This window comes from Halobellus sp. GM3, from assembly GCF_052545375.1.
Genome location: NZ_JBQWLT010000001.1, coordinates 336,984 through 393,826 on the forward strand (window position 1 = coordinate 336,984; position 56,843 = coordinate 393,826).

Sequence of the window (56,843 nt, forward strand, 5' to 3'; positions counted from 1 at the left end):
GCGCGGCGCTCGACAGTGGGAGGCCGCAGAACGCGACACCCCCGACAACGACTCCGGCGGCGCGGACCGTCACGGGTAAGTCGCGCCCGGCCGCCTCTCCGGTATGACCGCCGACGACGGACACGCGGGAACCGACGGGGGAGGAACGATGGACGGGCTGGCGGTGCGCGCCTGCGAGCGCTGTTCCGACCTCGTCGAGTCGCGCTCGCGGATCGTCAACGGCGTCGGCCCCGCGGACGCCGAACTGGTCTTTCTCGGCGAAGCGCCGGGCGCGAACGAGGACGAGCGGGGCGAACCGTTCGTCGGTCGCTCCGGGAGCATCCTCGACGATGCCCTCCGCGATGCGGGGCTCGCCCGCACCGACGTCAGGATCACGAACTGCGTCCGCTGTCGGCCGCCGGAGAACCGCGACCCGACGCGCGAGGAACTCGGGAACTGCCGCGGCTACCTCGGACGCGAACTCGAATCCGTCGACCCCGAACTCGTCGTCACGCTCGGCAAGGTGCCCTCCGAACACCTGCTCGATCGATCGGTCGCGGTGACGACGGAGGCCGGAAACGTCGTCGACGTCCGCCTCGGCGAACGCACCCACCGCGCGCTCGTGTCCGTCCACCCGGCGGCGACGCTGTACGACGGGAGCCAGCGGGAGACGTTCTTCGAGACGATCGCCCGCGCGGCGGACCTCGCCGGCGTCGGGAGCGGAAGCGACGGGGGACAGGCGAGCCTCGGTGACTACTGAGGCGCATCCCGCAACATCCCGTGGTGTCGGAAACGACTTGACCCGCCGCCGCGAAGCGTTCGTATGAGCGTTCAGACGGTAGCTGACGTCGTCCTCGTCGACTACGGGCTCGGAAACCTCCGGAGCGCCCGGCGCGGGCTCGAACGCGCGGGGGCCGCGGTTTCGATCACCGACGACCCCGCCGACTTCGAGGCCGCAGACGGGATCGTCCTCCCCGGCGTCGGCGCGTTCAGCGAGGGGATGGAGAACGCCGGGCCGTTCCGCGAACCGCTCGCGGCGGCGGCCGACCGCGGACAGCCGGTCTTCGGGATCTGCCTCGGGATGCAGATGCTTCTCACGACGAGCGAGGAGGCCGACTTCGCCGGTCAAGGCCACGTCGAGGGGCTCGATTTCGTTCCGGGGACGAACCTCCGGTTCGACACCGACCTGAAGGTCCCGCACATGGGCTGGAACGAACTGCGCGTCGAGCGCGAGCACCCGCTCGTCGACGGCGTCGACGGCGTGGGGTCAGAGACCCCACGGGCAGACGGAACCGCCGGTGGCGGTTCCGTCGACGGCGAGTACGCGTACTTCGTTCACTCCTATTACGCCGAGCCCGACGACCCCGACGCGGTCGTCGCGACCACGGACTACGGCGTGCGCTTCCCCGCGGTGATCGCGAACGAGGCCGGGAACGTCTTCGGCACGCAGTTCCACCCCGAGAAGTCCGGCGAGACCGGCCTTCGGATCCTGCGGAACTTCGTCGACTACTGCGCCGAGCGCTGACCGCCGCTCGCCTGTCGCGCCCTCGGCAACACGTGGGCTGTGACGCCTCAGTACTCGCGAACGTCCTCGAATCTGCCGCCGTAAGCGACGTGTCCGGGATGCGTCGGCTCGGTGCCAGACAGGAAGAGGCGGTCGATCTTCCCCCACGTGTTCTCGTAGCCGAGGTGTGCGAACTCGGCGATCCCGCGGGCCGCGTGGCGCGCGCCTCGTCGCCGGAACACGCGGCGCGGTGCGCCGCCGCGGAGCGCGTCGACGAGGTCGCCCTCGGTCTCGATCCGCCTCTCGAACGCCGTCCACGCCTCGCCGACGCTCGCGCGGAGGTGCGCGTACGAGGACCCGAACCCGGGGAGACCGAGCGCTCGGGCGAGTTCGCGCCCCCGGCGGTTCTGCCGCGAGAACGCCTTGAAGTTGTGCGTCTCCACGGCGTGGATCCGGTCTCGGAACGTCCGGACGTCGTCGCGGTCGAGGCTCACGTTGAGAAACCCCGGATGCGGGACGAGCACGGCGGCCCCCTGTTTCTCGAACTCGGCGAGCGCGCCGTCTAGCGTAATGAAGTCCGGTACGGGGTCCGAGAGCCCCACTGCGAGGAGGTGCCGGCGGTTCCGCCAGGTGCCAGTGAACACCTCGCGTGCGGGCACGACGAGCAGGTCGCCGTCGGAGAAGCGCTCCGCTCGGGCGCGGATCTCGGGGAGGCGGGTGAAGTGCGGGGCGTACACGACCGCGTCGAGCCCGCGGGCTTTCGCGCGGGAGACGACGCGCTCGTTCAGGATCTTCACGTGCGGGTCGACGTTCGTGGCGTCCGCGTCGATTGCGGCGTCGGCGTTCGCGGACGCTGTCACGTCTTTGGGCTCCGCCGTACCGGAATCCGACACGGACGTCTCGGCGTCTCGACCCGAGCCCCCACTGGACGCGGCCGTATCGGTCACAGCCGTCGCTCGGATGGGCTTCCGGTTAGTGGTTTCTATTTTCCCCGCCCTGCGGAACGGTTTTGTCGCCCCTCGCCGTGGCAAAGGGTATGTCCCTGTGGAAGTGCGGCATCGGCGGCTGCGAGGAGCGGTTCGAGGACGTCGAATCCGCGATCATCCACCAGACGATCGATCACGACCGTCACGAGTGCACGGTCTGCGGAAGCGTCGTCCCCGACGGCTACTTCGCGATCCGTCACGCCTTCGAGGAGCACTCCCGCGCGGAGTACGTCCGCGCCTACGACGCCGACTCGACCGCCGTCCGCGTCCGCGAGGACATCAAGGCGGCCATCGAGGACGAGGCCGACCTCCGGGCCGTCGTCGAAGAGCTCAAGCGCCGCGACGCGCTGTGAGTGTCGACGGCGACCATCGGTGTGTCGGTGCCGCCGTCTCGGCCCTCCACTGACCGGCGTCTTCCCTCCTGTCGCTGGTCGCTGTCGCTATCGGCTCGACGCATCCGCTTTTCACCGCCGTCACGTCAAAATCACCACCGAAGCCGCGGGTCCGTAGACTCTCGTTACCGCGCGTCCGTAGAACGCCGTTACCGCTCGTCGCTGTCGAGGACGCGGATCTGATCGCCCCGGACGGTGACCGGGATCGGGACCGTCGCCTCGTAGAGTTCGACCGTGACCTGATCTTTCGTCTCGTCGATCCGCTGCACGCGGGCCTTCTCACCCTTGAACGGGCCGGCGATCAGCTCGACGATGTCGCCCTCGGCGATGCCCTCGACGTCGGGTGTCGGCGAGAGGAAGTGCTCGACCTCCGCTATCGAGGAGCGACCCGCCTCGCCGCCGGTCTTGACGAGGCCGCGGGCGTGTGGGATCTCTTCGAGCGCGCGCGTGATCGCGGCGTCGTTGTCCGACTCCACCATCACGTAGCTCGTGAGCGAGTCCGGCGCGAGCACCGCGTGGATCTCCGGCTCCTCGCGGTTGGCGATCATGTCCGCGACGGTGCGCTCTTGGCTGGCTGTGGTCTTGACCGAGAAGATCGGCATCTCAGACACCTCCCGGCAGGAAACTCATCACCGCGTAGATGAGAAAGCCCAGGAAGCCGACGAGAACAATGCCGGCGCCGGCGATGAGACCGATCTGTGAGAACTCCTCCCACGAGGGGGTGCTCGCCAGCTTCAGCACCCGCACGTAGCTGGTCAGGTCGTACTTGACGTCCATCGTTGTGTGGTGGTAGTGCGCCGGGCTTTTTCTATCTATTGATAGCTGTCCCGACGTCCGCGGGAGCGGGGGGCTACTCGACGTAGTCGATCTCGGTGCCCTGTTCGGGCGCCTGCGGCGTGGGCTTCGGCTGGGGTCGCGCGGCCTCCTCGTCGCTGCGGCCGTAGATCTGCGGCGATTCGACGCCCGTGACGACGATCATCGTCCGCATCGTGCCGTCGATCTCCTCGTCGACGGAGGTGCCCCAGATGATGCGGGCGTCGGGGTCGATCCGGTCGTAGATCTCCTCGACGACGCCCTCGGCCTCCTCGATGCTCATATCCGAGCCGCCGGTGACGTTCACGAGCGCCGAGTTCGCCCCGGAGATGTCGACGTCGAGGAGCGGCGACCGGAGCGCGCTCTTGACGGAGTCCTGCGCCTTCGATTCGGAGTCGGACTCGCCGAGGCCGATCATCGCGACGCCGCCGCGCTCCATCACGGTCTTCACGTCGGCGAAGTCGAGGTTGACCAGCCCGGGCTTGGTGATGAGTTCGGTGATCCCCTTCACAGAGCGCATCAGCACCTCGTCGCTCACCTTGAACGCCTGCCGAACCGGGAGCTTCCCGACCGCGTCGAGCAGGCGGTCGTTCGGCACGACGATCACGGTATCGGCGACGTCGCGGAGGCGCTCTAACCCGGCCTCGGCGTTCGTCCGGCGGACCTCGCCCTCCGCGGTGAACGGCGTCGTCACGATGGCGATGGTGAGCGCGCCGCACTCGCGGGCGGCCTTCGCGACCACCGGCGCGGAGCCGGTGCCGGTGCCGCCGCCGAGGCCGGCCGTGACGAAGACCATGTCCGAGCCGTCGATCGCGTCGTAGATCTCCTCTTGGGACTCCAGCGCCGCCTCCTCGCCGACCTGCGGGAGCGACCCCGCACCGCGGCCCTGCGTCTTCTCCTCGCCCATCAGGATCTTCGTGTCCGCCTCGATCTCGACGAGGTGCTGGACGTCGGTGTTGGCGGCGACGAGCGTCGCGCCCTCGATGCCCTCCTCGTGCATTCGGTTCACGGTGTTGCCCCCGGCACCGCCGCAGCCGACGACCGTGATGTCGGTCTGGAGATCGACGAGGACCTCCTGCAGTTCCTCGTCGGTCATCGTTCCGGTGCGCGGCATCTCCGCGTCCGCGGCTGCGTCGACGGCGTTCCCATCCCCCGTCTCCTCGGCCTCGTCTATCGCATCGTCGACGATGGAGTCCATAGTATGGCCGTCCGTACCGAATACAGCCTCATTATCTTTCCCCCTTTCGTCGGACGGACGTCTGACGCTCAGGGGGCGACAGCCGGCGTTCGCGGTCGATTCGGTTCTGACGACGCGTCACAGCCGAAACGACACGGTCTCCTCGGCGCGAACCTCCTCGGGCGCGACCGTCTCGTCGCCGACCTCGACGGCCTCCCCGTCGGCGAGGCGGCCGAAGGCCGGCCCCTCGGGAACGCCGGCCGCGACCGCCGCGGCCGGGTCGAACGTCTCGCGGGTGGCGACGACGCGGTCGTCCTCGCGGACGACGTCGTCGTACTTCGATCCGAGGACCGCGATGAGGTCGCCGACGACGCCCTCGGGGACGCCCGCGACGTCGTCGGATGCTGAATCGCCGCCGTCGACGGCGCCGTTACTGTCGCCGTCGCCATCGCCCACTCGGACGGCGGCGCGCCCGCGCGGCTTCGTCCCGCCCTCGACCGTCTCGAAGGCGAGCACGCGTGAAGCGACGGCCTCGAACGTCGCTTCACGGTCGATCCCGGACGCCTCCGCGAGGAGGTCGTCGGGGAGCGAGACGATCTCGAACGCGTCGCCTGCGGGCCGCTCTCGGACCGTCTCCGCGTCCGCGCCGAAGCGGAGCCCCCCGTCGACCGGCGAGAGCGCGCCTTCGAGCGCGGCGACGAGGTCGACGCCGACACCGGTCGTGACGCGGAGCCACGTCTCATCGACGACGCGGTGGCCGAGATCGTCGAGGACGGCTTCGAGTTCGGGACGGTCGCCGACGACGAGCGCGCGCGTCGCCGCCGACTGCTCGAACGCGCGCTCGAGGACGTCCGCGTTCGCGTCGGGCGAGCCCATCGACTGCAGCACCCAGTCGGCGGCGACGTGGCCGACGCCCCAGTCGGTCTCGCGGACGATCCGCTCGAACTGCGGCGCGTAGTGGCCGCCGCCGAAGCCGACGACGTGCCTACTCGCGTCCGAATCGGCAGTCGACTCCGCATCCGGACCACCGGCCGACCCCGCGCCCGAATCGGCCGTCCCGTCCGCGTCCGGCTCGGTACCCGACAGCTCCAGCACGGCGCGGGCGACCGCTCGGGCGCCCTCGGGGTCTTTCCACGCCGACTCGTCGCTCCCGAGTTCGACGAACAGCGAGGGCGCGCCCACGTCGCTCGGGCCGTGGTGCGTGCATTCGATGCCGACCTCGTAGCCCTCGGGCGCGTACCGGTCGAACGCCTCGACGACCGCGCGCTGGACGTTCGGGCAGGCGCGCGAGAGTTCGCCCGGCGTCCCGCCGTACTCCGCGGGACCGAAGTTTCCGGTGAAGTGCGCCGTCAGCAGCGGTCCGGTCTCGCCGGCGTGCCGGGAGAGGAAGGCGACGAAGTCGGGTTCGGCAGTGAACGCCTCGGCGACCCCGTCGAGTTCGAGGTGCCACTCCTCGAACTCCCGGAGCTCGAAGTCGCCGTGGCGGTAGTACGTCCCGCCGCCGTCGGCGTCGCTCGCGGACGGGTCGTCGTGGCGCTCCCACTCCACGAGCGACCGCAGCGCCTCGCCGACGTTGATCGATGCCGAGTCCGCTCGACTGACGACAAGGCCGATCACGCACGGGAGTGGGCCCTTCTCGGTATAAAAGGTCTCGGAGCGGATCGGGAGAGCGAGTGGCGGCCCGGGCCTCCGCGGACGCCGTCAGTCCACTCTGTCGGGTTCTGGGACCGGGGTTCCGCGGATGTTGGCGACAGTGAGTCGCGCGAGACGTCGGAGGTCGCGCCGCCGCGTCGCGAGGAGCCCCGCACCGAGTACGAGGTAGACCGCGGTGTAGGTGAGCAGCAGGTAGATCGAGTACTGCTCTGCGAGCGCCTCCGGATACAGGCGGATGAGCGCGAACTCGATGACGACCTGCGAGAGGAAGAGCACGAGAAGCGTCACCGCCTCGCGCACGCTGATCCGGAAGTTGACGAGGATAGCGATCGCGAAGAAGCTCTGTGCGGCGGTGAGCCAGATCTCGGCGGCCTGCTTGAAGTCGAACGGGAGCACGCCGTACGCGCCGAGGGAGATGCTGTAGACCACGGAGAGCGTCCCGATGAGCAGCGTCCACTGATTCAGCTTCGAGGAGATGAGCGCGTTGAACGCGGCCGTCGATCGCGCCTTGTTCACGAGGTAGGCGGTGACGATGAGTTCGGGGCTCTCGGAGGCCAGCGGCGCGATCCACTGGATCATGAAGAACTCCGGAATGCCGAAGCGCAGCCCCAGATTCTCCAGCCCGTGGGCGAACGGCTCGACCGCGGTGAAGATCAGAAACCCGGAGTACGCAAAGAGCGTGAGGACGATCGGCACCCGGACTCGCTGCGGCCGCGCTTGGAAGTACGCCGGAACGCCGATCTGGTGGTCGCCCTCCTCGACGTCGCCGCGGATGATGATCGCGATGTAGGTGACGTAGAGGCCAACGAGGACGATCGTGTCGATCGCGTCGATGCCGCCGTTGAGCGGGACGAAGAAGGCGAAGACGGTGGCGAGAAACAGAAAGAGGATCTCCGTGGAGATGCTCGGATCGAGCTTCACCGCGTCGCGGAGCGTCCCCTCCCGGTTCACGACGGCCCTGTCGCGGCGCGATCCCGTGGTCGCCTTGTAGATCGAAAACAGCGCGATCCCCGACCAGCCGAGGCCGATGAGAATGCGGTTCGCGCCGGTCATATTGGCGACCGCGAGGTTCGCCTTCGAGGGATCGGTCGCCGCCTGCCACGCGTAGAGCGCGTCGACGGCGTACTCCGGCGCGACCGCGAGGACGGCGAGGACGGCGATCGCGAACGCCCGCGGGACGTCCTTTTCGGCCGTCTCGGCCCCCCACGCGAGGAGGAACGAGGCCCCGAGGACGGCGAGTCCGCTGACCCCGACGACGGTGAGCGGAGCGAACCCCCGCGAGATTCCCGTGGCCCACGAGGCGACCCAAGGAAGCGTCAGCGCGACGGCCCCGACCGCGGCTGCGAGCGGGTGACGCAAGCGCGAAGTCATCACCGAATGTGCTCTCTTCCTCGGGGTATCTCTTGCGGTTCCGTAGCTCGGTGGGGCGCTGTCTCCGCTGCCGTGCGAAACTGACCGCCGAGCCATCACTTAACTCGGTCGCGCGGCGAGGCGTGGGTATGCAGGTATTCGGACTGCTGGGCAACCCCGTCGGACACTCGCTGTCGCCGCCGATGCACGAGGCCGCCTACGAGGCGCTCGACATCGACGCGCGCTACGTCACCTTCGAGCCCGACCGCGACGCCGCGGCCGCGGCCGTCGAGGCCGCGGCGACGCTCGGAATCGCGGGTCTGAACGTCACGATCCCGTTCAAGCGGGACGTCCTCGACGCGGTCGAGCCGGACGGCGTCGCCCGCCGCGTCGGCGCCGTGAACACGATTGATCTCTCGGAGGGGACCCCGCGGGGCTACAACACCGACGTCGCGGGCGTCGAGCGGTCGCTCGCGTATCACGACGTCTCGATCGACGGCCGCGACGCCGTCGTCGTCGGGGCGGGCGGCGCGGGGCGCGCGGCGGCGTTCGCCCTCGCTGACGCCGGCGCGTCGGTGCATATCGCGAACCGGACGGTCGAGCGCGCAGCGTCGCTCGCGGCCGACGTCCCCGGCGCGACCGCGGGCGGTCTCGAGACGCTCTCCCGCGTCGAGGACGCGCAGATACTCGTCAACGCGACCAGCGTGGGGATGGACCCCGACGACGGAGAGACGCCCGTTCCCGAGGGGAATCTGCACGCGGGGCTGGCCGTTCTCGACGCCGTGTACGCGCCGATCGAGACGCGGCTCCTGCGGGAGGCCGCGGCGGTCGGCGCCACGACGATCGACGGCGCGTGGATGCTTCTCTTCCAAGGCGTCGAAGCGTTCGAGCGCTGGACGGGCCGGGCCGCGCCGGTCGACGCGATGAACGAGGCGCTGCGGGCGGAACTGGCGTAGTGGTCGGCCCACTCCCGCGTCGAGTCAGCGGTCTGCGATTTCCGAGAGGATCCCCGCCAACGCGCTCGGTTTCGAGAAGAACGGCGAGTGGCTGGTGTCGAGCGAGTAGACGCGCTCGCAGGCGACCGCCTCGTGCATCGAACGCTGGAACTCGATCGGCAGCGCCCTGTCCGCCGTGGACTCGACGTACACGCGCGGCACGCGGCCGTAGTTCTCCGCCGTGAGGTCGACGGGGACGGTCCGCGGGTCGGCGGGTTCGGGACGGAGCAGCGAGCGACCGAGCGTCACCACCTCCGCCGAGCAGTCGTGGTAGAACGCCTCGGCGGCCCCGCGCTCGTCGAACTCGACGACGCCCCGGTCGGCGTCGACGGTGATGTAGTCGGGCACGACCGAGCCGTACGGCGCGATGTCGAGGTCGGTGAGCGCCTGTCCGTCCGCCGGGAGGAACGCGGACAGATACACCACCGACTCCAGCGCGTCCGCACAGTGTTCGGCCGCCTGCGTGATCACGTGTCCACCCATACTGTGCCCGACGAGCACGACGTCGCCCGGCGCGGATTCGACGGCACCCCGAACGCAGTCGACGTAGTCTTCGAACGTCACCGCCGCGCTGTCGGCGGTACTGATCCCGTGGCCCGGCAGCTCCGGGGTCACGACCTCGTGTCCGTCGCCCCGCAGCACGGGGGTCAGCCTGTACCAGCACCACGCACCGTGCCACGACCCGTGGACCAAAACGAACGTCGTCATCGACCGGGTGAACGCGGATGGTCCTATTAAGCGCACCGTCGGACTCCGTCGTCGGCGTCGGACTCAGTCGTCGGCGTCGGACTCGACTTCCGTCCGCGAGGCCCGCCGGCTCGCGCGCTCGACGAACTCGTCGGGGAGTTCGTCGATCTCGCCGGCTTGGACGCCCCAGAGGTGGGCGTAGAGGTCGTCGTTTTCGAGGAGAGTGTCGTGGCTGCCGCGCTCTTTGATCCGGCCGCCCTCGAGGACGACGATCTGATCGGCGTCCTTGATCGTCGAGAGGCGGTGGGCGATGCTGAACGTCGTCCGATTCTCGGTCAGGCGATCGAGCGACCGCTGGATGAGCATCTCCGTCTCGGTGTCGACGTCGGAGGTCGCCTCGTCGAGGACGAGGATCTCCGGGTCCCTGAGGACGGCGCGAGCGATCGAGAGCCGCTGGCGCTGCCCGCCCGAGAGCTTCACGCCGCGCTCGCCGATCTCCGTGTCGTAGCCGTCCGGGAGGGCTTCGATGAACTCGTGGGCCTCGGCCGCCTTGGCGGCCTCGACGACCTCCTCGTGGGTCGCGCCGAACGTCCCGTAACGGATGTTCTCCTCGACGGTGCCGTAGAACATGAACGTCTCCTGACTCACGTAGCCGATCGAGCGCCGGAGGCTCGGCACCGTCACGTCGCGGAGGTCCGTCCCGTCGATCGAGATCGATCCCCCGTCGACGTCGTACATCCGGAGCAGAAGCTTCAGCACCGTCGACTTCCCGGCCCCCGTGGGACCCACGAGCGCCAGCGTCTCCCCGCCGTCGACCGCGAAGGAGACGTCTTCCAGAATCGTCTCGCCGTCGTCGTAGGCGAACGTCACGTCGTCGTAGACGACGCGTCCCTCCTCGACGACGAGCTCCTCGGCGTCGGGCTTCTCGGCGATCTGTGCGGGCTCGTCCATCAGGCCGAAGATCCGCGCCGCGGAGGCGTACGCGCGCTGGTACATATTGATGATCTGCCCGAACTGCGCCATCGGCCAGATGAACCGCTGGGTGAAGAGGATGAAGCCGACGAACTCGCCGGGGGTGAGCCCCCCCGAGAAGAACAGCGGCGCACTGCCGGTCTCCCGGTAGGTGAGCACCCAGATCCCGCCGATGAAGAACGTGATCACGAAGCCGACGCCCGAGAGGAGTCTGAGCCCGGGGAAAAACTTGATCCGGGTGCCGATCGCGTCCCAGTTGGCGTCGAAGTACTCCCGAGAGACGTCGTCGACGCGGTCGGACTCGAAGTCCTCCGTGTTCGAGGATTTGATCACTTGGATGCCGCCGAGGTTGTTTTCGAGCCGGGAGTTCAACTGCCCGACAGACGAGCGGACGTCGGCGTACTTCGGCTGGATCGTGTTGACGAAGCGGTAGGTGAAATAGCCGATCAGCGGGACGACGGTGAGCGTGACGGTCGCGAGTTGCCAGTTCCAGTACAGCAGGATGCCGGCGATGCCCAGCACCATCACGCCGAGGCGGAACGCCGAGTTCATCCCGTCGTTGAGGAATCGCTCGAGGCGGTTCACGTCGTTCGAGAGGATCGACATCATCTCGCCGGTCTGCTTGTCGGCGAAGAAGTCCATATTCAGCCGCTGCATCTTGTCGTAGGTGTCCGTCCGGATCGCGTGCTGGATGTGCTGGGCAAATGAGTTCCACCCCCAGTTTCGCGTCCAGTGGAACGCCGCGCCGCCGAAGAAGGAGACGGCGATCAGCCCCGCGGCGAGATACAGCTGTTCGGCCTGCGTCGTCGGCAGCCACGCGTCGGGCACGAGCCACAGCGAGAAGGGGCGCTCGTCGAAGAAGATCGAGTCGATCGCGACCGTCAACAGGACCGGCGGGAGCAGGTCAAGCACGCGAGCGACGACGCTCGACGTCAGTCCGACGACGAAGGCGAACGCGTTGTCACGGCCGTACTCGGCGAAGAGCCGGCGCATCGGGTTGTCCGCGCGCTCGCGCTGTTGCTCGAACGGATCGTCGTCCGCGGCGGCGCTTCCCATCACCGACGTTCAGGTCCCGTCGGTACTAAAGGGTTCCATCCGTCCCCGACGTCCGGCGCAGCCGCGGCTCACAGCGACCGACGCTCGATATCGGGGTCGATACCAGCGGCATCGAGATCCGCTCTGATCCGCGCTCGGAGCGGGTCGGGGACCGTCCCCCGACCGACGGGCACGGCGGTCCCGCCGTCGCCTTTCACCTTCCAGTAGAGGACGCACCCGGAGGGGCCGTAGTACTCGACGCTGTAGCGGTCGCCCTCGCCGCGGTAGTGAACGCGCGCGGCGTACCCCTCGGCGTGCCAGCCGTCGAGCGCGCCGAGGTCGTCGATCGAGCCGTCCACACTCACCGTTGTCCCCCGAGTATCGAGTCTTCGCTCTCGTTACCGTACTCGCGTTCGGTCGTAGCCGGCGTCGGCTCGGGCGTCGCCTCGGCCGGTCGATCCGCGTCGGTCGGCGGTCCCCAGGGCCCCTCGATCAGCAGGCGATCGCCGACGTCGATGCCGCGTTCCTCGGTGTACTCGTACGGGACTTCGAGGACGTACTGTCCGCGACCGCGGTACCGCGTCAGCTCCGAGTTCGACGTCCCCTCCGGCGGGAGTTCCGCGTGATGAACCGCGGTGATCCGCCCGTCGGCGTCGGCGAAGACGATGTCGATCGGGAAGGCCATGTCGCGCATCACGTAGGCGTACTCGCCCGCCGCGTCGTGGACGAAGAGCATCCCCTCGTCCTCGCCGAGCGCGTCGGTGTCGCTGAGTCCGGTGTAGCGCTTCCGGGACGTGTCGGCGACGCGGGCGGTCACCGCGGCGAGTCGCTCGCCCGTCTCGCCGTCGGCCACCTCGACGCTCGTCCGCTCGTACTCGCCGGTCGGGAGGATCCCGGGGTTGCTCGCGACGGCGACGACGCCGAGTGCGAGGAGGGCGGCGACCGCGAGCGCGACGGCGGCGAGTCGCGTCCGGTTGACCATACGGACTCATCCGGGCGCGTCGGCGTAAGGATTCCGCCGCTCGGGATTGGAAACCGTTATACCCGCGTGTGGACTGCTTCGACGTGCGGGCTCGTGGTCTAGTGGTTATGACGCTTCCCTTACAAGGAAGAGATCGGTGGTTCGACTCCGCCCGAGCCCATACGAGTGCCCGAGCGACAGCGAGGGCCGAGTGTTTTCCGAGCGGCGGATCGAACTCAGAGAGTCGCAGCGCCGAGCGGAGCGAGGCGACCGTCTCTCGATTAGTTCGACTCCGCCCGAGCCCATACGAGTTCCCGGGCCCGCTCTCGTAGCGGTTGCACGTCTCCTCCCATTCGACCGCGCGCGGTCGAATGCGCAATCAGTTGCAAACGCTTACGAGCCGTTTGAGGACCGCCACGGGATGGGCTCGCTCCAACGGCGTGACGTTTTTAGTAGATGGCACGACTCATTGCTCGAATAGTGGGCATTACGCCACCAAATTCGATCACGAACCGTGTCTGCCAGATTCTTGGATCCGATGCTGCTACGGTAGCGCTGACCGCGTGGCGGATCGGCTTCGCCCCCGGCGCTTCCACGGGTGTCGTTCGCGAGCGGTGCGCTCGGCTGGCTAACGCCGACTTCTTGGTTCGTCGCGAGCGCGAGTTTCTGGACGCTCAGTACGAGATCACGACGTGGGGAGAACAGTATTTGAGCGGGGACGTTGACGCGGATTTACGGCGGCCGGTTCCGGGTGTTCGGCCTTCGTATGCGGTTAGGCCGGGATGGTACGGGGGGTTTGGGTGAATCGTGGCTTCGGCATCTACCAATGCAGCGTTTAGACTGGTGGAGCTTGTCTCGCTCCTGTTGCCGATTATCCTCGTTGTCCTCCAGTTCACGGTTCGATACTACCGTAATGAGGAGACGGGATCTCCAGCGGTTCGACAGGCGACTGTGCTTATTTCTCTCGCCTTCGTCGCGGGGTGTACCATCTTAGCAGGTATTCTATCGATGGATTTCCTCATTCGAGAGGGATACGAACAAATGATTCAAGTTAGTCTCCAATTACTGCAGTTTGCGTTAGGATTTTTTGTTATCCCAGTGGTCGTAATCCTCTTGATGGCCCTTTCTGAAATTGGAGGTGACCTTCGGGAGAATTGGGTTTTTAGAAGGATACAGGCGCGGATTCCAGCCCTCCCTCCGGATCGAGGGGAAGAATCATACTCGGCGAATGGAAAGGTTTCAATGGAAGACGAAAACACGGAGTTAGAGAATGAGTGATACGTTCGAGGGGATTGTCGATCTAATTGCCGTCTTTCTATTGATCTATGTCCTCATCGTGATGTTTCAGAACCTCTGGCCGATGCTTTCCGGGACCCCATTCGCTCAGGAATTGATTGACGGAGCTATTCGTGGGGTGTTAATCGTTGGTCTGGCTGTCGTGGTCTATTTCGCCATCGAAGCTGTCAGCAACTAAGCTATGACCAAGGAAATCCCGTTTTGAGACTCGAAGAATGTGATTCCAGAATAGTGCTCATACTGATCTATTTTCTCACTTAGGGTTTTGAACTGAACTACCGTTAGTTCTCGGAACGATATATTCATAGCCGTAGGATCTAACCGATATTTTGCTATTTACCTTCCCCTCAGTTCAACTTGATAATCGCCATACTCCGACTTGGTAGACGTAGAAAGTCTTCACATCCGCTACGGCCTGCGAATTTTGATATTTCAACACGCGATAGAATGAACCGCTGTGCTTGGCGGTCGTGGGACCAAATTTAGGTTCCATATATGGTAGGAACCGAGACAGTGCCGGATACCGAAGCCTTAACTGGCCTGCCACGCGCACAAACTACCGTCCTACCCGGGACGACGCCAGCCTGGGCGTCTAAGCAAGTTCTGGGAGGTGAGTTATCATCACCGAAGTAAGATTGATCGCAGTCGCGATCTGCGGGACGGTCCTCGCTATCTCTGGAAGGGACGCGGGATTGGTCCTCGTCACGATCGCGGCCACGACCACAGTGTAGTAGTCTCGTCGGATCGACTACCCAGTGTGGACACGGCCTAACGTGTCCTACTGGATTCTACTCTGGGAGAATGAAATAATTTGCCCTTGGTACACCGGCAACGTCCACCTCAGTAGAAGAAACGAAATTTGTCTGCTCGGGTACCCACTAAAACCACGTTCTGAACCCTTTTTAGTACATATTTCAAACGGATTCGTGCCGGTAGCCCCGGCAGCCGAACCACCCGTGAGGGTGGAGCTGAGTTGATCTTCGGCTACTCGTCTGGTGTGATCGCCGCGAGCCCGACCGTGAAGGCGGCTATCGCCGCCGCTTCCGGGAATCGTCCGATCCACACCAGCGCTGTCACTCCGGAAGCTACTCAGCGACCGCCGACTCCACGATCTTGATTTCCGCGGTCACATAAAGTCGCTCAACTCTGCCTCTGTCTCGCTGGATCCAACAGTAAAGGTACTCGTCCCAAGTTCTTCGAGTGTGTCTACCTTCTCCACCATCACTTCTGAAGTTGTACCTCGGTTGTTTCGACGCTCGGTCACGGCTTCCCTCAACTTTTGTAACTTTTTGACGCTGATGTCCACACCCGAGGCCTTGATGACCGCTTCGTCAAGCCGATCCTGCGCATCGGTCTCGTCCGCCTCCAGAGCTTGGTACGCATCCTTGATTGTCTCTAACTCTTCCGTTTCCAATTTTCGGATGTCTAATACTGGGACACTGATCAGCTCGTACTTGGCCAATTCCAACATCCCGCGGCCTTCGCTTCGGCCCCACGCCTCTACGAGACCCTGATACACGTTTGAGTTCAGAACACCGAGAAGAGCCATTGTATCCACGCCAGCGTCAGGGTATAGGCAGTGAAGTCGGTTGTTCGGCACGATTCCTTCGTTGCGACTTGCGAAGATCCGGTACTTGAACCCCTTCGGATGTAGAATCGCCGCATTTCGCTTCCGTTCGATGTTGTAGCTTTGCCCTACATCGAACCAGACATCCCGACTGGCAGTCGTCTTCCTCTCGTTAAATCCTCGTGCTTCCCCCTCACGGATGTAGTCCACCAACTCGGTGTGGCCGTCTTCACGCAGCGACTGTTTAACCCGTTCCTCCAAGTCGGACTGCTCAAATCCTCCCTGTGACTTCACGTCCTCAACGTACTCGTGCACGTCAAGTAACCGCAGATTCGTCATCTTCTCGTTCAATACTTGTCCCTGTTCAATGTCCTTGATCCACCTGACCGCCGGCGATAGGAACTGTTCGTCAATTCCGCGCTCAGCTGCGTCTTTCTTGTCGAGGTAAAAGAACTCGTTTGCCCCAGTCTTGACACCGCCACCAGAATCCGCGAGGAGATCGTCAAGCGGCACCATCATCGGATTCTCCAACATTTCGATGAAGGTCTGCGGTGCGTCGAGGAAATAACCGAGCTTATTCGTCTCCCGATCCATCAAATAGTCTTGGCTGACTGCCACCGTACGATACGCCTCGCGGTTCACGACTGCCATTTCACGATTATCCTCAATCGGGTAGTCGAAATCGAGGGTGTCAATAATGTCCTCCACTTCCATCGTGTCCTTCAAGCGGATGAAGTTCACCGTATTGTTGCGTCTTTCCGACTCGTCGTTACACTTCTCCAGCATTAACATCGCGCCGTCAACGAAAGCATCCTCAAAGGCCCGAGCACCGAACCCGACAACAGCCCGTACTTTAAATTGGTCAAACAGGAACTGTTGGAAGCCCTCTCCGTACCGAGTCATCATCCACTTCGTTGGGATAATGTACCCCATTCGACCACCATCACGTAGGAACTGGGTTCCGTGTGTCACGAAGTAGACGTAGGCGTCGCTGTACCCGCTCAATCGTTTGTCTCCGTCGTAATACTCTTTCCCCAGTTCTTTCAGATGGCTCCGGAAGTGTTCCGAGTCCGGGTAGAGGCTCCGGTGATCCATATAGGGGGGGTTGGCAACAGCGGCATCGAACTTCCCAAGAACTCCGTCCACTTCTTCTTGCTCACCGATGCGCGTACTTGCCAAATACTGCGTCTCAGGCTCGATATTGAAGAAGCTGTCATGATATAAGTGAAGCCGATCGGTGCGTTCGGAGATGTTCTGGCTCGCCAGATTGATTGCTGTCAAGTGGAGTGGGAAACGGTTTACATCAGCACCAACGATGCTGTCTACGATCTCTTGATGTGTGGCGGTCGGGGCCACCGAGTTGAGTCGATAATACGCCTCAACACAGAAGGTCCCACTCCCTGAGGCTGGATCCAGAACCTTCGGAAGTTGATTATCCTCTCGCGGCTGGATAGCCCAATACGTCAACGTCTCCGCAATCTTCGGCGGGGTGTAGAACTGCCCGAGTTCCTTCCGTTCTTCCGCCGGAATTAGCTCTTCGTATATCTCGCCGAGCAAGTCCTCATCAAGTGAAACGATCTCTTCTGCCTCGATATTATTCAGGAAGTCCTCAAGCGTCTGGAGCGTCTTCTTATTCTGCGGAAAGTCGGCGAATAGGCTCGCTCCACTGTCGAAGATCGGCTCATAGTCAATCTCCTCAACGATAGTCTCGAACTGATTCTGGAGGTGCTTCTCCAACCCGCTCAATGTCGTGTGTTCATGCAGTGAATCAAGTTCGAACCCGCTCTTGGTCTCAATCTCCGGTATGGTCTCTCCTCTTTCGGGATCATACTTTGGTCTCGTCTTCTCCCGAACAACTTCGTAGAATAGCACCTTGTTCGTCAAGAGGTACGCGTACTGCTTCCCAGCCACCTCAAACTGCTCGTCTTCGTCAAGGTCACTATAGTCGTTCTCAGCCACCCACTTGTCAAATTGTTGTGTAAAGCGCTCGTTTCGACCGTGCTTCTTCTCAGCGAGCGCGGCGTACGTCGGCCAGATAGAGGAATGGAACGACCGGAGTACTCCAACGATACGCTCCCGCTCAGTCTGGTCCGGAAGCGACTGTTCGTGATGGACGTGTTCAACGACGCCAAGGAGTTGAGGTATCGCCTCTGAAAGATCTGCCTCACGGAGATTGAAGTAGTAGAAATCTACGTCCTGCATCTCGATCTCTCCCTGATAATGGAAGAGGAACATATCGTTGGAGTTACAGGTGATGAAGAATTCTGTATCTAACTCGTCTGCGTACCCACGAGCCTGTTTTACCACATTATGGTCACGTGGGTAGATGTCGTCACGCTTGACCTCGATAACCACCTCGCCGTTCAACGGAGATGGGATATAGATGTCTGCGAACCCATCCTTGGTGGTCTTCTCTGAAACTGGTTCCTCAAAGAGCGTGTCGTTCTCTTCGATGTAGTCGAGTAAGCGTGTGTAGAAGATGCCGTGAAACTTCGCTTCCTTTGCGCTCATTACAAACTGCCACTTATCCACACGTCAAAATTGTAACGACGTGAGAACGTGGTCCCCTGGGGCAGGAAGAGTCGAGCCAGAAACTGTTCACACATTGTACCGGAGGTATTCTCTATATTCTTCACAAGAATTTGCCTTCATTGAGAGTTTCAACCGAGTCAGCAGCGATTCAGGGAATCAAATCATAACCAGCTTGCAGGCCTGCCATAGTTAATTTTGCAGCGACCTGCGTACCGATGCCAGCACCGTACTGTTTTGCTCGCCCAACAAGGTCGTGGAGTCGAGATTTATTCACGCAGACCGCGGCCGAGGGCGCGCCATCGGAATTTACGTCGGTTTCACGCCTAACACTCTTATCGCTCCGCTCGCTATCTACACCCACGATGTCGATCGACAGGGAGACGTTCGAGAACACGAGCGCGGACGAGCTCGAGGGGCTCTCCGTGCCGGATCAGGTCCTCGGCTTTCTGGCCGCGAACGACGAGCAGGCGTTCAAGGCCCGCGAGATCGCCTCCCGGACCGGGCTCGACGAGGGCGCGGTCAGCACGGCGCTCTCGCGGTTGAAAGACCGCGAGCTCGTCGAGCACAAGGCGACGTACTGGGCGGTGACCGACGACGAAGCGCGACTGGCCGACTACGGCGGCTACGAGCGCGCGACCGCGCTGTTCAACGACCGGCTCGGGCCCGAGGACCGAGACGAGTGGCGCGAGCACGCGCCCGACGAACCGCATCCGAGCAGCGAGGACCGGCAGTGAGCGACGACGAGGAACCGATCTACGAGCGCGGCGACGTCGTCTACGGGGCCGATCCGTTCAAGCCCGGCGTGGAGGGTCGCCCCTAGCTGATTCTCTCGAACCACGAGGGCCGCCCGTTCCACGGCGAGCAGTACATCGCGGTCACGCTCACGACGAAATCGTGGCTGGACGGGCTCGTCGACGTGCCGGACGCCGGCTGGATCCGCGGCGGCACTCCCGAGGAGAGCCGAATCGTTCCGTGGGGCGTGCAGTCGATCGGCCGCGACGATATCGACTTCTGGCAGGGCCGACTCGACGCGGAGTTCGTGGATGCCGCCGTCTCTACGCTCATCGCGGAACTGCAGCGGTAGCCGTACCGTGGATCGAACAGTGATTTCGATCGACCGCCGCGAGATTCGCCCGAGGGCGGAGCAGTTCTCACGCCAAGGTATACGGGAAAATTCTCGAAAATACAGGAAGAATTTTGTCTGTACGGGTGCAACCCGAGTCTATGACGTCGAAAGCCGACAAGCGGGGCCGGATCTACCTCCCTAAAGAGATCCGCGAGAAGCACGGTCGGAAATACCGTATTGTCGAACTCCCGTCGCACGTCGCGCTGTTTCCCGTCGCCGACGATCCCCTCGCCGCGATCGAGGAGGCGGTCGGCGACGCCCTGGCGGGCAAAGACGTCGACGAGCTCAAATCCGAAGCCCGCTCGAAAGCGGCCCGCGAGGTCGCAGCCGAACGCGACGAGGAAGAGGCCTGACGCGGGATGTACGTCGAGAGCGATTTTCTGTTTGCCCTCGCGAAGCCCGAGGACTGGCTGAAAGAGAACGCGACGGCCGCACTCGAATCCGAGGACGTCTACACGTCGCTCACCGCCTACACGGAGTTTCTCGTGTACTGGTACGACGAGGACGCGGGCGAGTACACCGTCGACGCCGCGACGGTCGTTCCGAACCTCCTCGAACTGGTCCCGATCCGTCCAGCCGAACACGAGGAGGCGCTGCTCGCGGCCGTTTCCTTCATCGAAGAGTACGGCACGACGCCGTTCGACTCCGTGCACGCCGGAATCGCCCACGTCAACGGCGACACCGTCCTCTCCACGGAGCAGGATTACGACACCGTCGGGGTCGAACGCATCCCACTCGACTCGTACCTCGACGACTCCGAGTGAAACCGCAAGAGACGCCGAGATTCTAGGACACGTTTCGAGCCCGCCCGCCGGCTCTTGCCGCTTTTCGCACGCCCGTATCACGATTCACACTCCTTTCCGCCCGAGCCCATACGTACCACGCACGGTTTCTGAAGGGAGGGGAGGACCCCCGGACCGTGATGTCCCGTCCCAACCGAGCTACTGCTTCGATTGGTCCACTCGAATGCGGACTTCGATCTCATCGGGATCGTGAACGACGACCCCATCACCCGTCTCGGTGAGCGAAACGTCGCTGGCTATGAGCCGTTCCCGAACTGCCTCCAGAGACGCTTCGTCCGGGACGAGCACCTCGAACCACGACAGTCCGCGGCCGCTGACCGACCTCGTTCTGTGGTTCCACGTGTTCGCCCCGAGATGGTGGTGGTAGCCCCCGGCACCGGCGAAGAGCGCGGCTGGCAGCTCAGTTTGGACCTCGAACCCGAGGGTGTCCACGTAGAAGTCGCTGAACGCCTCCAGCGAGGACACTTCGAGGTGAACGTGCCCCACGTCCGTTCCAGCAGGGAATCCTGCATCCCCCGCGGCGGCAGCTTCCACGGGGCCGAGATCGAGGGGATACGTCCCCATCCGGATGCGCCCGTTGTCGGCGCGGGGCCAGTCCTCACGGGGGTAATCTCGGTAGATTTCGATGCCGTTGCCCTCCGGGTCGGTCAGGTACAGCGCCTCACTGACGCCGTGGTCGGACGCACCGCCGAGCCGCCAGTGCTCCCGAACCCGGGCTAACGCGTCGCCCAACGCCGCACGCGAGGGGACTCTGAACGCGTTGTGAAAGAGTCCAGCTCCCGATCGGTGTCGTCCGAGTGCCTCTTCATCACCCTCCAAGACGAGGAGTGATGTCCCCTCGACACCCAGTACGGACCTAGTATCGGACCGCCGAAGCACGCTGAGCCCAACGACATCCCGGTAGAAGTTGGTCAGCTCCTCGAGGTCGGTGACGCGGAGCGCGGTTCGTCCGATGTGTGCCTCTTGGGGGAGTACGTCTGTGGTCATCGAGATCATATAGTGGTTGTAGTCGCTGTATTATACGTCTGTACCACTCGACTGAGATGCGTCAGCGGAGGAGTCCTCTCGGTTGAACACTACCCGTTCGAGTGAGAGCGAGCCGGGACCACTCAAGACGAGCGCGACTGCGAGCAAGGCCAGCGCGAGCGTCAATTCGATACCGCCACTTGCGGCCGGATACCCATTCGGGAGGTGGTAGAGAATCGTCGCGACGAGCATGTCGATCGCGACCAACGCGCTCGTGATTCGGACGGCTATGCCGACCAGTAACAAGATACCGCCGACTAGTTCGAGGAGACCGACGCCCCACGCAGCAATCGAGGGGAGTGGAACACCGAGACTCGCCAAGAAGCCCGCGAACCCTCCGGGGCCCAGCGGCTTCGGACCGATTCCGAAGACTTTGCCGACCCCCCCGACAAGCATCGGAATACCGAGGGCTAGGCGAAGGAAGACCAGACTCAACTGCGAAGCCGTCTCGGGCGAGTCGTGATTGGCCATTACTCCTTCACCTCCGGCTGCCCGCCCGTCATCTGGACGATCTGGCCCGTGACGCCCCGGTTCGAGAGCAGGTGGAGCACCTCGTCGACGACGGCCTCCGGGGCCGTCCACGTCGAGAAGTCCGCGTCGGGCATCGCCTCGCGGTTCCCCGGCACGTCGATGAGGAACGGAGCGACTGCGTTGACCCGGGCGTCGAGTTCGACATCGAGCGACTCGGTCAGCGTGCGGACCGCGCCCTTGCCGACGTCGTACGCGAGCGTGCCACCAACGGGTTCGATCGCGCGGTCGGAGCTGAATAGGACGACGCCGCTCTGCTCGCTGAGGTGGTCCGCGAAGGCCTTGACAGTCAGGAAGGCCGTCGTCGCGTGGCGATTCAGTGCGGCCTCAAAGGCACCGCCGTCGGTGTCGCTGACGCCGCCCATCGAGAACCCACCCGCGAGGCCGACGATGTGGTCAATCGATCCGTGCTCGTCGCCGACAGTCTCGGCGAACGCTTCGACAGCCGCCTGATCGGTCAGGTCGACTTGGTGATAGGATACCGCGTCGGCGTGCTCAGCGCGGGTCTCGACGTCGTCTCCTTCGGTTTCGGTAACGTAGGTGCCGATGACATCAGAACCGTGGTCAGCGAGTCGGTCAGTCACGTACGGGCCCATGTTGCCGGTGGCGCCGGTCACGAGCACCGTCGAGCTTCGTAATTCCATTACATTACCTAGTTTGTTACCAAACCTATATATAGTTCAGGCAACAATAGTGTGACCAAGTAATGGCGACCCAACCACCCGCGGCCGAGCCCGACGAAGAGTCCGACGTCGAACGGCGGAACGCGGACGTCTGCAACGTCGTCGGAGCCGTCGAAGAGATGGGAGCGAAGTGGAAGCTCATCGTCCTCAACGACCTGCGTGACGGCGAAAAGCGCTTCAACGAACTCAAGCGCTCGACGGGCGCGAGCTCCTACACGCTCTCGCGCGTGCTCGACGACTTGGAGAAGGAGGAGCTTATCGAGAACCGAAAGGAGTTCGAATCGCCGGTCGCGAGTTATTATGCGTTGACCGAGAAGGGCGCTGCCCTCTGTCCCGTGTTCGAGTCACTCGACGCGTGGGGTGAGGACTGGCTGTGACCGACGACGACCCGTTCGACGATCTCGACGTGCCCGAGGATCCGCTCGCTGACCTCGATCGCGCGACAGAACAGCTGACCGTTCGGACCGAAGAACGCCGATACGGCAAGAAGATGGTCGTCATCGGGGGGTTCGAGGGAGACACGGACCTCAAATCGCTCGCCTCGGAGCTCAAATCTGCGCTCGGGACCGGCGGCACCGTCAAAGCCGAGCACATCGAACTGCAGGGCGACCACGAAGAGCGCGTCCGTGAGCTCCTGACGGCGAACGGGTACTCTGTCGAGGGGTGACGCCCGTGCGGAACACGCGCACCTCTGACTCGTTCCAACGACAACGGCCTCGTTACCCGAGCGGTTTCTGCGAGCACGTCGCCAGAGACACGACGTCGACCCCACCGGTAATTCGCGCACGATTTTGCCGCGATGGACACTGCTCCTACCGTGGCACGTCTTCGCGCACCCGATCGCACGCGGTCGCGCGATCTGATGCGTAATCAGGTGCGAACGCGACGACAACTAAACACGACCAGTCTGGACACAGGCGTCAGGGTTTAGACTCCGCTCCTCGGACTCACCTCTGTCGTGAGCCATTGGGACCCAGCGTTGCGCGCGGTACAGGAGGCGGCGGACGGGATATACGGCCCGAGATCGTTCATCGGGTATCTCCAGGAGACCGGTCGGGATCCGAGCCAGTATCGGACGGCGGCGGAGATTTCGATCGACACTCGGCCGGAGCTTTCGAGCCGGCTGGACGACCACGACACGATGGTCCTGCGGCTGGGCCGAGCCACCGACGGCCCCGGGACCCAGTTCGCGCTCGTCCGCGTCCCGGACCGACTGGACGACTTCTTTATCGACGAGCGGGAGTTTCGGGCCGTCAACCGGCAGACCCTCGATTACACGGACGGCGGCGACGAGACGCTCGCGCTCCGAGAGGGCGTGCGTGATATGCTCGAGGTGTACCGCTCGCTGCCGACGTTCTCGGCGGCGGGATTCGTGAACTTCGCCCTCTCGACGGGGCTGTTCTCGCGCGCGCTCGGTCTCGATCCCGACCGGATCGGGACGGCGCCGACGACCGTTTCCTCGAGTTTCGCGTTCGAGTTCGAACCGCATCCCGACCGGCCGACGATCCTCCGTCACAACGACGGGCAGATCGAGATCGACGCGCTCGTGATGACCCGTCGGAACGGCGAGCGCGTGCTCTTGGTCATCGAGGCGAAGTGCGGGGGGCGACGGAAACTGGCCAAACACACGGTGGCCTATCCGGCGCTCGCAGCGGAGACGTCGCTGTCGATCGACGTCGACCGAGTCGTCCCCGTTTACCTCCGCGCGCGCCCTGCGGACGGCGGGATTCGATACAGCATCTACGAGTGCTCGGGACTCCCGATGCGGGCGGAGCGCCCGTGTCTCGCCGGGCTCCACGTCGTCAACGATACCCACTACGAAGTGCGAATCTGATCGCTCGGTCCCCTTCTGCCCGCATCGAGTCTCTCAGCGGTTATTCCGAAGACGGCGCGGCGATCCGAAACCCTTTTTTATATACTGGGCGTCGGTCGAACTGCGCGCCGCCTTAGCTCAGACTGGGAGAGCACTCGACTGAAGATCGAGCTGTCCCCCGTTCAAATCGGGGAGGCGGCACTTCTGTGATTCTGAACGGCGAGCGAAGCGAGCCGCGTCAGAATCCAGCGTGCGACCCGACCCGATTTGAGCTTGGAAGTCGCACGCCCGCGCAGCCGAGCGAAGCGAGGCGAGCAGGACCGTCTTCCAGTGTTCAAATCGGGGAGGCGGCATCGCTTTTCGGCGCGGTCATCGTTCGGCGGTTTCGACTGAACCTACTCCTCATCGAGTCGCTCGAGCAGGGCAGACGCGAGCACGCCGATGCCAACGTACGTACCGACCTCGCCGGGAACGTGCACCTCGGGGTCACCGTAGGGCGGGAGGAGTTCGACCTCGAACTGGTTGTACGTTGGCCGTACGAACGGTCTTGCATCGTCGAGCCGCTGGTAAGCCGAAGCAACTGGGTCAATCATAGAGTGGTCGACGAGCGATTACAGAGGTACTGAAATAAATCACTACCTAGCTGTTCAAAACAGTCTGTTTAACTAGCACGTCTGACCGGCGACACTGCAGTCGAAAATAAGATCGGATTACGGAACCGGTCTGACCGGCGGTTTCAGTTCGAACTATATAACAAAACACGACACCGGGGAACAGGGAACTGATGTCACAACAGAACAGCAGAGAGAAAGCGATGGAAGTCGGGAGGCGAACAGGCCGGGATCCGATCGTCTTGGCGGCGGCCGGTTCGGTCCTTCTGGCGTGGTACCAGTACTACGTCCGCGGGAACAAAGAGCACGGGCTGTTCATCGGTCTGTGGCCGCCGACAATGCTGGCGTTCTCGAACGCCGTCCACATCGAGGAGATCAGAGAGGAGGTCGGCGAACGGATGGAGACCCTGCTCGACCGAGAGCCGTAACAGCGATAGCCGAACCATCGGCACCGCCGTCGATTCAGGCGTGGCGTCCTTTCGAGGCCCGGCGGCAGCGCGGGGACATCCGCGAGGTATTCGACCCGGCCCCGAGACTGGCGATCCCGGCGAGACGACGGCGGCGCGATTCCGGTGGCATCGAGCTGTCTCCCGTCCCGGCGAGCGAAGCGAGCGGAGGCTCGAAAGACGCGCAAAGAGCGCCTTCCGGTGTTCGAATCGGGGGGCGGCATCCCGATTCTACATAGTTGCTATGCGAAGCGCTTCCGCTCTGCTCTGTTCTGCGGAGCGAAGCTGTCCTGCACGCCACGTCGTCGAAGCGGAAAGCCTGCCCTCGTGAGAGGAAGATTCCCCGCGCACGGTGGGCGGGGCAACATTCAATTAACTGTTGACTAAACGGGCACTATGGCTGAACAGCCCGTAGACACCGAGCCGACAGGCCGGAACGTTGCCGGTGAGGTACCCGCAGCCGAACCGGATGCGGTCACAGACGAGACGACCGTCCACGACGACGACGTCGAACTGGAGCGGACGATCGGATTGGTCGGCGGGTTGGCGATCGGAATCGGAACGATGATCGGAGCGGGCATTTTCGTGTTCCCCGGGTTAGCCGCGAACAACGCGGGGCTCGCTGCCACCGTCTCGTTCGCCGTCGGCGGGCTGATCGCGTTGCTCGTGGCGCTTCCGACCTCCGAACTCGCCACCGCGATGCCCCGGAGCGGTGGCGGCTACTACTTCATCTCGCGGGGGATGGGAACCGCCTACGGTGCGATCGTGGGGCTCGGGCTGTGGTTGGGGCTGATGTTCGCCTCCGCGTTCTACCTCGTCGGTCTCGGTCACTACGCGAGCGCCGTGTTCGCCGAGCTCGGCGTCGGGCTTTCGTTCAGCCCCGTTATCGGAATCGGATTACTGTTCGGAGCCGCGTTGACCGCGCTGAGTATCGGGGGGACAGAGAACACGGCTGCGATCCAGAATATCGTCGTCGGCGTCCTCCTCGTGGTCCTCACTGGATTCCTCTCCTACGGCGTCCTCGACGCCGTCGGGGTTTTCGGTCGAACGAGCGTCCCGGAGCAATTCTTCTCGAGAGGATATTTCCCGGTGTTGACGACGGCCGCGCTCGTGTTCACCTCGTATCTGGGGTTCGCTCAAGTCGCGACCGTCGCGGGCGAGATCAAACAACCGGGGCGGAATCTGCCGCTGGCGATGGTCGGATCGGTCCTCGTCGTCACCGTGTTCTACGTCGTGACGATTTTCGTCGCCACCAGCGCGTTTGGCGCTGATCGGCTCGGTCAGTTCGGGGAGACGGCGATGGTCGAGGTGGCCCGCGACTTCCTCGGGCTACCCGGTGCGGTCGCTATTCTGGGTGCCGGTCTGCTGGCGACGTTCTCGAGTGCGAACGCGTCGATACTGAGCGCCTCGCGAGCGGTGTACGCGCTGAGTCGGGACGCCTTGCTCCCCCGGAAAGCGAGCGAGGTCAACCTCCGGTACGGGACGCCGCACGTCGCGCTGTTGGCCGCCGGCGGCCCGATCCTCGCGCTCGTGGCGACCGGACAGGTCGAACTGCTCGCGGAGGTCGCATCGTTCCTCCACCTGATTATGTACGGGCTGATGTGCGTCGCACTGATCGTGTTGCGACGCCGGGATCCGGAGTGGTATTCGCCCAGCTACCGCGCCCCGGGGTATCCGATCCTGCCTGGCATCGGTGCGCTCGCCAGCTTCGCCCTGATCGCGTTCATGCAACCGGCGTCAATCGGGATCGGGATCGTGGTCATGATCGTGTCGTACCTCTGGTATCGTTATTACGCTGGAGACGTCACTCTCAAGGGAGACATCTAACATGACGGATCGTCCATCGATACTCGTCCCGCTTCGCGTGCTCGAAGGGGAGTCGGTCCCGGAAGGAGTTCCCGCCCTCCTCGCAGACGCCCACGTCGTTATGCTGGGCTATCACGTCATCCCCGAACAGACCGCACCGGGTCAAGCGCGGATGCAGTTCGAGGAGCGAGCGACGGCCCGCCTCGATGACTACGAGGCGATCTTCGAGGAGGCGGGCGCAACCGTCGAACGGCGGCTCGTCTTCACGCACAACGGCCAGAAGACGATCGACCGCACGATCCACGAGCACGACTGTCTGGCCGTGCTCGTCCCGAACGCCACCGGGGCGGTAGACGACGTTCTCGTCGCCGTTCGCGGGACTGTGGGGATCGACCGTCTCGCCCGCGTCGTCGCCGGCGTGTTCGGTGCGATGGACACCTCGGTAACGCTGTACCACGTCGCCGAGGCGGACGAAACGGACGAGGACATCGGGACGCTGCTCGATGGGATGGCCGATCGGCTCGGAGAGCTCGGCGTCGACGAGTCGAGGATCGAGACGCGAACCGAGCGAGAGCAGGGTCCCCTCGATGCGATCGTCGACGCGGCCGAGTCGTTCGATGCCGTTGTGATGGGTGAAACGGATCCGTCGCTCGCGACGTTCGTGTTCGGGATGCCGTCCGACCAGGTCGCAGAACAGTTTCTCGGCCCCGTTCTCGTCGTCCAACGGGAACCCGCCCCGGACGAGGGAGACGAGTGAGCTATCGTAGCGTTTGCAACTGAGTGCGCGTTCGAGCGCACGACCGCGTGCGATCGGACGCGTGAAGACGTGCAAACGCTACTATACCACCGTTTTAACGGCGGGATTCAGCGTGGACTCCCGCTCTGGTCGACTCCTCGGCGGGGGAACCGCCTCAGTTCACGTTCAGCGTCCCGCTGTTCGAGCGCACGCCCGGGGGTGCGCCCCCGTCGCCGCCGGTTCGGATGCGACGGGGATACCGCACACCGACGTTCTTCGCGCCGGCGGGCTACGTCCGGCGGGCAGCCAGCAATCGGTGCTTCCCGGCGACGGCGTCGTAGTCCGCGCTGTTCTCGTCCCCGCGCTCGCAGCCCTCGCTACCACGGTTGTCGGGCGGTCAGACGACCGCGGAGTGCCTCGCGCGCCCAATGCGGGGCGGCGCACGCCGCTGCTCGGACGACGCTCGAATCGTTTCCGTCGCTGTCACATATCGTCTCGGTATCATACCCGCCCGAACAGTTCACGCCATCTTCCGGTAGCGCACAATCAAACCTCCGAACAACCGAGCAGACCGCCACCAGTCCCAGCGAACCGGTGAGAACAGTTGTGCGGGTGCGTTCGCTCTCTGTTGCGGTATGTCAGAGAATCCGACGACCATCGCACGCCGCTCGCTCCTGACGGCGGCGGCCGTGGCCGGTGGGAGCCTTCTTTCGGTCACCCCCGGAACGGCACAGCAACGCGGACAACTCCTCGAAATCGTGAGCACGGAGGAGGCGGAACTCTACTACGAGTTCGTCGTTCGGGGCGAGGTAGAGGGCGTCCGCGTGAGCGAGAAGATCGCCGCGCCGAGCCGCAACGACGCGATGATGACCGGAGAGGACCCCGAGATGACGATCGTTCGGGGCTACACCGGGAATCCGGGCTACGGGGACGCGTATCGGATCGCCGGCGAGTTGCTCTTCTTCGAGCACACCGGCGGGACGAGCGACTACCGGCTCCGCCTCGACGGCGAGGAGATCTCACCCGCCGACCTCCCGCAGTCGATGGATCCGACGACACCTGAGCCGCTTGTGTACATCGGCCGCCACATCGACGGCGTGTTCGGAATCAAGGCGTTGGAACAGGGGGAACTCTACTACGAACTGATCGTCGACGGCGACGTCGAGGGCGCCGCGATCAGCGATCGCATCGCGGCGGAGTTCGACGACAACGACGCCGTCTCGACCGACGATCAGACCGGTGCCCACGTCGTCCGCGGCTTCACCGGCAACCCCGGCTACGGGGACGCGTTCGCCATCGACGGCGAAGTGGTCGCGTTCAGGAGAGACGGCGGGACCGCCGAGTTCGTGTTCCTCCTCGACGGTGAGGAGCTCTCCGTGGCGGCGCTCGCCGACTCCGGCGTGGGGTTCCCGACCGGCCCGCCGTCTCAGGATCCGGTCTCGGCGTACCAGCGGGCGATCGGCGAGCTCGAACGCCTCGGACGGGAGATCGAATCGATGGAGGCGCGGCGCTGGTACAACCACGTCCACGGCAGGATGTACCAGGCCCGGACGGCGATCGACGCCCTCGTCGAGGAGGGGTATTCGTTCCGCACGGCCACCACAGACGACGGGCTCCGGGTCGAGATCCACAGCCCCGCGACGCGTTCGGTGGGCGGCCTTCGCCGTCGCCGGGGGCGTCGATCGACGAGTGCCCCGCGGGCCCACCGCGTCGATGCCGTCGCGCCGCTCGTGGCCGCCGCGTTGCTCCCACCGATCGTCCTGGTGAAATACGCCGTCGTTCCGGCGCTCGCGACGCTCGGTGCGGTCCAGACCGCGCCGTACGCCGCGAGTGCGATCTCGTATCTCGGCGGGCAGATTCCGACGGCGGCGCAAGCGCTGTCCCGCCTGTTCGCCTCCCGGCCGTCGATCGCTCTGTTGAACTCCTCGACGGTCGCCGACCCGCACATCCGCCGCGAGCTCCTGTGTCTGCTCGGCGGCAACGTGGCGTCTCTCTTACTGGAGAACTCGGACCTAGAGGCCACCGCACGGGTGATCGCCGACCGCTCCGGCGGCTGTTCGGTGACGCCGTTCGACATCGCGTCGTACGCGAGAGAGAAGTTCCGTCAGGCGTCGCCGGATCCGACGTACCCCGCGCCCGAGGTCATCACCTCGGTCGTCTGCGGCGCGATACAGAACGAGTGGCACGCCGATGGCCAGCGGCACCCGCACCCCCACGGGTACCGTGACGAACGATATCGGTTTTCGCGGACGGGCGACGACCGCGTCTACCAGTGGGTTCGGATGCGGGACGTCCCGCCCGTCGACTACTCGTTCACGTGGCGGAGTCCGAGCGGCGGCCAGACGACGACCACGGGGACGATACCGTCGCCTACCGACGGCGACGTGTGGCCGACCCGGGCGCTCTGGTCGTATATCGACCTCGGCCTGCGCCTCGAAACCGGCGAGTGGGACGTCGGGCTGACTGTCGCGGGCGATCCGGTCGCTTCGGAATCGTTCACGATACGCGCGTAGTTCGGCCTGCGCGCGTCGTCAGCTGCGGGACCCGACGATACGCGAAGCGCCCTCGACGCGGAGCGTCCGGGTTCGAAAGCCCGCCTCGTCGAGTCGCGATCGGATCTCGTTCGCGTTGTCGTGTGGTTCGACGACGACCAGCCGGCACGCCGACCGGTCGAAGGTGTCGCGCATCCCCGCGATCACGTCGGGTGCGGCCCCCTCGACGTCGATCTTGACGACGTCCGGCGGCGGCTGCTCGCCCGCCGCGACGACGCTGTCGCCGGTCGTCGTCTCGACGGTGAGCGTCCGCACCGCGTCGTCGGTCGGGGCGTAGGTCCCGTCGATCGATCCCTCTCTCGTCCCCGCCGCGTCGGTTCGCATCACGAAGAACGTCTCCTCGCCGTCGGAGTCCGCGAGCGCCCTGGGCTCGATCGCGTATCGGACGCCGTTGCGCTGGAGGTTGTGACGCAGCCGCTCGACGTTCGGCGGGTAGGGCTCGAACGCGACGACCGCCCCCGTCTCGATGACGTCGCCCGCCAGACTGGAGAACGTTCCCACGTTCGCGCCGACGTCCCAGAAGACGTCGCCGGGCGCCAGCTCCTCGACGATCGTTCGTGCGACCGGACGCTCTTTCCCGCGGATGCTGACGACGTTGTCCAGCTCCGCCGCGCTCTCGACTTCGATCGACGCCGTCGCCGGACCGATGTCGATCGGGACGGCCCCCCCGTACCGTAGCCGGTACAGCGCCACATAGAGCCTTCTCGCGTGGGCGTCGAGACCGGCTCGCTGCACCGCGTTTCGAAGGTTCCGCCGGTCGAGCCGCGATCGGAGCCACTCGCGGGGGGCCTGTCCTCTCATATCGGTGCCACGGCTATCGGTGCGAAAGTTATAGAGCCGCTACCGATCCGGGGCGGCTACACCGCCGACCGAGACGCGCTGTCCGCGAGGGTATCAGCGCCCTTCTCGGGGTAGTCCACACCTACTGCTCTCTTGGGCTGGCGCCGGTTCTCCGAGCCGGTGCGTACGCCGACGGGCGAGCCACCGTTCGACAGAGTGACAACACGTCGCGAGTAATCGGGAGGTAATGCCGTCAGCCGACGTTCTCGAATCGGCCCTCGACGCGCTTTCGGGGGGAGTCGTGATCGCCGACGCTGACGGGCGGATCAGCTACGCCGACCGCGCGTTCTGCGAGTCGATGGGCCTCGAGGACCGGCAGCTCCTCGATTCGGACCTCTTCGAGGCGCTCGTACCGGCGGGGGAGCGGGAGTCGGCGCGACGCGCCTTCCGCGCGCCGTTCGAGGGGGACGAAACGGAGAGAGTCCGAACGCCGGTCGTCACCGCCGGAGGTGAGCACCGCGCTGTCGACTGGATACGACGGCTCAATGACGGTGACGACTCGTTCGCGATCGGCCGTCTGCGGTCGCTCCCCGGCGGGGAGTGCGAAGGGAGCGAGGGCGGCGCGACCCGCGGCGTGGAGGGGCCGACAGAGCCCTACCGGACGCTCGTCGAGCACTTCCCCAATGGCATCGTCACGCTCTTCGACGAACAGTTCCGGTATCGGATCGTCGGCGGACAGATATTCGACGAGCTCTCCATCGAACCGGCCGACCTCGAGGGGTCCCGTCTGGAGGAGGTGTTCCCCGAGGAGAACGTCGCGGAGCTCCGGCCGCTGTATGCGGCGGCGTTCGAGGGGGAGACGAACACGACGTCGCTCTCGCTCGAGGGACGCACGTTCGAGATACAGGTCCTACCCGTTCGCGACGACGCCGGCGACGTCGTGGCCGGGATGACCGTCTCACACGATGTCACGGAACGTCGCGCCCGCGAGCGGCAACTGCGCGACGCCCGCGAGCGGTATCACACGCTCGTCGAGAACGCGCCGGTCCCGATCATCGTGGCCGACGACGCCGGCGAGATCCGGGAGTTGAACGCCGAGACGGAGTCGCTTCTCGGGCGGACGCGCGAGCGGCTGGTCGGCGAGCGGATCACCGCCCTCCACCCGGCCGGGGACGCCGAACAGTACGAGGAGATCTTCGCCGAGCACGTCGAGACGGGAGGGGCAAAGCGGTACCGGGCCGACGGCGAGCAGATCTGTGTCGTCGACGGGGACGGCGCGCGGACTCCCGTCGAGATCAACGTGACGACCGTCGACCTGGCCGATGAACGGCTGGTGTACGGGGTCTTTCGGGACATCACCGAGCAGGTGAGATACGAGAGCGCGCTGGAGAGCCTCCACGAGAACGCGAGCGAACTGGTCCGCGCCGAGACCGAGCCAGAGATCGCACAGCGAATCGTCGAGACGGCGGTCGAGACCCTCGGTCACGAGCTCATTACCGTGTACCGGTTCGACGCGGAGACGGGGGGGCTGTTCCCGATGGCGTACGCCGACGCTGTCTCGGCCGTGATCGGCGACCCGCCGCGTCTCACCCTCGACGGGAGCATCGCGGGCGAGGTGTACCTCGGGGGCGAGTCGAAGCGGCTGCGCGACGTGCGAACGCACGAGCGGGTGTACGACCCGGAGACGCCGGTTCGCAGCGAGATCATCGTCCCGATCGAGGGGTTCGGCGTGATCCGCTGTGGAGACACCGGCGTCGACACCCTCGACGCCACCGACCAGCGGTTGCTGGAACTGCTCTCGAAAAACGCCGAGGCGGTCTTCGAGCGGACCCAGCGCGAGCAGGAGCTCAAGCGGAAGCGCCGGGCGCTGAAAGAACAGACCCGCACGCTGCAGCGGGTCGAGCAGCTGAACGCCGAAATCCGGGAACTCGTCCGGCTCGCCGTCACCGCCGATTCGCGGGCCGAACTCGAGGCGGGCGCGTGCGAACTCTTCAGCGACACCGGCTCGTTCGCGTTCGCGTGGATCGGCGAACTGACGGCCGAACGCGACGCAGTCGTTCCGCGGACGTGGGCCGGCGACGATCAGGGGTATCTGGACGCCGTGACGCTCTCTATCGAGGACGGCGTCGTCGAGCCGGCGGTTCAGGCGGCCAGATCGGATTCGACGGCCGTGGTCCAGAACACGGCGCGGGAGATCCGGGAGCGGCCGTGGCAGCGCGACGCCCTCCGGCGGGGGTTCCGTTCGGCGTGCGCTGTGCCGCTCCGATACCAAGACGTCATCTACGGCGTGCTCTCGGTGTTCGCGACCGACCGGGACGCCTTCTCGGAACGCGTCGTGGCCGTCCTCGAGGAGTGCGGCGAACTGCTCGGCTGTGTGATGAACATGTTGGAGTGGCGGAACGCGCTCTTGTCCCCGCAGGGAACCGACCTCGAGTTCCGGCTCCGATCGAAGTCGTGTCCACTCCTCCGGGTCGCCCAAGAGCACGCGTGTACGCTCTCGTTCGAGGGGCTACACGAGCGGGAGAGCGGAGACACCACCGTCTTCGTCCGGCTACTCGACGGCCCGGCCGCGCAGGTCGTCGAGACCGCCGAGCGGGCGACCGGTATCGCGTCGATCCGGACCCTCACGGAGTCGAACGGCGGCGTGCTGTTCCAGATCACGTTCTCGGAGCCGTTCGTCGCGACCGAACTGGTGAACTACGGCCTTCAACTCCGTCGAATCCTCGGCGAGACCGACGGTCGGGCGCGAATCCGGGTGACGGCGCCGGCGACGATGCCGACCCACCGCGCCGTCGAGATCGTCTCGACGCTGTACCCGGACTCGACGCTCGTCTCGACCGACGAGCGGGACGACCCCGGTTCGGTCTCGGATCACTCCCCGGCGTACCTCCTCGGTCGGCTGACCGACCGCCAGCGGGAGGTGCTCGAACTCGCGTTCCACGCCGGCTACTTCGAGTCGCCCAAGGGACTCTCCGGCGCGGAGATCGCCGAGAAACTGGGGATTTCGTCCTCGGCGTTCCACAACCACCTCCGGGCGGCACAGCGAACCGTGCTCGGGTCGATCATCGAACGCGACGCGAGCCCCACCCGGCGATAGCTTGGAAATATCAACGTCCCACATCGTGTGAGATGGAAATATGGCCGATCATTTTATTAGACCACAGACACCGCTACCCCACATCCACTATGATTCGGAAGGGCTCGACGACGCTCGCTCAGATCCCGTGGTCGATCTGTCCGCCCCCCGCTGTCCGTGACGCGACCGGGGGGGCATCGGATGGATAACGCGCGGTTGTCGACGGGGATCGACGGCCTCGATTCGGTTCTCCGCGGCGGCCTCGTTCCGAATCGCGGATATCTCGTTCGCGGCGATCCCGGGACGGGGAAGACGGTTCTCGGCTCGCAGTTCCTGCTCGAGGGCGTCGATCGCGGCGAGAATGCGCTGTTCGTCAACCTCGAAGAGTCCGAGACGGACGTCAAGCAGAACTCGGCGTCGCTCGGGTTGGATCTCGACGAGGTTCGGTTCCTCGACCTGAGTCCGAGCGCGGACGTGTTCGTCGAGAACCAGTCGTACACGGTGTTCGAGGCGAGCGACGTCGAACAGGGGACGTTCGTCGACCGGTTCGTCGACGCCGTCGACTCTCTCTCCCCGGACCGGGTCTTCGTCGACCCGATCACTCAGCTGCGGTATCTGACCCGCGACGACCACGACTTCCGAAAGCAGGCGATCGGGCTCATCGAATTCCTCACGACCTCGGGCGCGACCGTCCTGTTCACATCGCAGCACACCGCCGACTCCTCCGATGAGGACCTCCGGTTCCTGAGCGACGGGACGATCGAACTCGAATCGTCCGCGACGGGTCACACCGTCTCGGTGCCGAAGTTCCGGGGTTCGGGGACGCTCGAGGGGACCCACGCGGTGAAGATCGGCGAGGGGGGGGCTCTCGGTCTACCCCGCGCTCGACCCCGGGACGCACGCCCGGCCGTACGTCTCGGAGCCGATCTCCTCCGGCGTCCCCGAACTCGACGCGCTGCTACACGGCGGGATCGAACGGGGGACGACGACCGTGATCAGCGGGCCGACCGGCGTCGGCAAGACCACGATCGGGGCCCACTTCATGAAGGAGGCGGCCGAGCGCGGCGAGCGGTCGGTGATCTACCTCTTCGAGGAGGACGGCGCGACGTTCCGAGAGCGCTCGAACGCGATCGGCGTTCCGGTCGAGGAGATGGAAGCGCGCGGCACGCTCAACATCGAGGAGATGGAACCGCTGACGGTCTCGCCGCAGCAGTTCGCCGCCCGGGTGCGCGAGGAGGTCGAATCGAACGACACCGAGGTCGTGATGATCGACGGCATCCGCGGCTATCGCGTCGCGGTCCGGGGCGAGGAGACCGACCTCACGCGCGAGCTCCACTCGCTCGGGCGCTATCTCAAAAACATGGGTGTGACGGTGATCCTCGTCGACGAGACGTCCGGGGTCACCGGCGAGTTCTCGGCGACGGACTCGGGGCTGAGTTACCTCGCCGACAACATCCTCTTCCTCCGGCACGTGGAGCACCGCGGCCGACTCCGGAAGGTCGGCGGCGTCCTCAAAAAGCGGACGAGCAGTTTCGACCGGTCCCTTCGCGAGGTCAAGATCACAGAGCGGGGACTCGAAATCGGCGCACTGCCGGCGGGGTTACGGGGCGTACTCACGGGGACGCCGGAATGGGGGCACTCCGGGGAGGATGACTGACGCCGGCGGCAGCCCCGACGCGTCCGGGACGGACTCGTCGCCGGCGAGCGACGCGACTGGCGAAGTCGCCGTCCTCGTGTCGCACACCGAAAACCGCCGTCACCTCGAGCGGTGGCTCCGCGAGGAGTCGTCGTACACGCCCGTCGTCGTGCGGGACCCCGAGACGACTCTCGCGGGCGACCTCTGTCTCGTCGATCGTGAGTCCTTGGCTCGGCACACCGAGCGAATCGAGGCGTGGAAAGCGCGCGAACGGCCGCGCTCGTATCCCGTGTTGCTCGTGACTGCGGAGGCCGACCGCGTCCTCGAGGAGCGCCACTGTGAGATCGTCGACGAGACCATCTCGATGCCGATCACGCTGCCCGAGCTCAGGCGGCGCATCGGAAATCTGGTGGAGCGTCGACGGCTCTCCACAGAGCTCGCGACGCAGCTCGAACAGACGGAAACGCGCTATGAGACCATCTTCTCCGCGGTCAACGACGCGATACTGATCATCGACCCCGCGGCGGACCGGATCGTCGAGTGCAATCCGCGCGCCACCGAACTCCTCGGATACGCCCCCGAGGAACTGGAGTCGCTGTCGCCGGAGTCGGGGCTCCACGGGGACAACTGGGGGGCGTACCGGACGTTCGTCAACCGCGTTCTCTCGGACGGGCGCGCGTGGACCGATTCGCTCCGCTGTACCCGCAAAGACGGGACCGTCATCGAGACCGAGATCTCCGCGAGCGTCCTCGACGGCGACGCCGACGAGCCGAACGTCGTGTTCAGCATCCGCGACGTCACCGCCCGGCGCGACCACGAGCGCGAGATCGAGCGGAACCGCGACCGACTCGCGGAGCTGACTCGGATCACGCGGACGCTTCAGGAGACCACCGCCGCTGTCGTCCAGGCGTCGGACCGCGATGAGCTCGAAGCGCGCGTCTGCGAGCGGCTCGCCGACTCGGAGTCGTACCAGTTCGCGTGGATCGGCGAGCGGAGCGACGAGAGCGACGAGGTGATCCCCCGGGCGATGGGCGGCGACGCCGACGAGTACCTCCGCCAAGTCGAGATCACCGTCGACGACGCGCCGACCGGGCAGGGGCCGACCGCGCGAGCGTTACGGACTCATCGGGTGGCGGTCGCACAGAACGTCGCGGAGGACCCCTCGATGGTACCGTGGCGAGCGCCCCTGCGGGCGTTCGACGTGCGTGCGACGGCCGCCGTCCCGATTACGCACGACGGGCGGTTGTTCGGCGTCTTGAACCTCTACACCGACCGCGAGTCGGCTTTCGAGGCTGACGAGCGAGACATCCTCGCCGACCTCGGTCGGTCGATCGGCCGAGCGATCACGGGGATTCGAGCCCGCGAGGAGGCGGAGCTCTTCGAGCAGGCCATCGAGCACACCGGCCACGCGATCTACCTCACGGACACCGACGGGACGATTCAGTACGTGAACCGGGCCTTCGAGCGGTCGACCGGCTACAGCGCCGAGGAGGCGATCGGGCGCACGCCCCGTATCCTCCGCTCGGGTGAGCACGATATGTCGTTCTATCGGGACCTCTGGCAGACGATCCTCTCGGGGGACGTCTGGGAGAGCGAGGTGATCAACAAGCGCAAGGACGGTCGGCGACAGTACATCGATCAGACGATCGCCCCGATCTTCGGCGAGGAGGGCGAGATCGATCGGTTCGTCGCCGTCAACACCGAGATCACCGAGAAGCGGCGGCACCGACAGCAACTGCAGGTACTGTACCGGGTGCTTCGACACAACCTCAGAAACGAGCTGAACGTCATCAGCGGCTACACGGACCTGCTTTCGACGACTGGCGACCGATCGGGGGCCGCCCACTCCGCCGCGTCTGATCGGTCGGCGGACGCGGTCGAACGGATCAGTCGATCAGTCGATAACCTCCTCCAGATCAGCGTCCAAGCCCAGCGGATCGAGAACACCTTCATCGAGAGCGAGCAGATCACCGAGATGCAGTCGATCGAGACCGTGGTCCGCCGGGCGAAGCGAGAGGTCCTCGACGATCGCTCGGGCGTCTCGGTGTCGGCGTCGATTCCCTCCTCGGAGTGCCGTGTCAACTTCGAGCTCGGGACGGCGGTGAAAGAGCTGCTCACGAACGCCGTCGAACACAACGACTCCGCGCGGCCGTCAGTGGCGGTCGCTCTCGATGTCGACCGACGCGGGTCGACGTCGGAAGCGACGATCACGGTCGAAGACGACGGACCGGGGATCCCCGAGAACGAGCGAACGGTCCTCGAGGAAGGCGAGGAGTCGCCGCTGCTCCACGGGAGCGGACTAGGACTGTGGCTCGCGAACTGGATCGTCACCGAGCTCGGGGGGACCGTGCGACTCGACGAGAACGACCCGCGCGGGACGGTCGTCACGATCGCGGTCCCGGTCACGGAGTGATACTGATTACTCTCACTGTTTACCGCCGAGCGCTCTCAGCGGAGTGGCGCTCGGCGGTAAGAGACGAGAGTAATCAGTATGAGGGGGTCGTCGGTCTCTCGACCGCGAGCCGAGGTGTCACTCGCGGCCGTCGCAGACGGACAGATTAAGGGCCCCGCCGCCCGCGTCTGGTAGTGGTGACCGAAATCTATGGGCGACCTGCCCGATCAGTTCAACTGCACGATCACTAACTGGGAATACATCTACGGGCTCTGCCGCGACGTCAGCGACCAAGTGAAAGCCGCCGCGTTCGAACCGGACGTGGTCGTCGCGCTCGCGCGCGGCGGCTGGTTCGCGGGGCGCTGTACCTGCGACTTCCTCGGTCTGGACGACCTGACGAGCCTGAAGATGGAACACTACGTCGGGACCGCCCAGAAGTCCGGCGCGCCGGAGGTCCGCTACCCGATGCCGGAGGGGAGCGTCGAGGGGAAGGACGTCCTCATCATCGACGACATCGCCGACACCGGCGGCTCGATCAAGCGCGCCTACGAGTACGTGACCGACCGCGACGCCGGCGAGGTGCGAACGGCGACGCTGCAACTGCTGCAGACCAGCGAGTTCGAGCCGGACTTCGTCGGCGAGCGGCTGGAGGAGTGGACGTGGATCGTCTACCCGTGGAACTTCCTCGAGGACATGATCGACCTCGTCTCCGGCGTGATGGAGAAAGCCGACGAGGAGACCTTCGAGGCGGAGGACATCAGACACTACCTCTCGGAGCTTCACTCCGTCGACCGGATCGAAATGGAGATCGCCCAGCCCGACCGGATGGACGAGGTGATGGCCGAGATGGAGCGCCGCGGGTTCGTCGAGGCCGCGGGCGACGACGCCTGGCGGCTCATCGACAACGAAGGCATCGGCGCCTAACGGGCGCGTCTGGCTTTCGACCCCGTCTCTCTCGGCTCCGTCTGCCGTCGACCGCGGGCGCTCTCGACTCTCGATCGCACCTGGCCCCACCCGATCCCGTCACTGGCGACTCGCCCGTTTCTGACCGCTCTCGATCCCACTCGCTCCCGTCGCTTCCGGCTTTGCCCGCCCCCGACCGTACCGACCCCACCCGCTATCGAAGCGTTTGAGTACCGACTTCGAGTGTCTCCGGTGTGGTCTCTCTGGTCTCCGTCTTCGCGACCGCCATCCTCCCGATCGTCGCTATCGGCGGCGTCGGGTATCTACTCGGGCGGTTCCGCGACATCGAGACGGGCGCACTCAACACGGTCGTCGTCTACGTGCTCGCGCCGGCGCTGGTGTTTCACAGCCTCGCGACGACCACGCTGGCGCAGTCGACGCTCGCGCGCATCACCGTCGCGATCCTCGTCTTCCACGTCCTCACGGTCGTCGTCGCCGAGGCCGCCGGGCGGCTGTTCGGCGTCAGCGAGGCGGCGCTCGCGGCGATCGTGCTCGTCGTCGCGTTCCCCAACACCGGCAACTACGGCGTCCCCGTCTCGAACTTCGCCTTCGGCGCGACGGGGCGGGCGACGGCCGTCGTGTACCTCTCGGTGCAGGCCGTTCTCATCTGGACTGTCGGCGTGTACATCGCCTCCCGGGGCAGCGCCGAGAGCCGCCTCGAGGGCGTTCGACGCGTGTTCAGCGTCCCGCTCGTGTACGCCGTCGTCGTCGCGCTCGTCGTCCGCGCGCTCGGCGTCGTTCCGCCGACCGACTCGACGGCGATGACGACGCTCCAGCTCGTCGGCGACTCGGCGATTCCGGTGATGCTCATCCTGCTCGGGATCCAACTCGCCCGGACGAACATCGGGTCGACCCTCTCGGCGGTCGCGGGCGTCGTCGGGCTGAAGATGGTCGTCGTCCCGTTCATCGGAATCGGCGTCGCGCTCGCCGCCGGGTTCTCCGATCCCGCGGTCGCGCGGACGTTCGTCCTCGAGGGCGCGATGCCCTCGGCGGTGACGCCGCTCATCCTCGTCGGCGAGTTCGCAGAGGGCGAGGTCGCGGGCGTCCCCGTCACGGAGTTCGTCTCGACAGCCATCTTCGCGACGACGGTCGTCTCCGTGGTCACGCTGACGGTGCTGATCGCCGTCCTCCAGAGCGGCGTCATCGTTTGACCGCCCCCGCAACCCCCAGGCTTTAGCGCCGCCGTGAGAACCCCTCCCTATGGCCATCGGATTCATCGGCGGCAGCGGGATCTACGACGCGCTGCCCCTGCGGGACACGCGCGAGGTCGACGTCGAAACGCCGTTCGGGAAGCCCTCCGCGCCGCTGACGGTCGGCGAGTTCGGCGACACCGGTCGCGAGGTCGTGTTCGTGCCGCGGCACGGTCCCGACCACGGGCGCTCGCCGACGACGCTCCCGTACCGCGCGAACGTCTTCGCGCTCAAGCGGCTGGGCGTCACCCACGTCCTCGCGTCGAACGCCGTCGGGAGCCTCCGAGAGGGGCTCGCGCCGCAGACGCTCGTGATCCCCGACCAGATCTACGACCGGACGAAGCACCGCGAGCTGACGTTCTTCGAGGAGGACGTCGTCGTCCACCAGCCCTTCGCGGACCCCTACTGCGCGGAGCTCAATGAGATCCTCGTCGACGCCGCCGCGTCCGCGACCGACGCCGACGTCGTCGACGGCGGCACCTACGTCTGTATCGAGGGGCCGCAGTACTCCACGCGCGCCGAGAGCGAGTTCTACCGCGCGCAGGGGTGGGACGTCGTCGGGATGACGACGATCCCCGAAGCCAAGCTCGCCCGGGAGGCCGAGATGGCCTACGCCACCGTCACCGGCGTCACCGACTACGACGTCTGGAAGGAAGACAGCGAGGTGACGCTCGAGGAGGTGCTCGAAAACGCCGCGAAGAACGAGACCGCGATCAAAGAGACCGTCGAGGCGGCGATTCGCGCGCTCCCGGAGGGCCACGAATGCGACTGCCACTCCGCGCTCGCGGGCACGATCAACACTCCGGAGGAGGCGATCCCCGGGGAGACGAAGGCGGCGCTGGAGCCGCTGATCGGCGAGTACGTCGGGTCGTAGGGGTTCTTTCGGCGGCGAAATGACAGTATAGCTAAGTGGCTCTGTCTCATCACGTGCTGATGAAAACGAGTCTCGAAGATGTCACGACGCCACGGCGGACAACACGGCGCGTTCGGATTCGTCTCGGTAGCCCTCGCTGTCAAGCTACTGTTGAAGAAGGGGCTGTTCTTCGCCCACGACATCGTCACGCATCAGTTTCTGAAGGCGCCGCTCGAGCTGATCTTGGTCGAGCTCCCCTTCTCGCTTTTCGACACGGTCGGCTCCCTCGTCGTGGCGCTGACCGGGGTCACCGTCCCGAACGCCGCTGCCGGACTCGTGGTGTGCTATCCGATTCTGGTCGCGACTGTCATCGCGATCGTCGAGCACCCGTCTCCCCGGATCGTCGCGAGTTACTGGCTGGGAGCGACGGTGATCACCGCCGCCTCGGTCGTCGCGAGCCTCGGGTTGCTCCCCGACCCCGCCGGGATCGGATCGGGGTTGGCGTATCACCTGATTCACCACACGGTCGCGGAACTCCTCCGGGACGGGACGATCCTCCTCGGCGAGGCCATCGCCGTCGTCGGGACCCTCGTCGGGGTCGAAATCGAGGAGACCGCGGGCCTCATCATCGCGGTGACCGCCGTCGCGTTCCTCTATGGGGTCCTCTGGGAGCGACACGTCGGCCACGAGTGAGGCGGAGGGCGGGGCTTCTCGGGCGTCGGAGACTGCCACCGGTGAGCGGTAGCTCCCGAGAGCCCCGTTTCATAACGAGTACTCTCACTGTGTACCGCCGAGCGCCACTCCGCTGACGGCGCTCTGCGGTAAGAGACGAGGGTAATCAGTATCAGTCGTCGTCCGTCGTGGGAGCGACCATGTCCTCGGTTACCTGATCGGACTGATCGGACTGATCGGACTGATCGGACTGACCGGACTGTTCGGACTGATCGGTTTCGCCTCCGGAATCGGACCCCGACGCTATCGACCCGTCCGCGGCATCGTCTTCGCCTCCCGCGTCCGGTGCCCGGATCCAGAGGTCTCCGAAGAGGTCGTCCTGCTGGAGTCGGATCTCGCTGCGGTGGGCGAGAAACAGGAGCGAGAGGTACGTCGTCACCGGCGTCTCGGCGGCGTCTTCGACCTCCGCGAACAGCACCTCTTCGCGGCCGTTGTCGTAGTGGACGCCGACGGCCTCGCGGACGGCGGCGATCGACGTCTCGATGTCCTCGGTGTGTGCGGTCCCGGTGACGTCCGCGGCGGTCGGCTCGTCCGCCTCGCGGAACTCGTCGGCCGAGCGGTAATCGAGCGTCTGCGTCCCGCGGCGGTGCCCCCGCGGCGACTCGGAGGTGTCGTACTCCCGGCGGCGCTTCCACCACGACTCGCGCTCGGCCTCGCGGAGTTCGCGCACGAGTTCGTCGAGCGTCTCGGGCGACCCGCGGGCCTGCTTGCGGTCGAGGCGGCGGTCCATCTCCGCCTCGAGCGCGTCGACCGGATCGAACCCCGGAGTCCCCCCGTCGCCGTCGGCGCCGCCCTCGGCGATCGGCCCGCCGCCTTCGAGCGCCGCCTCCCACGGCTCCATCTCGTCTTCGGGCTCCTCGTCGGGTTCTAACAGCGCGTCGCTCTTCATCCGCAGCAGGACGGCGGCGTAGAACAACGCGCGCCCCGACGTCCGAAGGTCCGTCTCGTCGAGCGCGTCGAGGAAGGCGTCGGTCGCCTCGACGAGATCGACGTCCCACGGGTCGATCTCGCCCTCCTCGGCCAACTGCACGAGGAGTTCGACCGGCTCTACCTCGCCCTCGTCTGTCTCCTCGACGCTCGCGGTGGCGCCCGTCGACCGACCGGTCGCGAGGCTGTCCGCGAGGCCGTCGGCGGCGCGGTCGTCGCTCGGCGGCGGCGATCCCGCGGAGTCAGTCATCCGCGGGCACCTCCGATTCGTCGCTGTCCCCGTCGCCGAGTTGGATCCCGGTGACCGCGCTGACGTTGTCGCCCTGCATCGTCACGCCGATGGCGCGCTCGGACCGTTCGAGCAGGGCAGAGCGGTGCGAGACGACGACGAACTGCGCGTCTGCCGAGAGGTCGTCGACCATCTCCCCGACGCGCTCGGCGTTGGCGGCGTCGAGGAAGGCGTCGATCTCATCGAGCGCGTAGAACGGCGCGGGGTTGTGCCGCTGGATCGCGAAGATGAACGCCAGCGCCGTCAGCGACTTCTCGCCGCCGGACATCGCGTTCAGCCGTTGGATGGGTTTGTCGCCGGGCTGGGCCTTCATCGTCAGCCCGTCCTCGAACGGGTCCTCGGGGTTCTCGAGGTGGAGTTCGCCGGTCCCGTCGGAGAGGCGCTCGAAGATGTCGGTGAAGTTCTCGTTGATCGCGTCGAAGGCGCCCATAAAGGTCTCCTTCTTCTGCGCCTCGAAGCGGTCGATACGCTCTTCGATCGCGTCGCGCTCGTCGACGAGGACGTCTCGGCGCTCCTGCATATCCTCGAGCGCCGCCTGCACCTCGTCGTACTCGTCGATCGCGAGCATGTTCACCGGCTCGAGCGACTCCATCTCCGCGGTCAGGCGGTCGATCTCGTCCTGAACGTCGTCGTGGTCGGGGATCTCCTCGGGGTCGTACTCGCCGACCTCGGCCTCGAGTTCGTCGATCTCCCACGACAGCCGCTCTACGCTGTCGCGAAGCGACTCGAGCTTCGACTCGATTTTGTCCACCGCTTCGCGCTTCTCGTCGCGCTCGCGCTTTGCGTCCCGGAGCGTCGCCTGCAGGTCCGAGCGGTCCGCCTTCAGCTCTTTCAACTCGACCTCGAGCGCCTCGACCGCCTCGCGCTTCGCCTCGAGGGTCTCCTCGCAGTCGTCGATCGCGGCCTCCCTCTCGCGGACCTCCTCGCGGGCGTCGGCCTTCCGCTCTTGGGCGGATTCGATCGTCGCCTCGAGGTCGTCGATCGCGTCCTCGGCGTACTGTCGCTCCAGTTGCAGTTCGTTGAGCCGGCCGTCGAGGTCGTCCATCCGGTCTTCCTTCTCGGCGATGGACTCGCGGATCTCCTCGGCCTCGGCGGTGAGTTCGGGGATCGCAGAGTCGGCGAGCTCGCCTTCCAACTGCTCGATCTCGGCTTCGACGCCCTCGATCTCGGTGTCGAGTTCGTCGATCGCGTCGTCGATCGCCCGCATCTCCCCGTCGACCTCGGCGCGCTTCTCGCGGAGCGTCTCGATCTCGCTTTCGGCCGATTCGATCTCGCTTTCGGCCGATTCGATCTCGCTTTCGGCCGATTCGATCTCCGACTCGACCGAGCGGACCCGCTCGCGGGCGTCCGCGGCCCGACCCCGCGCGTCCTCGATATCCCCGTCGAGCTCGCGGATCTCTGCCTGGAGGCTGCGACGGCGGTCTTCGAGGTCTGCGATCTCCTCGGCGAGGCGCTCGAGCCGTCCGCCGCCGGACTTCGAGAAGGAGTAGCGCGAGCCGCCGCCGGAACCGCCGGTCATCGCCCCGGAGCGCTCGATCAGGTCGCCGTCGAGCGTCACCATCCGGTAGTCGCCCATCAGGTCGCGGGCGGTCGCCATGTCCTCGACCACGAGCGTCGATCCGAGCACGTACGAGAAGACCGACTCGTACTCGGCGTCGTAGTCGACGAGGTTCCGCGCGAAGCCGACGACGCCCGGCCGGTCCGGGAGCCGCGGGAGCCCGCGGTCGTCCATCTTGGTGATCGGCAGGAACGTCGCACGGCCGGCGTTGCGGGACTTCAGGAAGTCGATACACGAGGAGCCGACGCCGTCGTCGTCGACGACGACGTGCGCGAGCCGGCCCCCGGCGGCGGTCTCGCAGGCGGTCGCGTACTCGCCCTCGACCGCGCCGAGTTGCCCGACGGTGCCGTGGACGCCCGACAGCTCGGCGTTGAGGACGGTCGTGACCGCCCGCGGCCAGGAGTTGTCGCCGTCGTCGCCCGCGCGGGCCTCGAGCGTCGCGTACTCCGACTGCTTCGATTGGATCTCCTCGACGACCTCGTCGAGTTCCGACTTCAGGTCGCTCTTCTCCGATCGGAGGTCCTCGACGACGCTCTCGATCTTCGATTCGTTCTTCTCGGCCTTGTCGAGCTCCGAGTGGAGGTCCGACGCCTCGGCCTTCAGATCCGGGATCGTCTCGCGGAGTCCCTCGATCTCTGCTTCGGCCTCGGCGATCTCCGAGGCCCGCCGTCGGGTCTCATCGAGCAGGCGGTCCTTCTCGCGCTGGCGGTCGTTCCTCTCGGTCTTCAGCTCCTCGAGCCGGTCTTTCCGCTCCGCGAGCGCGGACTTCAGCTCGTCGTACTCGGTGTCGACGTCGTCGATCTTCGCCTGCACCTCCGCGAGGTCGGTCTCCAGCGACCCGATGTCGGACTTCACGGAGGCCTTCTCGACTTTCACCGAGCGGATCTCCCCGTCGAGTTCGTCGATCGACTCCTGTTTCCTGTCGAGTTGGACGAACGCGTTCCGTCGGTCGCTCTCGGCGTCGTCGATGCGCTCTTCGGCGGTCTCGATCGCGTTCTCCAACCGGCTGATCTCGCCTTTGACCTCCTCGATCTCGGATTTGATCCGGAGCTGCTCGTCCTCGCCCTTCCGCTCGATCTCACGGGTCAGCTCCTCGAGCTCGTCTTCGAGCCGGGAGACGCGTCCCTGCCGTCGATCGAGTTCCTCGCGGTGCTCCTCGAGCTTCGATTCCGTCTTCTTGGCGCGGCCTTCGGTCCGTTCGAGGTCCGCCCGCTTGTCCTCGAGTTCGGCCGCCTTCTGGTAGCCCTCGTACGTTTCGCGCTCCTCGCGGAGCGACTGGTACTCGAGTGCGGTCTCGCGCTCGTCCTCGAGCTGGCCGAGTCTGTCGGCCTTCTCCTCGATCCGGAGGTCAGCCTCCTCGATCCGTCCCTCGACGGCGTCGAGCTCCTCGAAGGCGTCGGCCTTCTTCGCGTCGAACTCGGCGACGCCGGCGATCTCGTCGATGATCCCCCGCCGCTGGTAGGCGGTCATGTTGATGATCTCGGTCACGTCGCCCTGCATCACGACGTTGTAGCCCTCGGGAGTGATGCCCGCCTGCGCGAGGAGGTCCTGAATGTCCGAGAGGTTGCAGGCGCGACCGTTGAGGTAGTAATACGAGTAGTAGTTGTCTTCGGTCTCTTTCACGCGTCGCTTGACGCGTATCTCGGAGACGTCGCCGACGTCGTCGCTGCCGGCGGCGGCGGTGACCTGCGAGCGGTCGAGCGCGCCGTCGGCGTTGTCGAGGACGACCGTCACGGTCGCCTCCCTCGGGCTCTGTGCCGTCGTCCCGCCCTCGTCGTCCTCGCTGCCGTCGGCGTGGCCGGGGTTGTAGATGAGATCCGTCAGCTTCTCCGCGCGGATCCCCCGCGTCCGCGCCAGTCCCAACGCGAACAGCACGCCGTCGATGATGTTCGACTTGCCGGAGCCGTTCGGCCCCGTGACCACCGTGAAGTCCTCGTAGAACGGAATGCGCGTCGTCCGCCCGAAGCTTTTGAATCCGTCAAGGACGAGCTCTTTGATGTGCATGGATTGCTCGTGGCGGGCGGAGCCCCCGATTACGCGACGATGATGTCGTCGTCTTCGGTCGCCGCCTCGTCGTCACTCTCTCTCTCTTCCCCCTTATCCTCGTCGCCCTGCGACTGCGCCTCGCTCGGGATCTGATCGTCCGCCTCCGCGTCGATGAAGTCGGCGTCGTCGGCCGGCTGTGCGGAGGTCTCGCGGCGCGACTCGGCCTGCGCTGCCGGTTCGTGGTGTGGGTCGTCCGCCGCGTCGTCGGGCGCCGCGTCGCGCTCTGCGTCGGGAGCGGACGCGGCAGCCTCGTCGGCGCCGTGACCGACCGGCCGGCTCCCGGTGGTGAGATCAACCTCGACCGCCTCTTCGAGGAGTCGGACCCGCTCTTTCGTCTCGACGAGCTCCTCGGTCAGTCCGTTGACCGCGGCCTGTAGCTCCGCGACCTTCGATTCGAGTTCCTCCACGCGGTTGCTCATAGCGTAGATAGCCCGTCTCCGGCCACATAAACGTACGTCAGACACCTACCCGGGAAATGATACGTGGGTTGAATGTACCGCTCGGATGAATGTCTGCCCGTGGACGTACCGCTCGGAGGGGCGAGCGCGGGCGACCTCACCGGAGGTGGCGGTCGAAGAACCCCTCGGCCCACCCGAGCGTGAACGCCCTCTGGGTCTCGTGTACGTCGTGTCCGGCGCCGGCGGCGACGGCGCACTCGGCCGGCACGTCGTGTGCTTGCAGGATGTCGTAGAAGAGCTCCGACGCCATCGCCGGGACGACGCCGTCGTCCTCCCCGTGGAGGAGCAGCATCGGCGGCGCGTCGGTCGCGGCCGACGGTTCCGCTTCGCCCTCTCCCGTCGGTTCGCCCGCTGATTCGCCATCCCCCTCCACGTGGGTCGTCGATCCGCCGTCCCTCGCCGATCCGCCCGCGGGTCCGCCGGCCCCCGCCGATCCGCCGCCGAGGTACGTCGACGGCGACGCCCGCGTCCAAGCGGCCGGCGCCGCGTCGCGGTCGCCGCCGAGCAGCGACACGAGCGCGTCGGTCTCGGGCTGGTGCTCGAGGGCGTAGGTGCCGGCGACGCCGACGACGGCGCCGAGCGCGTCGCTCGCGCGGTCGGGATCGGCGGCCGCGTCCGCGACGATGCGGTCCGTGTCCGGTTCGAGCGCCGCGACGCCAGATGTCAGCCCCGTGAGCACGGCGAGGTGCGCGCCGGCGCCGTGGCCGAACGCGCCGATCCGATCGGGGTCGACCCCGACGCCGGCCGCCGAGGCGCGGAGCCACCGGACCGCGGCCTTCAGATCGCGGATCTGCGCCGGGAAGGCGGCGGCGTCGCTGCCGCGGTACTCGGGGACGACACAGACGTATCCGCGCTCGGCGAGATCGAGCGCGTACCGCGCGAGCTCGCCGCGGTCGCTCTCGTACCGCTGTCCCCCGGACACGAGCACGACCGCGGCGCGGCGGGCCGTCGGGGCGGGCGCGGGACCGTTTCGGGACGCGGACGGGCCGGAGGCCGCCGCCGCGGGCCGGAAGAGATCGAGTCGCAGCGTGTCGCCTCCGGTCTGTGCGTCGACGTCGACCGTCGCGAAGGGCATCCCGCGCACGACGTCGATCCCGACGGCGTCGGCGAGCGCGTCGACCATCGGCCGTGGGGTCGCTGCGGTCCGTGGAATAGGTTTCGCCTCGCGGCCACGATCAGGTGACCGGCGCCGCCCTCCGCCCGTCCCGTTAGCCTTTAGCCCCGCTACGTCGAATCACGCCGTAATGACCGCGCAAGCGCTCTCCCAGCGCGATCTCGCCACCGTCATCGGACTGGAGGTCCACGTCCAACTCGAGACGGACACGAAGATCTTCTGTGGGTGCTCGACCGAACCGGCCGACGACGAGGAGCCGAACAGCCGCACGTGCCCGGTCTGTCTGGGACTGCCGGGCGCGCTGCCGGTGCTGAACGAGGGCGCCGTCGAGGCCGCCGTCAAGGTGGGCAAAGCGCTCGACGCCGACGTGGCGGCGCACACGCGCTTCCACCGGAAGAACTACTACTACCCCGACCTCCCGAAGAACTTCCAGATCACGCAGTACGACGCGCCGATCTGCGCCGACGGCGCGCTCGAAATCGCCGTCGAGGGCGAGCGCCGCGGGATCGGAATCGAGCGCGCGCACCTCGAGGAGGACCCCGGGAGCCTCCAGCACGCGGGCGGCGGCATCGACACCGCCGACTACACGCTCGTCGACTACAACCGCGCCGGCACGCCCCTCATGGAGATCGTCACGGAGCCGGACTTCCGCAGCCCGCAGGAGACCCGCGCGTTCCTCGCGAAACTCGAGGAGGTCCTCGAGTACCTCGGCGTCTTCGACGCGACGCGCGACGGCTCGCTCCGCGTCGACGCCAACATCTCGCTCGTCCCGGCCGATGAGGTCGACGACGACGGCTCGATCGGGACGGAGACGCTCGAGGCGGCGAACCGCACCGAGGTGAAGAACATCTCCAGTCACAAGGGCGCCGAGAAGGCCCTCGCCTACGAGGTCACCCGGCAGAAGAACGCCGTCCAGCGCGGCCGCGCGGTCGAACAGGAGACCCGCCACTGGGACGAGTCGCGGGGGATCACCGTCTCGATGCGCTCGAAGGAGGAAGAAAAGGACTACCGCTACTTCCGCGAGGCCGACCTGCCGCCGCTCGAAGTCTCCGACTGGAAAGACGAAATCGCCATCCCCGAACTCCCCGACGCGCGCCGCGAGCGCTTCCGCGAGGAGTACGGTCTCGACTCTGAGTCGGCGGCGAAGCTCACCTCCACGAAGGCGGTCGCGGACTTCTTCGAGGACGTCGCCGCGCAGTTCGATCCCGACCTGGCGGCGACGTGGGTCGCGGACAACCTCCTCGGAGAACTCAATTACCGCGATCTGGAGATCACGGACGTCGACGACCGCCTCGACGAGTTCACCCGCCTCGTCGAACTCGTCGACGCCGATGAGATCACCGCGAAGAACGCCGAGGAGGTCGTCCTCCGGGCGATGCTGGACGACGAAACGGATCCCGACACCGTGATCGAGGCGGAGGGCCTCGGCACCGCCGGCGACGACGAGGTCGCCGTCGCTGTCGAGGAGGCCATCGAGGAGAACCCCGACGCGGTCGCGGACTACCACGCCGGCGAGGGCGGCGCGATAAACTTCCTCGTCGGCCAGGTGATGCAGAAGACCGGCGGCAGCGCCGACCCCGGCGACGTGAACGGGATGTTGCGCGAGCGGCTGAACGAATAGCGCTCCGCGCGGCGGGGCGGGGGCTGAGAGAGCGCTTCCGCGGCGGCGGCCCGGTCAGGCGCCCAAACTGTGGGACAGCGGGCCCCGTGAGCCACTATCGGATCACTGCCGGCTCCGGAGCGTGTTCTGGGTACTCACCGATCCTCGTCGGGATCAGCATAGTACGTAAAGCTGTACCCCGAGGCGAGATCTAACAGCCGGCTCATATCGCCGGTCTCGTTGTCGAACACGTCCTCTCTGTACAGGTCGACGAAGTTCGACCAGTCGATTCGTTTGGCGGCTTCGCGGTCCATCGCGATGTGTTGCGATTGCTTCCACTGCGGATTCCCGCCGGTGTCGTAACCGGAGTTGAGAAAGGCGTTGACGTTGACCCGAGAGACCTGGTAGTCACTCGTGTAGAAGCCCCGATACAGGTGGGCGGCGAAGACACTCTGCACCTGCTCTGCTTCTTCGGCCCAGGTTAGCTGATCGCTCTTATAATTCGGGTGTTCCGAGTTCCAGTTGACGTCAACGACCCACCCGTTGTGCGCTTGAGCGAGCGGGAAACCGCGCCAGGAGTCGAAGAACGACCACGGTCGGTTGGTGGGGGCCTTGTCACCGAGGCCGAACGACGAATCGGCGACACGCTCGGCTTCGTCCGCGGTCAACTCCGGGCCCGGTGCTCGGATCTGATAGGGGACGTTCATCGAGTCGAGGATCCGGTCCCCGGGCGAGACCACGCGTACCTCGACCGACGTGCCCTCTCTGATCGGCGTCTCGAGGGGGACCTCCCCAGAGAACGTCTCGCCGGCGGATAGCACGTCCGAACGGACCGTCGTGCTGCCATACTCGATCACTAACCGATAGTCGACGTTCGCTTGGGCCGACTCGATTAGTATCACGTTGCCCTGACCGGACTGCTGCTGGACGCTCACCGTGCCAGCGGGTGCCGGTGACTCGGTTTCGGAATCGAAATCCGGATCACTACCGCCTCCCCCACCGTCACTTGGGCCGCCGCTCCCGGAACAGCCCGCTGTGATCGTCGCCGTCAACGCGACGAAGGCCCGACGGTTCAGTCGGCGTGTCACGGTCCGTCTCCGTGTTCGGGAGGGGTCGCCCGAGGGGTGCAATCATCGGTCGTCGACCGAATCCCAGCGTCACTTGGTGCGTGCATACGACGATCCTTCCGAGCGTCACCCACGCGGACGAGTGACTTTGTTATACGTTACCAAGAAACATCGGAGGGCGTGGATGGAGACGGAAATATAGAGATACCGACATCACCCTCGAAGCAGATAACTGAACGACTCAACGACTTAATCGGACATTTCCGACTGTTACCGTCGCACTATTAGACACCTCGTCAGAGAGACTGTCCCACCGGACCGTTACGGGGGTCCCGGATTTTCGTCCGAAGCCGAAGGCGTTTGCGGGGGCTCTGGAAAGCCACGGCTCGTGGCAAGGGCCCCGCGCCTCGGTTCGGAGTGACACGGCCCGCGGCAGCTATTTCGTCTGTTCCGCGTGCACGGGCGCGCTGTCTGCCGATTTGGCGGATTCGAGCGCGAAAGGTTTAGGCCGGGGCCTCGCGTACCGTCGGGCAATGAGTCAGGGCCCGGAACTCATCATCACCGAGAAGGACAACGCCGCTCGGCGGATCGCGGACATCCTGAGCGGCGGGTCCGCCGAGGCCGACCGCCTCAACGGCGTGAACGTCTACAAGTGGGGCGGCAAGCGCTGTATCGGCCTCTCCGGACACGTCGTCGGCGTCGACTTCCCGCCGGAGTACAACGACTGGCGGGACGTCGAGCCGGTCGAACTGATCGACGCCCCCATCGCCAAGCACCCGACCCAGGAGAACATCGTCGCGGCGCTCCGCCGCCTCGCCCGCCGGGCGCGGCGGGTCGTCATCGCCACCGACTACGACCGCGAGGGCGAACTCATCGGCAAGGAGGCCTACGAGCTCGTCCGCGAGGTCAACGAGGACGCCCCGGTCGACCGCGTCCGCTTCTCCTCGATCACCGAGCGCGAGGTGACCGAGGCGTTCGAGAGCCCCGACGACCTCGACTTCGACCTCGCGGCCGCGGGCGAGGCCAGACAGATCGTCGACCTCGTGTGGGGCGCGGCGCTGACGCGTTTCCTCTCGCTTTCGGCCCGCCAGCTCGGAGACGACTTCATCTCCGTCGGCCGGGTGCAGGGGCCGACGCTGAAGCTCATCGTCGACCGCGAGCGCGAGATCGAGGCGTTCGACCCCGAGGACTACTGGGAGCTGTTCGCCGACCTCGAGAAGGGCGCGGAGAGCCGGAGCGCCGACGCGTCCGATGACGAACCCGGCGCCGCCGCCTCCTTCGAGGCGCAGTACTTCTACCTCGACGAGGACGGCAACGAGGCCGAGCGCGTCTGGGTGGAGGACGCCGCCGAGACCGCCTACGAGACGCTCGAGTCGGCGGCGGCCGCGACGGTCGAGTCGGTCCGCCGGCGCACCCGGACGGACGACCCGCCGGCGCCGTTCAACACGACGCAGTTCATCCGCGCGGCGGGCTCGCTCGGCTACTCCGCCCAGCGCGCGATGAGCATCGCCGAGGACCTCTACACCGCGGGGTACATCACCTACCCCCGGACGGACAACACCGTCTACCCCGAGGACCTCGACCCGCGGGACCTGCTGGATTCGTTCGCCGGGACCCGACCCTTCGGCGACGACGCGACGTCGCTCCTCGAACAGGAGGCCATCGAGCCGACCGCCGGCGACGAGGAGACGACCGACCACCCGCCGATCCACCCGACCGGCGAGCTCCCGAGCCGCGCGGAGCTGACCGAAGACGAGTGGGAGGTGTACGAACTCGTCGTTCGCCGCTTCTTCGCGACCGTCGCGGAGTCGGCCACGTGGGAGCACCTCCGCGTCGTCGCGGCCGTCGCCGGCGAGGGCGACGCCGAGGACATCTCGCTGAAGGCGAACGGCAAGCGCCTCCTCGAGGCGGGGTACCACGCGGTTTACCCCTACTCCAACGCCAGCGAGTCGTTCGTCCCGGACGTCACCGAGGGCGAGGAACTGGCCGTCACCGACACGAGCCTGGACGCGAAGCAGACTCAGCCGCCGCGCCGGTACGGTCAGTCGCGGCTCATCGAGACGATGGAGGAGATGGGAATCGGGACGAAGGCGACCCGCCACGACGTCATCCAGAAGCTGTACGACCGCGGCTACATCGAGAGCGACCCGCCGCGACCGACCCGGCTCGCCCGCGCCGTCGTCGAGGCGTCAGAGGAGTTCGCAGACCGTATCGTCTCAGAGGAGATGACCGCCCAACTGGAGCGGGACATGCAGGCGATCACCCGCGGCGAGGCCACCCTCGCGGAGGTGACAGACGAGTCCAGAGAGATCCTCGAAGACGTCTTCGAGGGGCTGATGGAGTCGGGCGAAGAGGTCGGCAAACACCTGCAGGACTCGCTGAAGGCCGACAAGACCGTCGGCGAGTGCCCCGAGTGCGGCGGCGATCTCGTCGTCAGAAAGAGCCGCCGGGGATCGTACTTCATCGGCTGTGACTCCTATCCGGACTGCACCTACACGCTCCCGCTGCCGTCGACTGGCAAGCCGCTCATCTTAGAGGAGACCTGCGAGGAACACGGGCTGCACCACATCAAGATGCTCGCCGGACGGAAGACGTTCGTCCACGGCTGCCCGCTCTGTAAGGCCGAGGAGGCCGACGAGCAGGAGGACCTCGTGATCGGGCCGTGCCCGGAGTGTGGTGAGGGCGCGGCGTCGGAGACGCCGCGAGACGGAGGCGGTGAAACCGCTGACGGGGGCGGCGAACTCGCGATCAAGCGCCTCCGGTCGGGCTCGCGGCTCGTCGGCTGCACGCGCTATCCCGACTGCGAGTACTCGCTGCCGCTGCCGCGTCGCGGCGATGTCGAGGTGACAGCAGAGACCTGCGAGGAGCACGACCTCCCGGAGCTCCGGATCACCTACGACGACGAGGACCGCGAGCCGTGGGACCTCGGCTGTCCGATCTGCAACTACCGCGAGTACCAGGCCGAGCAGAACGCGAGCGGATCGGACCTCGAGAGCGTCAGCGGGATCGGCGAGAAGACCGCGGCGAAGCTGAAGGACGCGGGCGTCGAGGACGTCACGTCACTGAAAGAGGCCGAACCGGACGCGCTCGCCGAGCGCGTCGACGGCGTCGGTCCCGACACCGTCCGGAAGTGGCAGGCAGACGCCGACTGACCGAGTCCGACCGCGTCTGAGCGACCGACTGTCCGTTTCGGTTAACTGCCCGATTTTCCGCGGGGCGCTACACCGTGATCTCGGTTTCGTGCGCCGCCGCGGCGAGCGCGTCTCGGACCCGGCCCGCGCCGTCGAGCTCACTGGCCTCCGCGACGTTCTCCATCAGGACCGTCTCGGAGGGGAACAGGTGATCGCCGAGGATCAGCCCGTGGTCGCGGGCGGTCGACCCGGTCATCGTCAGGTAGACGCCGAGACCGACGTCGGCGATCGCCGCCTCCTCCTCGCGGTCGTCGTCCGGGTAGGCGAACGAGACCTCATCGAGCGCGCGCGTGCCGAGAACGGCCTCAACGAGCCGCTCGTACCGCGGAGAGATGCACAGCTCCCCCTCGTAGCCGGCGACGAACTCGCGGTCGAGGTCGGCGCCGGGCGGGAGGATTTCTGGGCGAGCCATCAGCGTGTGATACACCGTGTCGCCGAGCCCCGAGACGACGCGGACGTCGGTGTTCATCGGGTCGATCCGCGCGTTGACGTCGGAGATCGAGTCCAGTCCCTCGGGCTCGAGGTCGACGACCTCCTCTAAGACGAGGTCGGCGCTGTCGAACCCCAGCCCGAACTCGTGGGTGCGGAGCGCGCGGAACGGCTCCTCGCGGCCGATCAACTGGAGGGGGACGCCGGCGACGTCGACGGTGAGGCTGTCGAAGACGATCCGGCGCGGCATCCCACGGCGGTCGTCGCGCAGGAGCGTGTACTCCGGGGCGTACTCGTCGTCGAGATCCGAGTACCCGGCGAGCCGCTCGTAGACGTCCGCGTCCGGCTGGATCTTCCCCTTCGTGATCGCCTTCTCGTGGCGGAGCGTGGAGATGATCCCGTCGACGACGTCGGCGGCGTCGGACACGTCGACGACGCGTTCGAGAACGGCCTCCAGCGGGCGGCCCTTGCGCGGGACGGCGACGCGAATCGCCTCCGTCTCAGTCATTGTCGACCCGACGGGGCGGCGCGCTAAACCGGTTGCGCTTCGCGTTGGCACCGACGCGCGGCTCTGGGCCGTCCCACCGCGACCGCTCGCTCGGCGGACCCCCGCGCCCGCTCGACGCCCGGCTCAGGCTCCGATCGATCACTCGCCGGCGGGGCCGAACGCGTCGTTGAGCCGGTCGCGGAACCGCTGGAGCTGTTCGATCTCCGCCTCGATCGACTCGATCCGGTCGAGATCCGCAGACAGCGACGACACGTCCGCGCGGAGGTCGTCGATCTCGGCCTCGAGCGCGTCGCGAACCGCGACGACGTCGCCGTCGAGCGCCGCGATGTCCTCGCGGACGTCCCCCATCTCGTCGTCGAGCCGGGTGACGTGGGCGTCGGTCTCGTCGACGTCGGCCGCCACGTTCTCTACTTCGGCGGCGACGTCGTCGACGTCCGCCGCGACGGCGGTGACGTCGGACTCGACGCCCCCGATCTCCGCGGAGAGGTCGGCCACGTCCGCGGTCACGCTCTCGACCTCGTCGGCGACGTCGTCGACGAACCCCTCGACATCGTCGACGCGCTCGCCCGTCGCGTCGAGTTCGTCGCTCGTCTCCGCCAGCCGCTCGTCCGTGGCCTCGAGTCTCTCCTCGGCGGATTCGAGTCGCCCGTCCGCCGCGTCGACCCGCTCGCCGAGGTCGTCGACGTCGCCGCTCAGGTCCCGGACGTCGTCGCGGATCTCTTCGCGCCCGGACTCGGCGGATTCGACGGTCTCGCGGAGCTCCTCGAGTTCGCTCGTGACCGCTGACAGCTCCGTGTCGACCCGCTCGACGAGCTCTGCGCCGGTGCCCTCCTCGTCGATGAACTCCGCGATGGCGTCGGCGTACGCGTTGAGGTCCTCCATCTGCGCCTGTACGCGCCGGATGCGGACGTCTGCGCTCCGGGGCAGCCCGCCGTCGAGCTCTCCGCGGAGGGTCTCGAGGTCGTCGTCGTCGACCGCTCCCGAACGGATCTCCGCGGCCAGGGCCGCCGCGAGGCCGCCGTCGGCGTTCGCTGTCGGCGGCTCCCCTCCCGAACTGCTGTCGTCGACGGCCGCCCCGGCGTGCGCGCCGATATCGACGTAGTCGTCTTCGGTCGCTTCGATCGTCTCAGTCGCTTCGGACGCTTCGACCGCTTCGACGTCAGTCGACTCGCCGACCGCGGTCTCTGTCGCCTCGCCTTCCTCTTCGGGGTCGGTCGCACTGTCCCGTCCATCGTCGGGCGCGACATCTCCGTCCCGCTCGTCGTCGGAGTCGGTCTCGTCCTGTCCGTCGTCGGAGTCGGTCTCGTCCTGTCCGTCGCCGGCGCTGATCTCGTCGCCCTGCTCTCCTCCCTCGACCGCCGCTGCTTCGGGGTCGCTCTCGTCGGGCGTCGCTCTCGGTTCTCCACCCGCGAGGCCAGCCTCTCCATCGTCGCTCGCGCGTCGAAGCGCGGGCGTGAGATCGGCCCCGAGTTCGCGCGGTGCGGCTGGCTCGGCGGTGGGCTCTCCCGGGACGGCCGCCTCCGTCGAGTCGTCTGCCTCCGTCGCCGGCTCCGCGTCCGCGTCTGCACCCGCAGTCGCCGGAACGGGGGCGTCGCCGGCCGAATCGAGGGGATCCGTCGGTTCGTCGGCGTCGACCTCGTTTGCGAGGCGCCCGTTCCCCTGCAGCGCGTCGCGGACGAGTTGGCTCCGATCCGCGCCGAGGATGTCCTCCACGTCGGCGCCGTCGCCGACGTCGCCGGTGGCGCTGGGGACGGGCGGGCGCTCGAGGACCGGCTCGCCGAGGAACCCCTCGACGTCTGTGGTCTCCTCCAGTCTGATTCCGTACACCGTCGTCAGCTCCTCGCCGGGATCGAGCGTCCGCTCGAACTCGACGCGGTGGTCTTTGTACGCGGTCCAGTTGTCGCTCTCGTAGTCCGGGTGGAACCCGACCCCCTCCATCGGGAAGTCCTCGGGGATCCCATCGACGAGCCGGACGTGCACCGGTTCGTCGCCCTCCGAGGCGAGT

48 protein-coding genes, 2 tRNA genes and 3 pseudogenes (2 of these 53 cut by a window edge) are annotated in these 56,843 nt (G+C 66.2%); 30 read left to right on the forward strand and 23 right to left on the reverse strand.

The genetic code is table 11. From position 1 onward, the window contains the following. From ACT3HL_RS01695 to hisH, 3 genes are all read left to right on the forward strand, one after another. Window positions 1-79, forward strand: the end of a protein-coding gene (locus tag ACT3HL_RS01695) for an endonuclease dU (protein ID WP_445085073.1). The gene continues 596 nt to the left of window position 1, outside the view; only the last 79 of its 675 coding nucleotides appear in the window; the start codon falls outside the window, past its left edge; its stop codon occupies window positions 77-79. Window positions 80-103: 24 nt separating this feature from the next. Further along, entirely contained in the window at window positions 104-739 is a 636-nt protein-coding gene (locus tag ACT3HL_RS01700) for a uracil-DNA glycosylase family protein (RefSeq protein WP_445085074.1), read from the forward strand. Window positions 740-802: 63 nt separating this feature from the next. Then, window positions 803-1,504: an imidazole glycerol phosphate synthase subunit HisH gene (gene hisH, locus ACT3HL_RS01705; protein WP_445085075.1), complete on the forward strand. Its 702-nt coding sequence runs from the start codon at window positions 803-805 to the stop codon at window positions 1,502-1,504. A 47-nt stretch (window positions 1,505-1,551) separates the two neighbouring features. Here the strand turns inward: hisH and ACT3HL_RS01710 are convergent, their stop codons facing one another. Beyond that, window positions 1,552-2,313 carry a PHP-associated domain-containing protein gene (locus ACT3HL_RS01710; protein WP_445085277.1) on the reverse strand — a complete coding sequence of 254 codons (762 nt, stop codon included), beginning with the start codon at window positions 2,311-2,313 and terminating at the stop codon, window positions 1,552-1,554. A gap of 206 nt (window positions 2,314-2,519) precedes the next feature. Between ACT3HL_RS01710 and ACT3HL_RS01715 the strand changes: the two genes are divergently transcribed. Beyond that, window positions 2,520-2,822, forward strand: coding sequence for a DUF7565 family protein (locus tag ACT3HL_RS01715; protein ID WP_445085076.1), 303 nt, complete (start codon window positions 2,520-2,522; stop codon window positions 2,820-2,822). A 188-nt stretch (window positions 2,823-3,010) separates the two neighbouring features. Here the strand turns inward: ACT3HL_RS01715 and ACT3HL_RS01720 are convergent, their stop codons facing one another. The 5 genes from ACT3HL_RS01720 to ACT3HL_RS01740 form a co-directional block, all read right to left on the reverse strand. Further along, entirely contained in the window at window positions 3,011-3,463 is a 453-nt protein-coding gene (locus ACT3HL_RS01720) for a transcription elongation factor Spt5 (RefSeq protein ID WP_445085077.1), read from the reverse strand. Between the two features lies 1 nt (window position 3,464). Continuing rightward, entirely contained in the window at window positions 3,465-3,638 is a 174-nt protein-coding gene (locus ACT3HL_RS01725; RefSeq protein ID WP_103992772.1) for a protein translocase SEC61 complex subunit gamma, read from the reverse strand. 73 nt (window positions 3,639-3,711) lie between these two features. Beyond that, entirely contained in the window at window positions 3,712-4,872 is a 1,161-nt protein-coding gene (ftsZ, locus tag ACT3HL_RS01730; RefSeq protein WP_445085078.1) for a cell division protein FtsZ, read from the reverse strand. Between the two features lie 117 nt (window positions 4,873-4,989). Further along, on the reverse strand, window positions 4,990-6,468 hold the full coding sequence (locus tag ACT3HL_RS01735) for a D-aminoacyl-tRNA deacylase (protein WP_445085079.1): 1,479 nt from the start codon (window positions 6,466-6,468) through the stop codon (window positions 4,990-4,992). Window positions 6,469-6,552: 84 nt separating this feature from the next. After that, window positions 6,553-7,875: a sodium:calcium antiporter gene (locus ACT3HL_RS01740; RefSeq protein WP_445085080.1), complete on the reverse strand. Its 1,323-nt coding sequence runs from the start codon at window positions 7,873-7,875 to the stop codon at window positions 6,553-6,555. A 128-nt stretch (window positions 7,876-8,003) separates the two neighbouring features. Between ACT3HL_RS01740 and ACT3HL_RS01745 the strand changes: the two genes are divergently transcribed. After that, window positions 8,004-8,810: a shikimate dehydrogenase gene (locus tag ACT3HL_RS01745; RefSeq protein WP_445085081.1), complete on the forward strand. Its 807-nt coding sequence runs from the start codon at window positions 8,004-8,006 to the stop codon at window positions 8,808-8,810. 24 nt (window positions 8,811-8,834) lie between these two features. On the opposite strand, the gene ACT3HL_RS01750 is transcribed toward ACT3HL_RS01745, so the two are convergent. From ACT3HL_RS01750 to ACT3HL_RS01765, 4 genes and pseudogenes are all read right to left on the reverse strand, one after another. Beyond that, a complete protein-coding gene (locus tag ACT3HL_RS01750; RefSeq protein WP_445085082.1) occupies window positions 8,835-9,557 on the reverse strand; it encodes an alpha/beta fold hydrolase in 723 nt (240 codons plus the stop codon). A 63-nt stretch (window positions 9,558-9,620) separates the two neighbouring features. Further along, window positions 9,621-11,564, reverse strand: a complete 1,944-nt coding sequence (locus ACT3HL_RS01755; RefSeq protein ID WP_445085083.1) for an ABC transporter transmembrane domain-containing protein — start codon at window positions 11,562-11,564, stop codon at window positions 9,621-9,623. A gap of 68 nt (window positions 11,565-11,632) precedes the next feature. Beyond that, window positions 11,633-11,902: a DUF7538 family protein gene (locus ACT3HL_RS01760; protein ID WP_445085084.1), complete on the reverse strand. Its 270-nt coding sequence runs from the start codon at window positions 11,900-11,902 to the stop codon at window positions 11,633-11,635. A 128-nt stretch (window positions 11,903-12,030) separates the two neighbouring features. Beyond that, a pseudogene (locus tag ACT3HL_RS01765) lies at window positions 12,031-12,525 on the reverse strand (DUF192 domain-containing protein); the annotation flags it as partial. 87 nt (window positions 12,526-12,612) lie between these two features. Here ACT3HL_RS01765 and ACT3HL_RS01770 point away from each other — a divergent pair. From ACT3HL_RS01770 to ACT3HL_RS01780, 3 genes are all read left to right on the forward strand, one after another. After that, window positions 12,613-12,685 (forward strand) — tRNA-Val (locus ACT3HL_RS01770). Between the two features lie 662 nt (window positions 12,686-13,347). Then, complete coding sequence (locus ACT3HL_RS01775; protein ID WP_445085085.1) at window positions 13,348-13,782, forward strand: hypothetical protein; 435 nt, start codon at window positions 13,348-13,350, stop codon at window positions 13,780-13,782. After that, a complete protein-coding gene (locus ACT3HL_RS01780) occupies window positions 13,775-13,978 on the forward strand; it encodes a hypothetical protein (RefSeq protein ID WP_445085086.1) in 204 nt (67 codons plus the stop codon). Before ACT3HL_RS01775 ends, ACT3HL_RS01780 begins: the two co-directional genes overlap by 8 nt. A gap of 948 nt (window positions 13,979-14,926) precedes the next feature. On the opposite strand, the gene ACT3HL_RS01785 is transcribed toward ACT3HL_RS01780, so the two are convergent. Beyond that, on the reverse strand, window positions 14,927-17,878 hold the full coding sequence (locus tag ACT3HL_RS01785) for an N-6 DNA methylase (protein WP_445085087.1): 2,952 nt from the start codon (window positions 17,876-17,878) through the stop codon (window positions 14,927-14,929). 383 nt (window positions 17,879-18,261) lie between these two features. Between ACT3HL_RS01785 and ACT3HL_RS01790 the strand changes: the two genes are divergently transcribed. The 4 genes and pseudogenes from ACT3HL_RS01790 to ACT3HL_RS01805 all read left to right on the forward strand — a co-directional run bounded on the left by ACT3HL_RS01790 (window position 18,262) and on the right by ACT3HL_RS01805 (window position 19,789). Next, window positions 18,262-18,633: a MarR family transcriptional regulator gene (locus tag ACT3HL_RS01790; RefSeq protein WP_445085088.1), complete on the forward strand. Its 372-nt coding sequence runs from the start codon at window positions 18,262-18,264 to the stop codon at window positions 18,631-18,633. Continuing rightward, window positions 18,630-18,983 (forward strand): annotated as a pseudogene (locus ACT3HL_RS01795) (type II toxin-antitoxin system PemK/MazF family toxin). Before ACT3HL_RS01790 ends, ACT3HL_RS01795 begins: the two are co-directional and overlap by 4 nt. A 140-nt stretch (window positions 18,984-19,123) precedes the next feature. Continuing rightward, window positions 19,124-19,378: an AbrB/MazE/SpoVT family DNA-binding domain-containing protein gene (locus ACT3HL_RS01800; RefSeq protein WP_445085089.1), complete on the forward strand. Its 255-nt coding sequence runs from the start codon at window positions 19,124-19,126 to the stop codon at window positions 19,376-19,378. A 6-nt stretch (window positions 19,379-19,384) separates the two neighbouring features. Next, complete coding sequence (locus tag ACT3HL_RS01805; protein WP_445085090.1) at window positions 19,385-19,789, forward strand: PIN domain nuclease; 405 nt, start codon at window positions 19,385-19,387, stop codon at window positions 19,787-19,789. A 177-nt stretch (window positions 19,790-19,966) separates the two neighbouring features. Here the strand turns inward: ACT3HL_RS01805 and ACT3HL_RS01810 are convergent, their stop codons facing one another. From ACT3HL_RS01810 to ACT3HL_RS01820, 3 genes are read right to left on the reverse strand one after another with little or no spacing between them, the layout of a single operon-like run. After that, a complete protein-coding gene (locus tag ACT3HL_RS01810; protein WP_445085091.1) occupies window positions 19,967-20,815 on the reverse strand; it encodes a VOC family protein in 849 nt (282 codons plus the stop codon). 30 nt (window positions 20,816-20,845) lie between these two features. Beyond that, entirely contained in the window at window positions 20,846-21,325 is a 480-nt protein-coding gene (locus ACT3HL_RS01815; protein WP_445085092.1) for a DoxX family membrane protein, read from the reverse strand. Beyond that, window positions 21,325-22,026, reverse strand: a complete 702-nt coding sequence (locus tag ACT3HL_RS01820) for an SDR family oxidoreductase (RefSeq protein ID WP_445085093.1) — start codon at window positions 22,024-22,026, stop codon at window positions 21,325-21,327. Before ACT3HL_RS01820 ends, ACT3HL_RS01815 begins: the two co-directional genes overlap by 1 nt. 62 nt (window positions 22,027-22,088) lie before the next feature. Between ACT3HL_RS01820 and ACT3HL_RS01825 the strand changes: the two genes are divergently transcribed. The 4 genes from ACT3HL_RS01825 to ACT3HL_RS01840 all read left to right on the forward strand — a co-directional run bounded on the left by ACT3HL_RS01825 (window position 22,089) and on the right by ACT3HL_RS01840 (window position 24,079). Continuing rightward, window positions 22,089-22,442 (forward strand): winged helix-turn-helix transcriptional regulator, encoded by a 354-nt coding sequence (locus ACT3HL_RS01825; protein WP_445085094.1) that lies wholly within the window; start codon window positions 22,089-22,091, stop codon window positions 22,440-22,442. After that, window positions 22,439-22,732 (forward strand): translation initiation factor, encoded by a 294-nt coding sequence (locus tag ACT3HL_RS01830; protein WP_445085095.1) that lies wholly within the window; start codon window positions 22,439-22,441, stop codon window positions 22,730-22,732. Before ACT3HL_RS01825 ends, ACT3HL_RS01830 begins: the two co-directional genes overlap by 4 nt. 291 nt (window positions 22,733-23,023) lie before the next feature. After that, complete coding sequence (locus ACT3HL_RS01835) at window positions 23,024-23,899, forward strand: DUF6997 domain-containing protein (RefSeq protein ID WP_445085096.1); 876 nt, start codon at window positions 23,024-23,026, stop codon at window positions 23,897-23,899. 106 nt (window positions 23,900-24,005) lie between these two features. Beyond that, window positions 24,006-24,079, forward strand: a tRNA-Phe gene (locus ACT3HL_RS01840). A gap of 194 nt (window positions 24,080-24,273) precedes the next feature. Here ACT3HL_RS01840 and ACT3HL_RS01845 read toward each other — a convergent pair. Next, the gene (locus tag ACT3HL_RS01845; RefSeq protein WP_445085097.1) at window positions 24,274-24,471 is read right to left on the reverse strand and encodes a hypothetical protein; all 198 of its coding nucleotides are present in this window, start codon (window positions 24,469-24,471) and stop codon (window positions 24,274-24,276) included. Window positions 24,472-24,662: 191 nt separating this feature from the next. Here ACT3HL_RS01845 and ACT3HL_RS01850 point away from each other — a divergent pair, with 191 nt between their 5' ends. The 4 genes from ACT3HL_RS01850 (at window position 24,663) to ACT3HL_RS01865 (ending at window position 29,990) form a co-directional block, all read left to right on the forward strand. Then, window positions 24,663-24,917, forward strand: coding sequence for a hypothetical protein (locus tag ACT3HL_RS01850; protein ID WP_445085098.1), 255 nt, complete (start codon window positions 24,663-24,665; stop codon window positions 24,915-24,917). Window positions 24,918-25,331: 414 nt separating this feature from the next. Then, on the forward strand, window positions 25,332-26,762 hold the full coding sequence (locus ACT3HL_RS01855) for an amino acid permease (protein ID WP_445085099.1): 1,431 nt from the start codon (window positions 25,332-25,334) through the stop codon (window positions 26,760-26,762). Window position 26,763: 1 nt separating this feature from the next. Then, window positions 26,764-27,498, forward strand: a complete 735-nt coding sequence (locus tag ACT3HL_RS01860) for a universal stress protein (protein ID WP_445085100.1) — start codon at window positions 26,764-26,766, stop codon at window positions 27,496-27,498. A gap of 614 nt (window positions 27,499-28,112) precedes the next feature. Beyond that, window positions 28,113-29,990: a hypothetical protein gene (locus tag ACT3HL_RS01865; protein WP_445085101.1), complete on the forward strand. Its 1,878-nt coding sequence runs from the start codon at window positions 28,113-28,115 to the stop codon at window positions 29,988-29,990. Between the two features lie 18 nt (window positions 29,991-30,008). Here the strand turns inward: ACT3HL_RS01865 and ACT3HL_RS01870 are convergent, their stop codons facing one another. Continuing rightward, window positions 30,009-30,830 (reverse strand): FkbM family methyltransferase, encoded by an 822-nt coding sequence (locus ACT3HL_RS01870; RefSeq protein ID WP_445085102.1) that lies wholly within the window; start codon window positions 30,828-30,830, stop codon window positions 30,009-30,011. A gap of 226 nt (window positions 30,831-31,056) precedes the next feature. Here ACT3HL_RS01870 and ACT3HL_RS01875 point away from each other — a divergent pair, with 226 nt between their 5' ends. From ACT3HL_RS01875 to ACT3HL_RS01910, 8 genes and pseudogenes are all read left to right on the forward strand, one after another. Beyond that, window positions 31,057-33,906 carry a PAS domain-containing protein gene (locus tag ACT3HL_RS01875; protein ID WP_445085103.1) on the forward strand — a complete coding sequence of 950 codons (2,850 nt, stop codon included), beginning with the start codon at window positions 31,057-31,059 and terminating at the stop codon, window positions 33,904-33,906. A gap of 180 nt (window positions 33,907-34,086) precedes the next feature. Beyond that, a pseudogene (locus ACT3HL_RS01880) lies at window positions 34,087-34,689 on the forward strand (ATPase domain-containing protein); the annotation flags it as partial. Window positions 34,690-34,855: 166 nt separating this feature from the next. Beyond that, entirely contained in the window at window positions 34,856-35,542 is a 687-nt protein-coding gene (locus tag ACT3HL_RS01885; protein WP_445085278.1) for an ATPase domain-containing protein, read from the forward strand. Continuing rightward, entirely contained in the window at window positions 35,535-37,934 is a 2,400-nt protein-coding gene (locus ACT3HL_RS01890; RefSeq protein ID WP_445085104.1) for a PAS domain S-box protein, read from the forward strand. Before ACT3HL_RS01885 ends, ACT3HL_RS01890 begins: the two co-directional genes overlap by 8 nt. Before the next feature lie 189 nt (window positions 37,935-38,123). Then, a complete protein-coding gene (locus ACT3HL_RS01895) occupies window positions 38,124-38,837 on the forward strand; it encodes a phosphoribosyltransferase family protein (RefSeq protein WP_445085105.1) in 714 nt (237 codons plus the stop codon). A gap of 233 nt (window positions 38,838-39,070) precedes the next feature. Beyond that, window positions 39,071-40,027, forward strand: coding sequence for an AEC family transporter (locus ACT3HL_RS01900; RefSeq protein ID WP_445085106.1), 957 nt, complete (start codon window positions 39,071-39,073; stop codon window positions 40,025-40,027). Between the two features lie 49 nt (window positions 40,028-40,076). Next, window positions 40,077-40,940 (forward strand): S-methyl-5'-thioadenosine phosphorylase, encoded by an 864-nt coding sequence (gene mtnP / locus ACT3HL_RS01905; RefSeq protein WP_445085107.1) that lies wholly within the window; start codon window positions 40,077-40,079, stop codon window positions 40,938-40,940. Window positions 40,941-41,018: 78 nt separating this feature from the next. Further along, window positions 41,019-41,612, forward strand: coding sequence for a hypothetical protein (locus ACT3HL_RS01910; protein WP_445085108.1), 594 nt, complete (start codon window positions 41,019-41,021; stop codon window positions 41,610-41,612). Window positions 41,613-41,763: 151 nt separating this feature from the next. Here the strand turns inward: ACT3HL_RS01910 and ACT3HL_RS01915 are convergent, their stop codons facing one another. From ACT3HL_RS01915 to ACT3HL_RS01930, 4 genes are all read right to left on the reverse strand, one after another. Beyond that, a complete protein-coding gene (locus tag ACT3HL_RS01915) occupies window positions 41,764-42,828 on the reverse strand; it encodes a segregation/condensation protein A (RefSeq protein WP_445085109.1) in 1,065 nt (354 codons plus the stop codon). Beyond that, complete coding sequence (smc, locus tag ACT3HL_RS01920) at window positions 42,821-46,429, reverse strand: chromosome segregation protein SMC (RefSeq protein WP_445085110.1); 3,609 nt, start codon at window positions 46,427-46,429, stop codon at window positions 42,821-42,823. The genes ACT3HL_RS01915 and smc overlap by 8 nt, the downstream gene beginning before the upstream one ends. Window positions 46,430-46,458: 29 nt before the next feature. Then, on the reverse strand, window positions 46,459-46,890 hold the full coding sequence (locus tag ACT3HL_RS01925) for a DUF7518 family protein (protein ID WP_445085111.1): 432 nt from the start codon (window positions 46,888-46,890) through the stop codon (window positions 46,459-46,461). A 136-nt stretch (window positions 46,891-47,026) separates the two neighbouring features. Next, window positions 47,027-48,052, reverse strand: coding sequence for a prolyl oligopeptidase family serine peptidase (locus ACT3HL_RS01930; RefSeq protein WP_445085112.1), 1,026 nt, complete (start codon window positions 48,050-48,052; stop codon window positions 47,027-47,029). Window positions 48,053-48,173: 121 nt separating this feature from the next. Between ACT3HL_RS01930 and gatB the strand changes: the two genes are divergently transcribed. Further along, a complete protein-coding gene (gene gatB, locus ACT3HL_RS01935) occupies window positions 48,174-49,664 on the forward strand; it encodes an Asp-tRNA(Asn)/Glu-tRNA(Gln) amidotransferase subunit GatB (protein WP_445085113.1) in 1,491 nt (496 codons plus the stop codon). Window positions 49,665-49,798: 134 nt separating this feature from the next. Here the strand turns inward: gatB and ACT3HL_RS01940 are convergent, their stop codons facing one another. Then, window positions 49,799-50,731, reverse strand: coding sequence for a hypothetical protein (locus ACT3HL_RS01940; protein ID WP_445085114.1), 933 nt, complete (start codon window positions 50,729-50,731; stop codon window positions 49,799-49,801). A gap of 512 nt (window positions 50,732-51,243) precedes the next feature. Between ACT3HL_RS01940 and ACT3HL_RS01945 the strand changes: the two genes are divergently transcribed. After that, window positions 51,244-53,862 carry a DNA topoisomerase I gene (locus tag ACT3HL_RS01945; RefSeq protein WP_445085115.1) on the forward strand — a complete coding sequence of 873 codons (2,619 nt, stop codon included), beginning with the start codon at window positions 51,244-51,246 and terminating at the stop codon, window positions 53,860-53,862. Between the two features lie 67 nt (window positions 53,863-53,929). Here ACT3HL_RS01945 and ACT3HL_RS01950 read toward each other — a convergent pair whose 3' ends face one another. Further along, window positions 53,930-54,838 (reverse strand): hypothetical protein, encoded by a 909-nt coding sequence (locus ACT3HL_RS01950; RefSeq protein ID WP_445085116.1) that lies wholly within the window; start codon window positions 54,836-54,838, stop codon window positions 53,930-53,932. Window positions 54,839-54,976: 138 nt separating this feature from the next. Beyond that, window positions 54,977-56,843, reverse strand: the 3' portion of a protein-coding gene (locus ACT3HL_RS01955; protein WP_445085117.1) for a hypothetical protein. The gene runs 110 nt beyond the window's last position; 1,867 of the gene's 1,977 nt are visible here — the last part of the coding sequence; its start codon lies off the right edge, out of view; it ends in the stop codon at window positions 54,977-54,979.

What these genes read in the sequence shown, in the direction of transcription:
- ACT3HL_RS01700 (WP_445085074.1), top strand. Translation starts at nt 104, where the DNA reads ATGACCGCCGACGACGGACACGCGGGAACCGACGGGGGAGGAACGATG.
- ACT3HL_RS01755 (WP_445085083.1), bottom strand. Translation starts at nt 11,564, where the DNA reads ATGGGAAGCGCCGCCGCGGACGACGATCCGTTCGAGCAACAGCGCGAG.
- ACT3HL_RS01910 (WP_445085108.1), top strand. Translation starts at nt 41,019, where the DNA reads ATGTCACGACGCCACGGCGGACAACACGGCGCGTTCGGATTCGTCTCG.
- ACT3HL_RS01875 (WP_445085103.1), top strand. Translation starts at nt 31,057, where the DNA reads ATGCCGTCAGCCGACGTTCTCGAATCGGCCCTCGACGCGCTTTCGGGG.
- ACT3HL_RS01785 (WP_445085087.1), bottom strand. Translation starts at nt 17,878, where the DNA reads ATGAGCGCAAAGGAAGCGAAGTTTCACGGCATCTTCTACACACGCTTA.
- ACT3HL_RS01850 (WP_445085098.1), top strand. Translation starts at nt 24,663, where the DNA reads ATGTCACAACAGAACAGCAGAGAGAAAGCGATGGAAGTCGGGAGGCGA.
- ACT3HL_RS01750 (WP_445085082.1), bottom strand. Translation starts at nt 9,557, where the DNA reads ATGACGACGTTCGTTTTGGTCCACGGGTCGTGGCACGGTGCGTGGTGC.
- ACT3HL_RS01915 (WP_445085109.1), bottom strand. Translation starts at nt 42,828, where the DNA reads ATGACTGACTCCGCGGGATCGCCGCCGCCGAGCGACGACCGCGCCGCC.
- ACT3HL_RS01890 (WP_445085104.1), top strand. Translation starts at nt 35,535, where the DNA reads ATGACTGACGCCGGCGGCAGCCCCGACGCGTCCGGGACGGACTCGTCG.
- ACT3HL_RS01815 (WP_445085092.1), bottom strand. Translation starts at nt 21,325, where the DNA reads ATGGCCAATCACGACTCGCCCGAGACGGCTTCGCAGTTGAGTCTGGTC.
- ACT3HL_RS01945 (WP_445085115.1), top strand. Translation starts at nt 51,244, where the DNA reads ATGAGTCAGGGCCCGGAACTCATCATCACCGAGAAGGACAACGCCGCT.
- ACT3HL_RS01725 (WP_103992772.1), bottom strand. Translation starts at nt 3,638, where the DNA reads ATGGACGTCAAGTACGACCTGACCAGCTACGTGCGGGTGCTGAAGCTG.
- hisH (WP_445085075.1), top strand. Translation starts at nt 803, where the DNA reads ATGAGCGTTCAGACGGTAGCTGACGTCGTCCTCGTCGACTACGGGCTC.
- ACT3HL_RS01950 (WP_445085116.1), bottom strand. Translation starts at nt 54,838, where the DNA reads ATGACTGAGACGGAGGCGATTCGCGTCGCCGTCCCGCGCAAGGGCCGC.
- ftsZ (WP_445085078.1), bottom strand. Translation starts at nt 4,872, where the DNA reads ATGGACTCCATCGTCGACGATGCGATAGACGAGGCCGAGGAGACGGGG.
- ACT3HL_RS01720 (WP_445085077.1), bottom strand. Translation starts at nt 3,463, where the DNA reads ATGCCGATCTTCTCGGTCAAGACCACAGCCAGCCAAGAGCGCACCGTC.
- ACT3HL_RS01925 (WP_445085111.1), bottom strand. Translation starts at nt 46,890, where the DNA reads ATGAGCAACCGCGTGGAGGAACTCGAATCGAAGGTCGCGGAGCTACAG.
- mtnP (WP_445085107.1), top strand. Translation starts at nt 40,077, where the DNA reads ATGGCCATCGGATTCATCGGCGGCAGCGGGATCTACGACGCGCTGCCC.
- ACT3HL_RS01820 (WP_445085093.1), bottom strand. Translation starts at nt 22,026, where the DNA reads ATGGAATTACGAAGCTCGACGGTGCTCGTGACCGGCGCCACCGGCAAC.
- ACT3HL_RS01855 (WP_445085099.1), top strand. Translation starts at nt 25,332, where the DNA reads ATGGCTGAACAGCCCGTAGACACCGAGCCGACAGGCCGGAACGTTGCC.
- ACT3HL_RS01800 (WP_445085089.1), top strand. Translation starts at nt 19,124, where the DNA reads ATGACGTCGAAAGCCGACAAGCGGGGCCGGATCTACCTCCCTAAAGAG.
- ACT3HL_RS01805 (WP_445085090.1), top strand. Translation starts at nt 19,385, where the DNA reads ATGTACGTCGAGAGCGATTTTCTGTTTGCCCTCGCGAAGCCCGAGGAC.
- gatB (WP_445085113.1), top strand. Translation starts at nt 48,174, where the DNA reads ATGACCGCGCAAGCGCTCTCCCAGCGCGATCTCGCCACCGTCATCGGA.
- ACT3HL_RS01895 (WP_445085105.1), top strand. Translation starts at nt 38,124, where the DNA reads ATGGGCGACCTGCCCGATCAGTTCAACTGCACGATCACTAACTGGGAA.
- ACT3HL_RS01715 (WP_445085076.1), top strand. Translation starts at nt 2,520, where the DNA reads ATGTCCCTGTGGAAGTGCGGCATCGGCGGCTGCGAGGAGCGGTTCGAG.
- ACT3HL_RS01870 (WP_445085102.1), bottom strand. Translation starts at nt 30,830, where the DNA reads ATGAGAGGACAGGCCCCCCGCGAGTGGCTCCGATCGCGGCTCGACCGG.
- ACT3HL_RS01745 (WP_445085081.1), top strand. Translation starts at nt 8,004, where the DNA reads ATGCAGGTATTCGGACTGCTGGGCAACCCCGTCGGACACTCGCTGTCG.
- ACT3HL_RS01930 (WP_445085112.1), bottom strand. Translation starts at nt 48,052, where the DNA reads ATGGTCGACGCGCTCGCCGACGCCGTCGGGATCGACGTCGTGCGCGGG.
- ACT3HL_RS01845 (WP_445085097.1), bottom strand. Translation starts at nt 24,471, where the DNA reads ATGATTGACCCAGTTGCTTCGGCTTACCAGCGGCTCGACGATGCAAGA.
- ACT3HL_RS01860 (WP_445085100.1), top strand. Translation starts at nt 26,764, where the DNA reads ATGACGGATCGTCCATCGATACTCGTCCCGCTTCGCGTGCTCGAAGGG.
- ACT3HL_RS01865 (WP_445085101.1), top strand. Translation starts at nt 28,113, where the DNA reads ATGTCAGAGAATCCGACGACCATCGCACGCCGCTCGCTCCTGACGGCG.
- ACT3HL_RS01825 (WP_445085094.1), top strand. Translation starts at nt 22,089, where the DNA reads ATGGCGACCCAACCACCCGCGGCCGAGCCCGACGAAGAGTCCGACGTC.
- smc (WP_445085110.1), bottom strand. Translation starts at nt 46,429, where the DNA reads ATGCACATCAAAGAGCTCGTCCTTGACGGATTCAAAAGCTTCGGGCGG.
- ACT3HL_RS01790 (WP_445085088.1), top strand. Translation starts at nt 18,262, where the DNA reads ATGTCGATCGACAGGGAGACGTTCGAGAACACGAGCGCGGACGAGCTC.
- ACT3HL_RS01780 (WP_445085086.1), top strand. Translation starts at nt 13,775, where the DNA reads ATGAGTGATACGTTCGAGGGGATTGTCGATCTAATTGCCGTCTTTCTA.
- ACT3HL_RS01810 (WP_445085091.1), bottom strand. Translation starts at nt 20,815, where the DNA reads ATGACCACAGACGTACTCCCCCAAGAGGCACACATCGGACGAACCGCG.
- ACT3HL_RS01740 (WP_445085080.1), bottom strand. Translation starts at nt 7,875, where the DNA reads ATGACTTCGCGCTTGCGTCACCCGCTCGCAGCCGCGGTCGGGGCCGTC.